Consider the following 57,671-nt stretch of genomic DNA (forward strand, 5'->3'; position numbering starts at 1 on the left):
CAGCACGGCGCCCGGGCTGGGCTCGTCGGCGCAGCCTATGCCGGGGCTCTCGGCCCCAACTGGAGGAGGACATAATGAGCGACGAACCTGCGGGCCTGGTGCGCCCCGACCGGCGCCGTCCGGAACCGCTATGGCACCAGGCGGAAATGGCACTGCGCGACCTCATCGATCAAGGCGAATGGGCTCCGGGCCTGCAAATCCCCAATGAGGATCGCCTGTGCGAAATGCTCGGCATTTCCCGCATTACCCTGCGCCACGCCCTGCGCAATCTCGAAGAAGCCGGCATGCTCCGTCGCGAGCATGGCCGCGGCACTTTTGTGCGCTCGGCGACCATGGTGGCCGGCGTCCGCGGCCTCACCAGTTTCACCGATGAAATGCAGACCCTCGCGGTCTCGCCGGGTACGCGCCTCCTCCTCGCGCAGGTCATTTCCGCGACGCGCGAAATCGCCGAAGCGCTCGAAATCGCCGAGGGCGATAGCGTCGTACAGCTCCGCCGCCTGCGTCTCGGCAATGGCCAGCCCATCGGCATCCAGACGACGCACCTGCCGTCCGCCCGTGTGCCCGGCCTCTTCGAAGCTGCCTCGGACGTGACCTCGCTCTATCGCTGGCTCAAGGACAATGCCGGCATTGTCCCGGTCAAGGCCAAGGAAGTCTACCGCGTCGGCGCCGTCGCCGCGGGCGATGCCTCCGATCTCGAACTGCCCGTCGGTACTCCGGCCTTCGAGGTCGAGCGCATCACCTTCGACCAGCGCAGCCCCTTCGAATTCGCGGTCTCAACCATGCGGGCCGACCGCTACGAAATCCGCTCAACCCTCTACGTCTAGTTTTGAAAGGCCAGACCCCATGTCCACTCTCTTCATTTCCAAGCTCGCGGCCATCGCCGAAAAGACTGCCGGCGAAAACGAAGCCGCATTCGAAGCTGCCTCCAAGGCCATGAGCGATACCCTCGCCAATGGCGGCCTCGTGCATCTCTACGGCTCGGGTCACTCGGTGCTGCCGGTGCAGGAAACCTATCCGCGCTACGGTTCTTATCTCGGCTTCAATCCGCTGACCGACCCGCGCGTCATGTGGCACAATATTCTGGGCGCCGGCGGCGTGCGCGAACTGCTCTGGCTCGAACGCACCGAAAAATATGCCGAAAAGTTCCTCGACCATCAGCCGCTCAATCCCGGCGACACCATCGTCATTTTCGGCCATTCGGGCAGCAATGCCTCGGGCATCGACACCGCCCTCTATGCCAAGGAACGCGGCCTCACCGTGATTGCCATCACGGCCAAGTCCAATGCCAGCAAGCCTGCAACCCATAGCTCCGGAAAACGCCTGCCGCATGCTTCCGACATCGTCATCGACACCGGCGCGCCGGTGGAAGACGCCATCGTCGACATCAAGGGCTGGAGCCGTCCGGTGTCCGGCTCCTCGACCGTCCTCGCCATGATCATGATGCACGAACTGGTGTCGCGCACGGCACAGAAGCTGGCCGACAAGGGTATTGAATTGCCGGTCTTCGCCTCGCCCACCATTCCGGGCGTGACCCTGCACGATACCGACATCATCTATGGTCAGTACCGCGAAAAGATGATCGATGCCCAGTCCAAGCATCTGGCCCAGTTCAAGAAGACCATGGCCAACGAAGGCTGACGCACCGCCAAGGGCGACCAGGCGCGAGCAGGTTCACCCGCTCGTGCTTGCGCCGGTCAGTCGACCGCAACCATGACGTCGGACGCCTTGACGACCGCGTAGGCGTCTTTGCCGACTTCCAGGCCAAGCTCATCGACCGCCTGATTGGTGATCGAGGCCGTCACGATAGAGCCGCCAATGTCGATGCGGACATGGGCCGTGGTCGCGCCCTTGACGACTTCCACGACTTTACCCTTGAGCTGGTTCCGGGCACTGATCTTCATGCGAATACCTCCATGGTCATGAGATAGATAAGCCCCATGCCACCCGCCGAAAACCCGCCACGGGAAATCCACATCGCCGCCTGCGTCATCGAACGCGCCGACGGCATGATTGCGCTTGTGCGCAAGCGCGGCACCTCGGCCTTCATGCAGCCGGGCGGCAAGCTCGAACCGGGCGAGGCCGCTGCAGATGCCGTTTTGCGCGAAGTGGAAGAAGAGCTCGGCATTCGCCTCACCCGCCCGCTCGAATCCATCGGACGCTTCTCCGCGACTGCCGCCAACGAGCCCGATACCCTGGTCTTTGCCGACGTGTTCTGGTGCCGATGCGACGAGGCCCTGGTCGTCCAGGCCGAAATCGAAGAGCTGCGCTGGATAGACCCCACCGCCCCAGGCGACATCACGCTCGCCCTGCTGACCAGCGACCACATCCTCCCTGCCCTCTTACACCGACGGCAAGGCTAGACTTTCGAACTGCCGCGCCTCTTCCACCAGCCAATCGCAAAAGAGCTGCGACTTGCGGTGCTGCCGGTTGCGACGGACGACGACATAGCTCTGGCCACTATCGACGAAGCCATAGGGCGCCACCAGCCGGCCGGAGGCGAGATCGTCCGACACCATGGGCCATGGCGCGATGGAGATGCCGAGCCCCGATAGCGCGGCCTCGATCATGAAATAGAAATGCTCATATTCGACGCCCTCATCACCGGTCACCGCCACCCCGGCCTGCCTCGCCCAGACCTGCCAGGCGTGCCGCCGGCTACGGGTATGCAGCAATGTGAGTTTTTCGAGATTTCCACCATGCCGATCATGGAGTTTTGGAGAAATCACCGGCCCGATCCTCTCGGGAAAAAGCTCGATGACCTCGGCATCCACCGGCCATGGCCCCGGCGCCGCGCGAATGGCGATATCGAAGGCATCGCGCTGAAAGTCGACCGGCTGGCTCGATGCCGACAATCGCACTTCGATGTCGGGATAGGCATCGCTGAACCGATAGAGCCGCGGGATCAGCCAGCGCATGGTAAAAGTGCCGGGACACGACACATCAAGCGGCCCCTCCGCCGTATCCGCCACCGACCGCACCGCCAGATCCATCTGATCGAAGGCCAGGCTTAGCCCCGCCAGCAGGGTCGCCCCGGCCTCGGTGAGCTGCATCCTGTTTTTCGGACCGGCAAACAGCGCCACGCCCAAAAGATCCTCCAGATGCTGCACCTGCCGGCTGATGGCGCTGTGGGTCACATGCAGCTCCTCGGCCGCCAGCGTCATGCGGCCATGCCGGCCGGCCGCTTCGAAAGCCCTGAGCGCATTGAGAGATGGCAGACGACGCATTTGTGCATTTTCCGAACATCGACTGTTCAGACTTATCGTTTTTCAACCACTAAAACCAATGCTTTCCTTCGGGCATATTGTGACGAAAGGAAACAAGCCCATGTCAGCCCGCCACCAGGATGGCAGCGCCGGCGACGCCAATTACGGCGTCATCGGCACGAATTATCGCCGCTATCGCCAGCCCGATCCGCATATCGCCGGTTTCATTCTCAAGGCGCTCGGCAATGCCAGCACAGTGCTCAATGTCGGCGCCGGAGCCGGTTCCTATGAACCCACTGACAGAGAGGTAACGGCCGTCGAACCTTCCGACTCCATGCGCGCCCAGCGTCCGGCCCATCTGAACCAGGCAATCGACGGCACCGCCGAAAACCTGCCCTTTGCCGATGGTGCGTTCCACGCCAGCATGGCGACATTCACCGTGCACCAGTGGAAAGACCTCAAGGCCGGCCTCACCGAAATGCGCCGTGTCACCAGCGGTCCCGTTTTGGTCCTGACATGTGACCCGACCAAACTCGACACCTTCTGGCTCAATGACTATGCGCCCGAAGCGATCTCCGTCGAAGCCAGCCGCTATCCATCCATGGACGGGATCGCCGCGGGCCTCGGCGGCTCCGTCGACATCCTGCCGGTGCCCATCCCGCTCGCCTGCACCGACGGCTTTAGCGAGGCCTATTACGGCCGGCCCGAAAGCCTCCTCGATCCCGGCGCCCGCCTCGCCAATTCGGCCTGGAGCTTTGTCGATCCATCCGTAGGCGAGCGCTTCGCAAAACGCCTTTCGGACGATCTTCAGTCCGGCCGATGGGACCGCCAACACGGCCAACTGCGCTCACAACCCTTCTTCGAAGGCTCGCTTCGCCTTCTCGTGGGGCGGCCGTGATGTCGATCATGCGGTGTGTCCAAAAGCCCAGGCTCTCTGACACACCCATAGTGCCTACCACCAGCGCGGATGCCCGGGCGTCAGTCCGTTGGCCGTCGCCGCGTCGATGGCGGCGATTTCTTCCGGCGCAAAGCTCAGATTGTTGAGCACACCGAGATTGTCCTGCAATTGCCCCAGCGTCCGGATGCCGATCAGCGCCGAGGTCAGTTCGGGCCGGCGCAGTACCCAGGCCAGGGCCATTTGCGGCAGGGTCTGGCCGCGTGCCCTGGCGATAGCCGCAAGCTTGCCCACCGCGTCGAGGGTTTCGGGCTTGATCCGATCGGCCTTGAGGAACGGATTGTTGCTCGTGCCGCGAGCGCCTTCGGTATCGCCGCTATTGTACTTGCCCGACAGCACGCCCTGCGCCAGCGGTGAAAAGGCAATCATGCCGATGCCCAATTCGCCACAGGCATCCACCGTCTTGTCGTCCTCGATCCAGCGATTGAGGATGGAATAGCTCGGCTGATGCAGGATGCAGGGCACGCCGAGGTTTTTAAGAATGGCATCGGCCGCGCGCGTCTCGGCTTCCGGATAATTGGAAATGCCGACATAGAGCGTCTTGCCCTGAGCCACGAGCGTTGCCAGCGCGCCCATGGTTTCTTCGAGCGGCGTCTTGGGATCGAAGCGGTGCGAATAGAAGACGTCGACATAATCGAGGCCAAGCCGCTTCAGCGACTGATCGGCGGAAGCGATAAGGTTCTTGCGGCTCCCCCATTCGCCATAGGGGCCATCCCACATCTGATAGCCGGCTTTGGACGAAATGATCAGCTCATCGCGATAGGGCCTGAAATCGCGGGCCATCACCTGCCCGAACAATTCTTCGGCCGATCCGGGAGGCGGGCCGTAGTTGTTGGCAAGGTCGAAATGCGTGATTCCGGCATCGAAGGCCGCGCCGAGCATTTCAAAGGCCGAAGGATAGTCCCGCGCGCCACCAAAATTCTGCCAGAGGCCGAGACTGATGACGGGCAGTTTCAGGCCGGAGCGACCGGCATGGCGATATTGCATGGTCTCGTAGCGACCGGGGGCAGCGCGATAGGTCATGATACGTCCAGGAGTGCTAGGTCGAGCCTCAGGGCCGACAACGGACGAACCATTTACAACGGCTGCCCCATCCTGCCCAGCCGTGGCAACAAATAGACTTGGCCGGGCGCATACCCAGCCAAGTCCCTGCTTCAGATTGCCAGCAGGCGCGCGGCCTGGCGCAGCGCCGCAGCCGTACGATTGGCACCACGCATAAGCTGGGTACGGGCAAAGCCGATGGTTTCCGGCCCATGCGTCCCAAGCTCGCTCGCCACGGAAAGCGCGGGAAGGCCCGGCACCGGCAGGGCCGGATCGTGGGTGAAGCGCGGACCGCGCGTATAGTTGAGCGGCACGAGAATGCGGGCGAGTTGCTGGATCACCGCATTGGCCCGCGTCTCGTCTACTGTGCCGGCCGCAATGCCGGCATAGAAAGCCTCGAGCGCAACACCGAGACCAGCCAGCTCTGCTGCAACCGGATCGAGCAGCGCGGCGTCGTCACCTGCCGCCTTCTGATATTTCTCCAGCGTCGCCTTGAACTCGACAGCCGTTGCGCGCCAGTCGAAAGGCAGGATCGTTGCATTGGCCACCGCCATGATGCCGGCCAGATAGACCTTGATATCGCGAATGAGAATATCGCGGTCGGCAATGTCCATCAGATCGTTTTCGGTGTGCCAGGCGATGTTCCCGCCGCAGCCGCCGACGGTGTAATAGTTCATCTCCTTGCGCTTCTCGACCGTCATGGTGGAGGACAGCATGAAGAAGCTCGAAAGCCCGATATTATTGAAGGAATAGTCGCCGGCGCGGAGCGGACGTTCGCCGTGGAAGGGTAGATCGGCGACCTCGCGGATGACATCGGTGCAAAGGCCATTGGCCTCGCTCATCACCGCGACATTTTCATAGACATCGGCCCAACGGCAGCCAGGGCTATCGCAATTGACCTGCGCGACGCAGTTGTCGTCGAGATCGAGCGCGAAGGCATCGGCATACCAGGCCGAGCCGGCATAGCGACCGGTGGAATGGCCCGGCCACCAGGCGATACGCACCGAGCGGCGGAGATCGCCACGATTGTGCCAGAGGACGCGGGCGATTTCGAGCATGGCCGCGTCACCCGTCGCATTGTCGCCCACCCCGACATCCCAACTGTCGTAGTGGCCAGCGAGCAGCACGAACTTTTCCGGCTCGACTGCGCCGGGCACGTTGACCACCGGAACAATGGACTTGAACCAGCCCTCTTCGAGCCGGGTCTTGATGGTGACACTGCCACCGGCCTTGGCGAGCGCGATTAGTTCCTGCCCGTCGGGGTTGTTGACCACGGCAACCGGGATCACCGGCTTGCGCGGCAGGCCATTGAGATCGGGCGAACCCCAGACCGACGAACAGATGCCCCAATGCCGGTCGACGCCCGGGTTGACCGCGATGACGCCGATGGCGCCCTTTTCCTGGAATTCGAGCACCTTGTTGGGCGAGGCAAAGCCATCGGTGAGCACGATCTTGCCGCGAATGCGCTCTTCGGCGGCCGCGGCCTCGTCCCGGTTCTTTTCGTAAAAGCTGCCGACGCTGGCGGCCAGTGCGCCCGGCACATGGTGCAGCATGCCGCTCATGCCCTCGGGGCAGCTCAGCGAATAGGCGGGAGGCTTGGAGGCATAGGTCTTGCCATTGGCCGCAACCGATGCCTCATATGGAATGGAGAGATAAAGCGAGGCTTCGAGCATTTCGACCGGCACGCCAAGCTCTCCAAGGCGCCGGGCAATATCATGGGCAGAGGCTTCGACGTCTTCCGGCTTCCAGCGTGGCATGGTGGAAAAGGCCTCCACCAGCGGCCATGCCGCGTCGGCATTGACCTGGGCGATGGCGTTTTTGATGGCCGTGTCGAGCATGCTGAACCCTCTTAGTGCGATGTGACGGCCCACGATGCCCCAAGATAAATTGTACGACAATCCGGATTGTACGACAATTTTCCGCTAGGCTTTGCGAAACACCCTCGTTACAGTCATTCCAACACGCCGTCGCACCGATTTGACCAAGACGGCCAAATGCAGGATGACCCACCCATTTTCCCTTGGGGCGACCGATACTGATGAGCGACTTGCGTAGAATCTTTCAGGTTGATGCATCGCACATGGCCGATGAGCTGGCGGAGGAGAGCACGCAAACGCGTCAGCTCGCCCGCGATCGGGTTTTTGACTCCGTTCGCACCGCCATCATGGAAGGTCGCATCGCGCCGGATACGCGTCTGACCGAACGCGAACTTTGCGAAGCCTTCGGCATCAGCCGCACCGTGGTACGCGAAGTCGCGCGCCGGCTGGAGGCCGAAAAGCTCGTCAGCGTCATTCCCCATAGCGGGCTCCGTGTGGCGCGGTTGACGCGAAAACACGTCCACGAAATCTACGAAATCCGCACCGAGCTTGAAGCGATCACCGTGCGCAGTTTCCTCGCCTGCGCCACGGACGAAGATATTGCCGCAGCGCAGGATTTCGGTCGTCGCCTGCTGGAAGCGGGCTCGAACGGCGACAAGGTCGGCATGGCCGAGACCATGTCGAAATTCCTGCGCTTCATGACCGATGTCGCGGATAACCAGATCGCTGCCGAAATGCTCGACCAGCTCCGCTCCCGCGTCAACATGCTCCGCATCTACGCCATGGACGAGCCTGGCCAGCTCGAAACCGGCATGGAAGGTGTGCGCGCCATCATCGCCGGCATCACCGCCCGCGATATTGCCGCCGCCGAGCGCGCCACCCGGATCTATGTGCGTCGCTCCGCCGACGCCGTGCTCCGCCATATGGACCGGGATGAATAGTGCCGCGCACGCTCCCGATACTTTCTCTTCTTTTCTCTCTGGAAGGCTTTTGATGACACCGCTCTCATCCGCCATGCCGGCCCTGGCGCCGGATACTGCCCCCATTTGCGATCCGGTGACGCTGGAAATCATCCGCGGGGCGATCATGGCGACCCAGCGCGAAATGGAAGCCCTGATCGAGCGCACCGCCATTTCCGCCTTCATCCGCGAAAAGAAGGACTTTTATACCGCCCTCTTCGACGAACGTGGCGTCATGGCCGTGGGTTCGATGGTGCCGATCTTCGGCGATCTGACCTCGCCAGTCTTCGAGCACTTCCCGCGCGAAACCATGAAGCCGGGCGACCTCTACTGGTACAACGACTGCTATGGCTCCAAGGGCGCTGTCACCCACTCGAACGACCAGGTGCTCCTCGCGCCGGTCTTCCATGGCGATCGCCTCTGCGCCTTCGTGATGAGCTGGGCCCACTTCGCCGATATCGGCGGCCTACATCCCGGCTCCATCAGCCCCGATGCCACGTCCATCTATCAGGAAGGCATCATCATCCCGCCGACCAAGCTGGTCGATGCGGGCGTCGTCAACGAAATGGCGCTCGCCATCTTCCACCGCAATTCGCGCTTTCCGGCCCAGAGCGAAGGCGACATGTCCGCGCTCATGGCGTCCGTAAAACTCGGCGTCACCCGTGTTGCCGAAGTCGTCGCGCGCCACGGCGCCGATACCGTGTCCGACGCGCTCGCCCAGCTCCTCGACCGCACGCGTACCCTCGTGCGTCGCCGCCTCGCCGAAACCTTTGATTACGGCACCTACAAGTTCTCCGACCAGATCGACAGCGACGGCCACGGCAATGGCCCGTTCAGCCTGCGCTTCGCTATCACCCGCGAAAAGGGTGCCAACGGCGAAGACCGCTTCATCTTCGATGCGACCGAGAGCGACGATCAGGCCCCGGGTCCCGTCAATCTCATCATGAACAAGGGCGTGCCCGGCATGGCGCTGGGGCTTTATTTCCTCGGCGGCGACCCCAGTCAGGTGGTCAATGCCGGCGGCCCGCTCGCCATCGATGAAGTGCGCCTCCGCGAAGGCTCCATCGTCCAGCCGCGCTTCCCCGCCCCACTCGGCATGCGCGGTCTGACCATGATGCGCATGCTCGCGGTGCTCAATGGCCTCGTCAATCGCGGCAAGGGTGGCGCCCCCGCGGCGCACTCGGCCTATGTCGTTACCATCATGCGCGGCACTTTTGGCAAGGAAACCGGCACGCCAAAGCCGTTCCTCCTCGCTGACGGCATCGGCGTCGGCTACGGCGCCCGCGACTTTGCCGATGGCATCGACGCAGTCTATTTCGTGGCGCAGGAAAACTATCCTGTCGAATTCCTCGAAGGCGGCTATCCCATCCGTCTGCGCCAATATGGCGTCGTGCCCGATTCCGGCGGCCCCGGCCGTTTCCGCGGCGGCACCGGCATCATCCGCGAATATGAAATCCTCGCCGATGAAGCGCTCCTCGCCATCCGCATCGACGGCGTCAAGAACCCGCCCTGGGGCTATGCGGGCGGCATGTCCGGCGGGGGCGGCTCCATCGTCGTCAATCCCGGCACGCCCGAAGAGCGCAAGATTCCGCCACTCTCGGACGGCACGGCGCTCAAGAAGGGCGATATTCTGCGCATCCGCACCGGTGGTGGTGGCGGCATGGGCCACCCCTATGATCGTCCGGCTGAACGCGTGCTCGAGGACGTCCGCGGCGGTTTCGTCACCGCCGATGCTGCCAAGACCTTCTATGGCGTCGTGATCGCTGACGACCAACTCGACGTCGAAGCCACAGAAAAACTGCGCGCCGACCGCCCGGCGACCAAACCCTTCCACCGCAATACCTATATCGATGAGCTCGCCTGATATGGCCACGGAAAATAGCCCAACCAATCTCGCCGTTGCCGTTGATATCGGTGGCACCTTTACCGACGTCGCGCTGGTCGATGGCGCTGGCCGCTCCTGGCGCGCCAAGACCCCGTCCATCCCTTCGGATCCTTCGGAAGCTTTCCTCAACGGCATCCGCCTTGCCCTGCAGCAGGCCGGCGCTTCGGCTGCCGATCTCGATCAGGTGCTGCACGGCACGACCGTTGCCACCAATATGATCCTCGAAGGCAAGGGCGCCCGCACCGCCCTCGTCACCACGCGCGGCTTCCGCCACGTGCTGGCGATCGGCCGCCAGGATATTCCGCGCAAGGCCAATCTCTATACCTGGGTCAAGCCGGTTCCCCCGGTGCCCTCGAGCCGCATCGTCGAAGTCGACGAGCGCATCGCTGCGGGTGGCGCCGTCCTCGAAACGCTCGATGAAGCAACCGTTCGCGCCGCCGCCGAAAAGATCCGCGGCATGAATGTGCAAGCCGTCGCCGTCTGCCTCATCCACGCCTATGCCAATCCCACGCATGAACGTCGCGTGGCCGAAATTCTGCGCGAGGAACTGCCCGATCTCGCCGTCACTGTTTCCAGCGACGTACTGCCGGTGGTGCGCGAATATGAGCGCAGCCTGACCACAGTGCTCAACGCCACCGTCATGCCGGGCGTGACCACCTATGTGAAAAACCTCGAAAAGCGCCTCGACGACGAGGGCGCCACCCCGCCGCTGATGCTGATGCAGTCCAATGGCGGCGTCGCCGGCGCGCCAAAGATCCGCGTCGCCCCTGCCCTAACGGCCCTTTCCGGCCCCGCAGCCGGCGTCGTCGGCGCCCGCGCCGCGGCCGCGGCCTGCGGCATCGAGGACATCATCACCAATGACATCGGCGGCACCTCGGCCGATATCTGCCTCATCAAGGGCGGCCAGATCGGCCTTACCCAGCATGGTGCCGTCGGCGAGTGGCCGCTGGCTTTGCCCATGGTCGACATGATCACCATCGGCGCCGGCGGCGGCTCGCTTGCCCGCATCAAGGACGGCGCTCTTACTGTCGGCCCTGAAAGCGCCGGCGCCTGGCCGGGCCCCGCCTGCTACGGCAAAGGCGGCACCGAACCTACCGTGACCGACGCCCACGTTGCCCTCGGCCAGTTGCCGGCCCGCCTCCTCGGCGGCAGCATGGTGCTCGATGTCGAAGCAGCCAAGCGCGCGGTGATGACCATTGCCGAACCGCTCGGTCTCGATCTGGAGACCGCAGCCCGCGGCATCCTCGCCATTGCCGACAATCACATGGTCGGTGCCATGCGCGTCGTCTCGGTCGAGCGCGGCCACGATCCGCGTGATTTCACCCTCGTACCGTTTGGCGGCGCCGGCCCGCTCCATGGCTGCGCCCTTGCCGATCTTCTCGGCATCAAGAGCGTGCTCATCACCCCGGCTCCCGGCGTGCTCTGCGCCGATGGCCTGCTGGCCGCCGATCTCAAGTCGGAATTTTCACGCGCCATGGCCATCCCAAGCGCCATGGACCCGACTGCAACCGAGCCGATCATCGCCGAACTCGAAGAGCAGGCAAAAGCCTGGCTCGATGAGGAAGACGTTGCCGCCGAAGCGCGCGTTATCGAACGCGTAGCGCTGATGCGCTATGCCGGCCAGGGCGGCGAAATCGCCGTCGCCTATGCCGCCAATCGCGCAGAGGTCGAGGCCAATTTCCAGACCGCCCACAAGGCGCTTTATGGCTTCAATCTCGGCGCCCCGATCGAGCTCGTCACCCTGCGCGTTCACGCAACTGGTCTTGCCGCCGTGCCCCCCGCCGTCGAACTTGCGCCGGGCACAACGCCTGCGCCCGAAGAGCACACGGCCGTCAGCATCGGCGGCAGGCAGGTCGATGTGCCCGTTCTCGACCGCGCAAAACTCGGCGCCGGTGCGACCTTTGCCGGTCCCGTCATCCTGACACAGCTCGATACCACGACCTTCGTCGCTGTCGGCTGGCAGGGCAAGGTGCATGCCTCGGGCGGTATCATCCTCACCAAGGAAGCAGCATGACCTCGCCGACGCTCAGCCCGGTCTTCGCCCATATCGAAGCCCGGCACGACGAATATATCGCCCGCCTCATCGACTATGTGCGCAACCCGTCGATCAGCGCGCACAATATCGGCATCCGCGAAGTCTCGGAACTTCTCGTCAAAATGCTGGGCGAGCTGGGTATGGAAGTCGAGGCGATCCCGACCAAGGGCCATCCCTTCGTCCTCGCCCGCTACAATGTCGATCCGGCAAAGCCTACCGTGCTGCTCTACGGCCACTATGACGTGCAGCCGCCCGATCCACTGGAACTATGGGACAGCCCGCCCTTCGAACCGACCATCCGCAATGGGCGCATCTATGCCCGCGGCGTTGGCGACAACAAGGGCCAGCATTTCGCGCAGATCATGGCCATCGAGGCGCATCTGAAGGTGCACGGCACCCTGCCCTGCAATGTCATTTTCTTGCTTGAAGGCGAAGAAGAGATCGGCTCGCCGCAGATCGCCGATTTCGTGCGTGACCACAAGGATCAACTCAAGGCCGACTTCGTGGTCACGGCCGATGGCCCGCTGCACGAATCCGGCAATTCGACGCTGACCTATGGCGTGCGCGGCATGACCTCGTTCGAGCTGCGCGTCCGCACCGCCGCCCGCGATGCCCATTCGGGCAACTATGGCGGCGTCATGCCCAATGCCGTCTGGACGCTGGTGCATCTGCTCTCGACCATGAAGACCCCCGATGGCCGTATCACCATCGACGGCTTGCACGACCAGATCATTCCGCCGACCGAAGCCGACATCGCCGCGACCAAGGCACTGCCGCTCGATCTGCCGGAATATATGGCCGATATGGGCCTGACGCGCCTCGATGAACCCGCCGATCGTCCCTTCTGGGACCGGCTGATGTTCCATCCGACCCTGACCATCAATGGTCTTCACGGTGGCTATGGCGGGCCGGGCACCAAATCAGTTCTGCCCTGCGAGGCCGTCGCCAAATGCGACATCCGCCTCGTCGAAGCCATGACGCCGGAACACATCTATGCCTGCGTAAAGGCTCACGTTGCGAAGCACGCGCCGGAGGTGGAAGTCATCACCTATGGCTCCATGCTGCCCTCGCGCACGCCGCTCGATGACCCCTGGGGCAAGCTGATCCAGGAAGCCATCGTTGAAGCCCGCAACGAGCAACCGCTGGTTTATCCATCGGCCGGCGGTAGCCTGCCCGACTATGTCTTTACCAAGGTACTCGGCGTCCCCGCCTTCGTCATGCCCTATGCCAATGCCGACGAAGCCAACCACGCGCCCAACGAGAACATGGAAATCGACCTGTTCCTGAAAGGTATCCGCACCGGCGCCGCGCTTCTCGACCGCCTCGGCCGCGTCTGAACGATTTCACGCATGAAAAAGGCGGCCGGATCGCTCCGGCCGCCTTTTCTGTTTCCTACGCGTTGAGTTCGACCGCCTCATGCACCGGATGATAGCAGGCAACGCCGCTAACGCCGGCCGCATCGGTATGCCGCTTCATTTGCGGCTCATTCGTGCGGCACTCATCTGTCACCCGCGGGCAGCGCGGATTGAAGCGACAGCCCGGCGGCGGATTGACCGGATTGGGCGGCTCGCCACGCGTCGCCTTGCCGCGTGCCAGACGCGCCCGCGCGGGGTCTGGCTCCAATGCAGAGCCGCGCAAAGCGACGGTGTAGGGATGGTTTGGCGTCACCAGAACCCGGTCGGCACCGCCCTCTTCGACCGCACGGCCGAGATACATCACCATCACCCGATGCGAGATGGCGCGCACCACGGCGAGATCGTGGGCAATGAAGATAATCGCGATACCGAGTCGCTTCTGCAGGTCGATCAGCAGGTTCACCACCTGCGCCTGAACTGACACGTCGAGGGCCGAAACCGGCTCGTCGCAGACCAGAACCGATGGTTCAGCCGCCAATGCGCGCGCAATACCGATGCGCTGGCGCTGGCCGCCTGAAAATTCATGTGGAAAACGGCTCGACGCGGCGGGATCGAGACCCACCGCCGTCAAAAGTTCTTCAACCCGTGCCGTGCGCGGAGCACCCTTAGCAAGCCCATGCACATCGAGCGGTTCGGCCACGATATCGAGCACGGTGCGGCGCGGATTGAGCGACAGATAGGGATCCTGAAACACCATCTGCACCTGCCGACGCAGCGCGCGATCCCGCTTGATCGGGGCGCCACGGAAGAGGATTTCGCCTTCATCCGGGGTTTCGAGGCCCACCAGCATGCGCGCCAGCGTGGACTTGCCGCAACCGGACTCACCCACCACCGCCAGCGTTTCGCCCGGCATAACGGCCAGACTCACGTCTTTCACCGCCTGAAAAGGCTTACCGAACACGGCGCCACCGGCACGAAAAGTCTTGGAGAGGCCACGGGCTTCAAGGATCGGTTCAGCCGACATGGGCAGTCTCCACCAGCGGATAGTGACAGGCGCGGCTACGCCCCGGAAGATCGCCGATAAGTTCCGGGCGGACCTTGGTGCACAAATCGCCCAGATGCGTGCAGCGCGGATTGAAGGCGCAGCCCGGTGGCGGCGCAATCAGATTGGGCGGCGAACCCTTGATCGGCTCGAGTTTTTCCACGGTCTCGATGCGCGGTGCCGAGGCCATCAGCGCCGCCGTATAGGGGTGGGAAGGCGCCCGGAAAATATCGTCGACACTGCCGGTTTCGACGAGGCGCCCGGCATACATCACGGCCACCCGTTCAGCCATGCGCGCCACGACGCCGAGGTCATGGGTGATGAGCAGGATGGCCATGCCCAATTCGTCGCGCAGCTCGTCCAAAAGGTCCAGAATCTGGGCCTGAACAGTCACGTCGAGCGCCGTCGTCGGCTCGTCGGCAATCAGCACTTCGGGTTTCAGCGCGATGGCCGAAGCGATGAGAATGCGCTGCCGCATGCCGCCGGAAAACTGGTGCGGATAGTCGTCGATGCGCTTGTCGGCCGAGGCCAGATGCACCGAGCGCAACAGCTCGATCGAGCGCTCCCGCGCCTCCTTTTTGGAGACATTGAGGTGGGTGCGATAGAGCTCGCCAAGCTGGTCGCCGATGGAGAGAACCGGGTTGAGCGCCGAGAGCGCGTCCTGGAAAACCAGGCTGATCACACGCCCACGCAGCTTGCGTTTCTGCTCCTCGTCGGCGGTGAGCAGGTCATGCCCCGCCAGCTCCATGCGCCGCGCATTGATCGTCGCATTGCCGCGGACAATGCCCATCACCGCGCGCGTCGAAACCGATTTTCCTGAGCCGGATTCCCCCACCAGCGCCAGCACTTCGCCGCGCTTGAGGTCGAACGATACATCGCTGACCGCCTTCACCTCGCCGCGCATGGTGCGGAAGCTGACATCGAGGCCTGACACCGACAGCACTGGGCGCTCGTCTGCCTGTTTCGTCATCAGTGACAATACCTCGCTCAGAAATTGTACGACAATCCTTGACACGGCTTTGAGCGCATCGCAACACTTGGGTGCCAATTCAACAGCGAGACCATGATGATCCGCAATGTTAGGAATGCTTTGACCCGTCGTTCCGTCCTGATGGGCGGGGTCGTTATGGCCATGGGGATGGCCAGCCTGAGCCCTGCTTCAGCGCAGGACGCAGCCAGCCGCATCGTCATCGGCACCACCGCCGACGTCGTCAATTTCAACCCGCTCGTCGGCAATAGCCGTTCGGATACCTGGGTCACGAACCTGATGTATCCGCGCCTGATGCAGATGACGGACAAGGGCTCCAAGGATCCCTATGTTGCCACCGAATGGGGCTATTCCGAGGACGGCCTGACCGCCTGGATGGACATCCGCGGCGACATGACCTGGAATGACGGCACGCCCTTCACGGCCGATGACATCGTCTTCACCATCACCGCAGTCACCACCGAAAAGATTGGCGTGACGGCAGGTCTCATCCCGTCCTTCGTCAGCGCGACGGCCGTTTCGCCGACCCGCGTCGAATTCACGCTCAGCCGTCCGGACTCGACCTTCCTCACCAATATCGGCTTCTGGATGCCGATCGTTCCCAAGCACGCCTTCCCCGAAGTCGGCCAGGTCGCAGCCTTCGCGAATGACAAGGATTGGGTGAGCGCTGGTCCCTTCATCCTCACCGAAGTCAATGCCGGCCAGAACTACCTGCTGACCGCCGTCGACAATTATCCGCTCGTTGAAGCCGGCAAGGCGACCGTCGACGAAGTCGAATTCCGCGTCTTCCCCGATGTGAACGCCCAGGCCCTCGCCCTGCGCGCCGGTGACCTCGATCTCATCGCCAACTCGCTGCCGGCCCCGATCGCCCGCACGCTGCAGGGCCAGCCGGGCATCACCATCGCCCAGGCGCCGTCGCTCGGTTGGTCGCATGTTCTCTACAACATGACCGACGAAGTGCTCTCCAAGCTCGAAGTGCGTCAGGCTCTGGCTCATGCCGTGGACTACGAGGCCATCCGCACGATCGCCATGCAGGGCCTTGCAACCTCGACCAATTCTTCGGCCGTGTCGCCGGTCCTCAGCTATTGGGCCGATCCGGAAGCCAAGGAATATGCCTTCGATCCGGAGCTTTCCAAAAAGATCCTGACCGATGCCGGCTATACCGACGCCAATGGCGACGGCTTCTTCGACGGAATCGAATTCTCCCTGCTTTACGAACAGAGCGCCGCCGATATCGCCAACTGGGCCCAGATCATGAAGGACGGCGCTGCCAAGGCCGGCATCAAGATCAACCTGACCGGTCTCGAGCGCAACACGTACCTGGCCCGTGGCCGTGAGAAGGACTTTGACATTTACGCCGGCAACTGGGCGGTGATGGAAGAGCCGGCCGCCTATCTCGGCCTCGCCTATCGCACCGGCGGCTTCATCAACTATGCCTCGATCTCCGACCCCGACCTCGAAAAGCTGATCGACGAAGCCCAGGCCGCCACGACCCCCGAAGCTGTGAAGGTACCGGTTCAGGCAGCCGCGAAGCTGATCTCGGAAAAGGTCTACGACAACGTGCTCTACTACCAGACCTTCCAGTTCGCCTATAACAGCGACAAGTGGGAAGGTTTCGTGATCCAGCCTTCCGACCTGCTCTCGCTGGTCAATCCGCTGTCGCTGGCTTCGGTCAAGCCCAAGAACTGATCCAGTAGAGACCTGATAACGTGCATCTCACCGGCTACTTTCTGCAACGTTTGATACGTGGATTGGTGACCTTCTGGTTCGCCGTGACGGTTACCTTCTTCCTCGTCCGGCTTTTGCCGGGTGACCCGGTGCTGGCTGTCGCCGCACCGGGCATGACCGAGGAAATCCGCCAGACCCAGTTGCAGCAGTTCGGCCTCGATCGCCCTCTGCTCGTGCAGTACTTCGCGTATCTGCGCGAGCTCGTTCAAGGCAATTTGGGCGTCTCGTTCCTGCGCAGCCAGCCGGTGAGCCAAGTCTTGATGGAGCGTCTCCCGTGGACGCTCCTTCTGACCGGGTCGGCGCTCCTGCTCACGGTGATCCTTGGCGTGCCGCTTGGCGTCCTGGCGGCCACCCGTGCCCGCGGCTGGGTCGATCAGGTCGTCCAGATCACCGGCGTCGTCGGACAGTCGCTCTTTGTGCCTTCGCTCGGCATTCTGCTCCTCTACACCCTCGGCCTCATGCTCGGCTGGTTCCCCATAGGCGGGGCGGTCAAATCGGGCCTCACGGGTTTTTCCTACTATCTCTCCGTCCTCCACCACCTGATCCTGCCCAGCTTCACGCTCGTTCTCGCGCAGCTCGCCTCCTATGTGCTGACCCTGCGCGCCACGCTCATCGAAGCCCTCGGCGAAGAATATTGCGATCTCGCCCGCGCCAAGGGCACCCGCGAAAACAAGGTGATCTGGAAGCACGCGCTGCGCAACGCGCTCCTCCCCACCACGACCCTGATCGGCCTTCAGATCGGGTTCCTCGTTGGCGGCGCCGTGCTCACCGAGACCATCTATGCCTATCCCGGCGTCGGCCGCGCCATCTATGAGGCTGTCGGCCAGCTCGATTTCCCCGTGCTGCAGGGCGCTTTCGTGCTGCTGGCTGCCACTGTGGTGATCGCCAACCTTATCACAGACATTGCCTACGGGCTCTTGGACCCGCGGGTGCGCGCCTGATGACCACGACCAACACTTCCGCGACCGCGCCCACCCTGGCTCCCGCCGACCTGAAACCCGCCCAGCGCACTTGGCGCGCCTTCCGGCGCAACCCGCTCGGCATGGGCTCGGCCGCCGTCATTCTGCTCATGGTGGTCATTGCCATCATTGCCCCGCTCCTCGCCGAATTCCCCAGCGGCTATGGCATCGAAATCCTAATGCCGCCCTCCGCCGCCCATCCCTTCGGCACCGACGATCTCGGGCGTGACGTCTTGGCCCAGGTCATCTGGGGCACCCGCATCAGCATGATCATCGGCTTTGCCTCGTCCTTCCTCGCCATCCTCATCGGCGTGGCACTCGGCATTCTCGCCGCCTATGCCAAAAGGCTCGACGCACCGATCTCCATGCTGGTCGACGTGTCCCTGGCCCTGCCGGTATTGCCGCTGATGATCCTCGTGGCAGCCCTCGTCGGCCCCTCGGTGACCACGCTGGTCGTCGTCATTGCGCTCTTTTCCTGGCCCGAAGTGACCCGCATCGTCCGCTCGCAGGCGCTGTCGGTCACGCGTCTCCCCTATGTCGATGCCGCGCGCACGATTGGCGGCTCGCATTTCTGGATCATGACCCGCCACCTGCTGCCGGCCGTGGCCCCGATCATCGTGGTGTCGGTCGTGCTCACCGCTTCGCGCGCCGTAATGTCGGAAGCGGGCCTCTCCTTCCTCGGCCTCGGCGATCCGGAGAGCTGGTCCTGGGGCAAGATTCTCTTCAATGCCCAGCGTTCCGGCGCGCTCACCGTTGCCTGGTGGTGCACGCTCTTCCCCTCGCTGGCCATCCTGCTTCTGGTCGTCTCTTCGACCCTGATGTCGATTGCCTATAACGACGCCCGCAATCCAAAAACCCGGGAGAATTGAGCCGTGAAGCAACGTCTTTCGCGCGATACCTATGCGCGCATCCAGGATGGGCTGCGCGCCCGCATGGCGGCGCAGGGGTTCGATGGTCTCCTCGTCGACGACCATCACCACGTCGCCTATCTCAGCGGCTTCTTTCATTTTCCCAATGAACGCCCGGCCGCGATCTGGCTGACGGCCAGGGACTGCATCCTGCTCGTGCCGGCGCTCGAAGCCGACCACGCCGAAAAGCAGAACACCGCCGCCGAGTTCGTCGTCTATCCCGAATATCCCGGCATCGAGGACGCCTTCTCGGTCCTGCTATCAAAACTGAACCCGACCGGCCGCATCGCCTATTCGCCGACGACGCCCGTCGGCCGGGTCAGAAAGTTCGAGCAGTTTGCACCCAATGCCACCTGGGTCATGTCTGAAATCGTCGAGGACGCGCGGCTCATCAAATTCCCGGAAGAGATCGCCCTTCACCGCGAAGCGGCCCGCATTTCCGATGCCATGGTGGATGCCGGCCTTCGCCTGATTTGCGATGCCCTGGCGGAAGGCGCGCCACTTCCCTCGGAGGCCGAACTTGCACGCCATGTCACCAGTTTCGGCACCAAGACCATGTATGCCGAGCACGAAGATGTCGTTGTCGGCCAGATGCTGGCCGGCGGTCTCGTCTATACCGGCAAGAACGCCGCCCTGCCCCATGGCCTGCCCTCGGCCGAACGCGTCAAGCCCGGCGAAACCTTCATTCTCTCGCTCGGCTGCGCCGTCGGCGGTCGCTTTGCGGAGAGCGAGCGCACTTTCGTCATGGGCGAACCCACAGCCGAACAGCGCCGCTATTTCGAAGTCGCCACCCGTGCCCAGGCCATCGGCACCGATGCGCTGATCGCCGGCCGCCCCTGCTCGGAAGCCAATCGCATCTGCCTCGATGTCATCCGCGAGGCCGGCATGGCGCAATATCTGCGCCACCGCCAGGGCCATGGCATCGGCATTTGGCTGCACGAGCCGCCGTGGATCGCCGATGGCGATGACAGCCCGCTACAGCCGGGCATGATCGTCTCGTCGGAACCGGGCCTCTATATCCCCGGCCACGGCGGCTATCGCATTTCCGACACGGTGCTGATCGCCGAGACTGGCCCGGAGCGGCTGACCAGCCATCCGCGCACCATCGACGAATGCATCATCGGCTGATCGCTGGATTTTACGACTAAGAGGAGACTGGAATGGACGTCACCATCAATGGCGCACGCCTGAACATCGAAGTGCTGGGCGGCGACGACAAGAACAAGCCGGTGATGATCGTTCACCACGGCGCCCCCGGCCTTGGCAGCCATGCCGAGCCCAAGGGCTCCTTCGGTCCGTTCTCCGACGAGTATCGCGTCGTGGTCTTCGACGCCCGTGGCAGCGGCGCTTCGGAAGACAAGGCGCCCTTCACCCACGAGCAATGGGCCGCCGACGTCGATGCCATTCGCGAATGGATCGGGGCCGAAAAGATCATCATGGCCGGCGGGTCCTATGGCGGTTTCATCTCGATGGAATATGCCATCCGCTATCCCGACCGCGTCCTCGCCATGGTGCTGCGCGACACTTCCGCCGACAATGCACACCGCGAACTCTCGCGCGCCAACGCCCTTGCCTCGCCACGCATCGAAGTCGATCTTGACCTCTTCAACCGCATCATGGCCGGCACGACCCGCGACAACGAGGACCTCAAGGCTGCCTGGGCGCATATCCTGCCGCTCTACGACCATGACCTCGACATGGACAAGGTGCATGCGCGCGTCGCCAACACGCCCTATCACTATGCGACGCACAATTTTGCCTTCGCCGTGAACCAGGAAAACTACGACCTCAAGCCGCATCTGCCCGGGATCAAGGTCCCGACCCTGATCACCGTCGGCCGCCACGACTGGATCACCCCCGTCGCCGCTTCCGAAACCATCCACCGCCTGATCCCGGGTTCGGAACTGGTCATCTTCGAAAACTCGGGCCACGCCCCGCAGGTCGAGGAAGCCCCGAAATTCCAGCAGACGGTCCGCGACTTCCTTCGCCGCGCCCTCGGCAAGGCCTGACAGGCCAAACGCAAGACCGGCGCAAACATGCGCCGGTCTCGGAGAAAGAATGACGGCCCAGCCTAGATCGGGTCGAACTTGCGCACGAAATGGCCCGGCTGCACTTCCATGACTTCCGGCGAAGCCTTTCGCGCCAGCGCCCGCACCGCCTGAGCTTCGCTCGCGAACGATTTTGCACCCGTGCCATCGAGCTTAATTGCTGGGTCCGGCACGGCCGAGAGCAGCAGCTTGGTATAGGGGTGCTGCGGATTGGAAATCACCAGGTTCGGCGTCCCCCATTCCACCACCTGCCCCGCATACATGATGGCGATGTCATCGGCGATGAACTGCGCCGTCGCAATGTCATGGGTGATGTAGAGGAAGGTGATCGAGCGCGTCTCCTTCATCCGCCGCATCAGGTCGAGCACGGAACGGCGGATCGACACGTCGAGCATCGAAGTCGGCTCGTCGGCAATGATCAGCTCGGCGCCAACAGCCAAGGCCCGTGCGAGATTGACGCGCTGGCGCTGGCCGCCCGAAAGCTCGTGCGGATATTTTTCCAGCGTCACCGCGGGGTCCAGTTCCACATCGGAGCACACCTCTTGCACGGCACTATCGAGGGCCTCGCCCCGCAGCTTCCTGTGCAACATCAGCGGCCGTTCGAGATGGTGCCGGATCGTGTGCGCTGGATTGAGCGCCGAGAACGGGTCCTGAAACACCATCTGCACGCTGCGCAGATAATCGAGTTTTTCGGCGTGCGAGCGCATCCCGGCAATATCCCGCCCCTTGAAGGCAATCGTGCCCGAGGAGAGCTGGAAGAGCCGCGCCACCGCCCGACCGAGCGTCGACTTGCCCGAGCCGCTTTCCCCAACCACGGCCAGCGCCTTGCCCGGCCGGATCGAGAGCGAGATATTGTTGAGCGCCACCACTTCATGGGCCGCGCCCAGCATGGGCTTCATGTGGAAGATCTTGGTCGCGCCTTCGATCCGAAGCAGTTCTGAAACCTGCTGCATGGCCTCAACCCCTCGTCAGCAGCGGCATGGAGGACCAGAGCCGCCTGGTATAGTCATGTTGCGGATTGGCGATCAGTTCGGCCGAAGGCGCCACTTCCACCAGCTTTCCCTCAAGCATGATGGCGATGCGATCGGCGAACTGCCCCATCAGCGCCAGATCGTGGGTGATGAAAAGGATCGAGAACCCAAACTTGCGTTTCAGTTCGACGATTTCCTGCAGGATTTCGCGCTGCACCACCACGTCGAGCGCCGTCGTCGGCTCGTCCATGATGATCAGTTTCGGCTCCAGCGCCAATGCGATAGCCAGAACTACGCGCTGCCGCATGCCGCCCGAAAGCTGGTGCGGATAATCGTCGAGCCGACTCTGCGGAATGCCGATCAGCGCCAGCAATTCGCTGGCTCGGGCCCGCGCCTCCGCGGTCGACACGCCGGTATGACGCACGATGACGTCGCGGAACTGTTCGAAGATCGTCAGCACCGGGTTGAGCGAATTCATGGCGCTCTGGAACACCATCGAAACGCTCGACCAGCGCCACTTTCTCAAGCGCTCCGGCGTCATGGCCAACACATCCTCGCCATCGAGTGTGATGAAGCCTTCGGAGATGATGGCCGGCGGTCGGTGCAAGCGCATCAGCGCCAGAGCAATGGTGCTCTTGCCCGAACCTGACTCTCCCGCCAGCCCCAGCACTTCGCCGCGGCCGATGGAAAAGTCGACGCCTTTAACGGCAGTGAAGAGTCCCTTGGCGGTTAAGAAGTCGACCTTCAGCCCGCGTACATCAAGCAATGGTTTGTCGGTCATGGCTTGACCTCCGCGAGGCGCTGCTGGTCGATTTTCTTCTGTGCCTTGATGGCCGCGGCCACCGTGCCAAGGGTCCGCAATCGCGGATTGGATATCTCGTCGACACCGAAATTGAGCAGCGACAGCCCGACACCGATCCCCGCGACGGCCACAGCCGGCACCAGCACTTCCCACCAGGCCCCCACGCTGATCGCCGAGGCATTTTGCGCATGGTAGAGCATCGTGCCCCAGGAAACCGACATGGGATTGCCGAGGCCCAGGAATTCGAGCGTCGCTTGGGTGATGATCGTATAGGTCACCGAGCCGATGAAATTGAAGCCGATGATCGAGAGCAGGTTGGGCAGCAGCTCGACAAAGATCATCCGCGTCGGCCGCTCCCCAATGAGTTCAGAGGCAAGAATATATTCGCGATTGCGCAGGGTCAGAGTTTGCGAGCGCGTAACGCGCGCGCCCCAGGCCCAGGAGGTCATGCCGATGATGATGGCGATGACAGCCGGATTGGTCTGCCCCATGAAGGCGGCAATAACCAGCAGCAACGGCAATTGCGGAATGACCAGCACCACATTGGTGAAGAACGAGATGATCTCGTCGATCCAGCCACCGAAATAGCCGGCAGCAATGCCGAGCACTGTGCCTATCAAGACGATGATGATCCCAGCGAAAAAGCCCACGGCGAGCGAAGTCCGCGTGCCATAGATCAACTGCGCAAAAACATCGCGCCCCATGCGTGTGGTACCGAGCAATTCATCCGGATTGGGCGGCTGATGCGGCCGACCAACGCGCTGCATCGGATCGAGATTGAGCAGCATGGGCCCGAAGACGGCCACGGCGACATAGAGCAGCACAATGATGAGGCCGATCAGGGCCTTCTTGTTGCGCAGGAAAACTTTGAGTGTCTCGAACATGGGTCTCAGGCCTTCCGCAGGCGTGGATCGAGGAAGACGTAGAGAAGATCGACCGCCAGGTTTGCGAGCAGGGTCGCAAAGGTCATGATCAGCAACTGCCCCTGGATCAGGGGATAATCGCGCGTGACGATGCCGATATAGAGCGTCTGGCCGAGGCCGGGATAATTGAACACCACCTCCGTCACCAGCGAGCCGCCGAGAATGGCGCCCAGCGTCAGGCCGAGCGAGGTCACCGAAGGCAGCAGCGCATTGCGAGCCGCATAGTTGAGCTGCACGCGCCGATCCGACAGACCCTTGGCGAGCCCCATGGTCACGTGGTCCTCGCCCAATTGGCCGATCATGTTGTTGCGCATGGTGACGAGATAGCCGCCGACGAAGACCACCATCAGCGAGCAGATGGGCATCAGCCCATGCAGCGCCACGCTGCCGAAAAACTCCCAGCTCCAGGCGGGGTCAAGCGCAGGCGCAAAGGCATAACCGGTAGGCAGCCATTTCAGCGCCACGCCGAAAATGAAGAGTGCGGTCAGGGCAATCACCACGGCCGGGGTCGCCTGCAGGGCCAGCGAGACCGGCGTCACCACCGCATCGAGCATGCCCCCGCGGCGCCAGGCGGCAAAGGTGCCGATGACCGAGCCGACACAGAAAGCCAGCAGCGTCGCCGTCCCCGCCAGCAGCAGCGTCCAGGGCAGCGCATAGGCCAGGACCTGGTTCACCTTCTGCGGATAGAAGCGAATGGAATAGCCGAGATCACCAGTAAAGACCGACTTCATATAGTCGAGAAACTGCAGGTGCAGCGGCCCCGAGGCAAAGCCAAATGTCGCGACCAGCGCGTCGCGCGCTTCCGGCGTCAGAGTGCTGTTCTGCTGGGCGAACATGACGTCGATGGGATTGCCGGGCATCAGCCGCGGCAGGGCGAAATTGATCGTGGCGGCCACGAGGAAGGCCACAAGATAGAAGGCTATCCGGCGGATAACGAAATTCATCGCACTCTCCAAAAGAGCAAGACGGCGCAGCCGAAGCCGCGCCGCCTTTCTTCAAGGGATTACTTGACTGGGGAGAGTGCCAGCAGATGCAGCAGGCGTTCCGGCACGCCGGCATAGACCACCGGACGAGCGACCGGATTGTCGGCATTGAAGAAGCCGGTGAAGCGGGTCGTGTTGTATTCGTACCAGAGCGGGTTGTTGAAGACGTTGATCAGCGGCATGTCGGCTGCGATCAGGGCCAGAACCTTCTTCATGGCTTCGCTCTGCTCGGCCGCATCGGTTGTGGCGTTGAAGGCATCGAGCGCCGCGTCGAGTTCGGGATTGGCATAGCGCGAAGACGCGAAGCGGTTCTGCCCGACATTGCGCGAATGCAGCGAAGAGTCGAGGAAGAAGTGCGGGCTGACGCCGGTGGCAACGGCGTTGAGCGCGGCTTCGTACTTGCCCGAGATCAGCGCATCGGTCCAGGCCGGACTTTCCGGCGTTGCCATCGAGGCATTGATGCCCACTTCGGCAAGGCCTTCGATGGCGAGCTGCACCGTGTTCACCCAGTCAGTCCAGCCATTGGGCACGATGATTTCAAAGGCAATCGGCAGGCCGCTAGGGGTTTCCAGGAAGCCATCGCCATCCTTGTCGGCATAGCCGGCATCGGCCAGCAGCGTCTTGGCAGCTTCGATATCGAAGCGGGCGAAGTGCCCGAATTCGGCTTCCGCCTCGACATTGTTCCACACGTCATAAGCCTGGCCGAGGCCCGAGGCATATTCGTTGGCAGTCGGATAGCCATAGCCGGCAATATCAACCATGGCCTGGCGGTCCATGGCCATCGAGAAGGCGCGGCGGAAGTCGACATCGCTGAAGGCTTCCTTGAGGCCCGCGTCTTCGCTTTCCATGTTGAGCGAGAAATAGACCGGCGAGCCGGCCGGGAACCAGTAGCCGCGGTGATCCGGATCGCCGGCGAGATAGGTGCGTTCGATATCGGGCAGGAAGGAGCCGAACCAGTCGAGCTCGCCATTGGCGGCCATGGTCAGCACCTGGTCATTGTTCGATACCTGCGGCATGCGCATGCAGTCGACTTCCAGTTCTGCATTGTCCCAATAATTGGGGTTGCGGCACTGGATATATTCCTGCGGCGTGAAGCGGCGGATTTCCGTCAGCGGACCCGAACCGACCGGAGCGGGATTGGTGAAGGTGACAGGGTCGGCCACGTCGGCCCAGACATGCTCGGGCACCACATAGGTCTGCACGATCTGGTAGATGAGGCCCGCATCTACCTGCTTGAACTTGAAGGTGACGGTCTTGTCGTCACTGGCTTCGACGCTTTCGAGCTTGGGCCAGACGGCGCGCAGGTCGAGAGCGGGGAATTCCTTGATCATGTTGAAGGTGAAGGCGACATCCTTGGCCGTCAGCGGCTCGCCGTCCGACCACTTTGCGCCATCGCGCATGGTGAAGGTCAGCGAGAGCTGATCTTCGGAATAGGCATAGTCCGTCGCAAGGCGATAGTTCGCTTCGCCGCCCTTGATGGCGTTGAACACGACCAGCGGCTCATACATGAAGTCCAGCACCGTCGGCAGAACCGTGGTGGCATTCATCGGGTTGTAGTTTTCAACCCAGGCGGTCAACTGCTGCGGCACTGCCGTCAGAATGGCTTCCTGCGCATGGGCGACAGGCAGGCCAACAGTGCCCGCCAATAGCACGAGCGTCGTCTTCTTCAGAGACATATGAACTCCTCCCAAAATGATCCTCCGCATCCAGCGTCGAGGCCGGATCCATCGCATGAGTTGCGATTGGTATCTAATTGGCACTAGAGTGGTGATGGAGTCACCGCGTCAAAATCGTCAAATTCGCCGGAAAAATCGGCAAAACACCCAGCGCGGCGGCGGGAGTCTGGTTTGAAGTGGTCTCATCGGGGAGGTGAGGCCGCGGAGCCGGGAGGAGAAGACATGAAGCTGCCGGCGCTCTGGCCGTCCAACTTTCGGGGACGGTTGTTCCTGATCTTTCTCGGCGTCATGGCTGTACCGCTGTCCCTGACCTTCTGGGCGCTGATCACCACCCTGACCTCGAGCCTTCGAGACGAGACCTTTGCGCAGCTCCAGTTCGTGCGCGACGCCAAGCATGCCGAAATCGAGCAATATCTGGCCTTCTCCCTGCGCCAGGCAGAAACGCTCACCAAGTCCAATACGGTGCGCTATTCGGTCGGGGAGTTTTACGGCTTTTCCTACGCCTTCCGCATGATCGACGCCTCGCCCGACAAGGCGCAGCGCGTCTTGCAGGAGGTGTTTGCGCTCAACGGAGGCGGCGTCGGCCAGCCCGCCGAAATGGGTGGCCCCCTCCTCCGTACCGCGCTCGAATATGCCAATGCGCATAACCGTTTCCACGAAGATTTCGCCAGCTTCGTGCGCACCTCCGAATTCGACAACCTCTACCTGATCAATAGCGCCGCCCGCGTCATCTATTCGGTCGAAAAGGACGGCTATCTCGGCGCCGATCTCGACATGACGCTGAGGAACACGCCGCTCGGGCAATTGACGGAAACGCTACTCGAAGGCGATGGCGAAGACCGCCTCGCCCTCCTCGATTTTCGCCGCGACCCCGTCACCAATGCCTTTTCCGCCTATGTCGCGGTGCGTATCGACTTCCACAGCCGCACCCGCGGCCTCGCCGTCTTCCGCCTACCCGCCGAGGCCGTCGATGCGGTCGTGCAGGGCCAGTTCGGCAATCAGGCGACAGGCCAGTTGTTCCTCACCAGCAGCAGCGGCGCGCTGATTTCCGGCCCGCCCGACGGCGCCCTCCATCCCGGCGACAAGCGCCTTGCCAGCATTTCCCGCGGCTCGGAACGCGGTGCCGACATTCTCGATAGCGGTGCCGGTGGAGAGCCCGCCCTTGCCGCCTGGACCGTCCTGCCATTCGGCGCCACGCCCTGGCATCTTTCGGCTGAGACACCCACCCGTCTCGCCTTCGCCAAGACGGAATCCCTCACCCAGTTCGTGGCCCTAATCGCCGCCATCAGCCTACCGCTGATCTTCCTCATCGCCCTCATGCTCTCGCGCACCATCTCGGCCTCGCTCGGCAAATTGGCCGATGCGGCCGAAGCCATCGCCGCAGGGCAACTCGATCTCGACGTGCCGAAAATCTCCGGCCCCGATGAGCTGGCGCGCCTCACCACCAGTTTCAGCCGCATGCGCATGGCGGTGCGCGATCAGCTCACCCTGATCGGCCAGAAAAATCAGGAACTCGAACAGCAGGTTCGCGTCATCGCCGAAAAGAACGCGGAACTGGAAGAAGCCGACCGCCAGAAGGATGCCTTCGTCGCCAATACCAGCCACGAATTGCGCACCCCACTCAATGGCATCATCGGCATATCAGGCACGCTGGCGACCGGTGCTGCCGGCGACCTCACCGCCCTGCAGCGCAGCCAGCTCGAACTCATCACCTTCTCGGCGCGGCGCCTCTCTCGCCTCGTCGATGACCTCCTCGACCTCTACCGCATTCGCCAGGGCCGGATGAATCTCGACATCCACGCCGTGCACCTGCCCACCTCGATCCGCAATGTTCTCTCTGTGGCGCAAACCATGGTCTGGGGCGAGCCCGTCAGCATCAAGGTCGAGCTCGAAGACGACCTGCCCTATCTCGATGCCGACCCGGTGCGGCTCGAACAGATCCTTTACAATCTCGTCGGCAATGCCATCAAATATACCGGCAGCGGCACGGTCTCGGTCAGCGCCCGCCATGTCGGCAGCGAGATCGAAATATCGATCAGCGATACCGGCATCGGCATCGCCGCCGACAGTCTCGAACGCGTCTTCCAGCCGCTCGAACGCGCCAGCGGCAACGAGATCGAAGGCTCCGGCCTCGGCCTCACCATTGCCCGGCAACTCGCCCACGCCATGCATGGCAAGCTCTCTGCAACCAGCACGCTCGGCGAAGGCTCGATCTTCCGCCTCGCCCTCCCCGTCGCCCCTCCCGGCTCGGAGCTCAGCGCCATCGAACTCCTCGCCGAACCCGGCAGCGGCTATATCGACCTGCCCGTCATGCCCGACGCGCCTTTCGCCGCCAAGGATGGGCCGCATCTCCTCGTCGTCGATGACGAACCGGTCAATATCCAGGTGCTGCGCAACGTCCTGCAACCGCTCGGCTATCGCTTCGAAGCCGCCCGCAATGGCAGTGAAGCGCTCGACGCCGTCGCGCGGCAAAAGCCCGACCTCGTCATTCTCGACGTGATGATGCCCGGCCTCAGCGGCCTCGATGTCGCCCGAAAACTGCGCGAGCGTTTCTCGCTGCACGAATTGCCCATCATCATGCTCACCGCCCGCAGCCGTACCCGCGATCTCCTCGCCGGCTTCGAAAGCGGCGCCAACGACTATGTGTGCAAACCCTTCGTCAAGGACGAGCTTTTAGCGCGCATCGCCACCCTGCTCTCGGCCACCCACGCCCAGGTGCAGGCGCGCGAAAATGTCGAACTCAAGCAGGAAATCGACCGCCGCGTGCGCGTTGAAGACGCCCTCAGGCTCTCCCAGCAACGCATGTCACGCCTTCTCGATACAGTCTCTGTCGGCCTCGTCTGCGCCAACGAGGCTGGGCGCATCATCTATGCCAACCAGCAAGCCATGCAGCTTTCCGGCGGCCGCATCGAAACCGGCCAGACCCTCCTCGGCGACCTTCTCGCCCCCAACTTCCTCGACACCATGCGCACCGAGATCGGAACCGACGGCCAGGCCAGCCTCACCAGCACGACCTTCGGCGCCACGGACCAGAAGATGATCGTCCAAGGCTTTGAGATCGAGCCTCAGCAAGGCGGCGGGCTCGCCCTCATCATCGACCACGACACCGCCCCGCTCCGCCACCGCGCGGAACTCGTCAACCGCTCCATTCGCGATGTCCTCGATACTGTCGGCCCCGACCTTGCGGCTATCGAAGAGACCTCGTCGGACCGGGAACTTTACCGAGAAATGATCGTGGCGGTGATGACCGAGAGCCTCAACCTCTGGCGCAAGGCCACCGGCAAATCGAAATTCGACCTCGCCGAGGAAAGCGGCATCTGGCGCGTCAGCCTCGACCGCTCCTCGCTGCAATCGCGCACGCTCGACAAATATCTGCTCGTCGAAACCCTGCCCGACCGCCCCCGCTGGCGCGACGTCATCGGCACCGGCGAATATGTCCTCGCGCAGGTAGCGTCGTTCCATCCGGAAACCACCGAGCCGCTCTCCGGACACGTCTCCAGCCTCAAGCGCATGGTGAAAGCCTCACTCGAAGCCGAGCGGACCTAGCCCTCGCGCTTCAGCCGATAGCCGATACCCGGCTCGGTGACGATATGGCTCGGCGAGGCCGGGTCCATCTCCAGCTTCTGACGCAATTGGCCGATGGCGACGCGCAGATATTGCGTGTCCTCGGTATGCGCCACGCCCCAAACGGCCACCAGCAGCTCCTTATGCGTCAGCACCTTGCCATGGCCCGAAATCAGCCGCGTCAGCAGCGCATATTCCTTGGGCGGCAGATGCACCGGCTCGCCGTTGCGGCTGACATAGCGCATGTCGAGATCAACCTCGACATCGCCAAACCGCACTTTTGTCACGGCCGGCTGCGCCACTGTCCGCGGGCGCAACGCCACCTTGATACGCGCTAACAGCTCGCCGATGCCAAAGGGCTTTTCGACATAGTCGTTGGCGCCGCTTTCAAAAGCCTCGATCTTCTCGCCTTCCTTGTCGCGCGCCGAAAGGATCAGGATCGGCCCCTCGTAGAAAGCCCGCGCCCGCGCCAGCACATCCTTGCCGTCCATGTCAGGCAGGCCAAGGTCGAGGATCACCACATCGGGGCTCCACTGCGCGATCTCGCGCAGCCCCTGTGTGCCATTGTCGGCACGCCGATGGTGGTAGCCCGCCGCTTCCAGCGCCGGCCCGAGGAAGCGATGGATCTGCGGCTCATCGTCGATAACCAGAATACGTGCGAGCGGTTGGTTCACTTGTCTTTCCAGACGTCGGCGTCCGATTTGTTGAGGGCAATTAGCATGCGCGTGCCCTTGTCGCCATGAATGGGGCTGGCGGCAACGATAGTGCCCCCCATGGCTTCGATGAATCCCTTGGTGATGGAAAGCCCCAGCCCCACGCCCTTGCTGCGATCGGTCGGTTCTTCGAGCCGCCGGAACTTGTCGAACACCCGCTCCAGCTCGTCGGTGGGAATGCCCTTGCCCTCATCCTCGATGCTGATGATGACCTTCCTGCGGTCCTCATAGGCCGCAATGCTGATTTCGGTATTGTCCGGCGAATAGGCAATCGCGTTTTCGAGGATATTGACGACCGCCTGCTCCAGGAGGCCGGGATCAATCGTCACCCTGGGCAGTTCCGCCGGGAAATCATAGGTGATCGAATGCTCGCCCAGCCGCCGGCTCAACCGCGCCGTTGCCGTGCGCAGCACGGCCTCGATATCGCTATCCTCGAGCCGCAGCGTCACCCCGCCGCCCTCAAGCCGGGTCATATCCAGGAGGTTACGGATATAGTGATTGAGCCGCTCGCCCTCTTCGCGGATGGATTCAAGCAGGTCCTGCTTCACCTCTGGCGCCAGTTTGTCGCCCAGTTCCAACAGCGTCGACGACGACCCCAGCACCGTCGACAGCGGCGTCCGCAGATCATGGCTCACCGAATTGAGCAACGCCGTACGGAACCGGTCCGAGCGCCGCAAGGTCTCGGCCTCCACCGCATGCAGCGCAAATTCGGCGCGCTCGATGGCAATGCCACCGCCATCCGCCAGCGCCGTAAGCAATTTTTCCTGATCCGACCCCGGCACCGTCGCCACCCGCTCGATGCCGACCACGCCGGCCCGGTTCTGCACCCCGCGCAGCGGTCGGAACGACCAATTGCTCTGCGGCAGCGTGCCCGTATTGTGCCCCGCCGGTTCGCCCCGCTCCCAGGTCCACCGCGCCGCCGCCATCGCCCCCGGCCCCAGCTCCTGCGCCTCCGGCGCCCCGGCCACCGTCACCAGTTCCCCATTCTCGGGCAGCAGCACGATCGACTTCGCCCCCGTCGCCGCTGTCGTCTGCTCGGCCAGTGCGCGGGCAGCGTCGGCCTTGGTCGGTGCCCGCGAAAAAGCCCGCGTCGCCACCAGCAGCGAGGTCACATCACTCGCCCGCCGCTGTGCCTCTCGCGCCCGGTCGCGTGAACGCCCCGCCAAAATGCCCGTCGCCAGCGCCACCGCTAGAAAGACCATCAGCGTCAGCAGATCAGTCGGCGAGCCGATGGAAAAACTGTAGCGCGGGTTGAGGAAGAGAAAATTGTAGATGGCAAAGGCGCACACGGCCGCCACCATGCCCGGCGCCAGCCCATGCACCACAGCCGCCGCCAGAATGGCCGCGAGAAAAATCATGCCCAGATCGGCCCGCTCGAACTGCAGGTCGAGCGCATAGGCCAGCGCCGTCGCCACCGCGACATAACCCAGCCCAATGGCATAAGGCGCCCAGCCGCGCCGCAGGATTTGCAGCCAGGGCCGCCGCATCCGCACCTGGTTCTCGCCCGGCTCGGTCACGACGTGAATGGACACCCCCCGTGCCGCGCGCAGCAGTTCAGCCGCCAGCGACAGGCCGAACATTTCCCGCAACCGATTGTCCGGCCCCTTGCCGATGACGATCTGCGTCACATTGTTCTGACCTGCATAGGCGAGCGCGGTCGCCACCAGATCCTCGCCATTGAGCACAACCGTCGTCGCCCCCAATTGCTCGGCCAGTTTCAGCGCATCTGCCAGTTTGGACGTCGTGCCGGCTTCTCCGTCTTCAGAGCGCCCACGCGTAATATGCGCCACGATCCAGGGCGCATCCTTCATCGTGTCCGACAGCCGCCTGCCCTGCCGGACTAACGCACTCGACATCCCGTCATCGGCCACGAGAACCAGTATGCGGTCCCCCGCCGCCCATGGCCCCTCAAGCCCCTTCACGCGCATCGCTGCGTTAAGCTGGTCGTCAACCGTCTGCGCCGCGCGCCGCAGCGCCAGCTCGCGCAACGCCGTCAGGTTTTCGGGCTTGAAGAAATTGTCGGCCGCCAGCCGCGCCGTCTCCGGCACATAGACCTTTCCCGCCGCCATGCGCTCGCGCAATTCGGCAGGGGTAATATCGATGACTTCAATATCATCCGCCCGCGACAGCGCCCCGTCCGGCACCGTTTCGCGCTGCCGCACGCCCGTGATCTTCAGCACGACATCGACGAGGCTTTCGAGATGCTGGACGTTCAGCGTCGTCCAGACATCAATCCCCGCCGCCAGCAATTCTTCCACGTCCTGCCAGCGTTTCGGATGCCGCGAGCCCGAAGCATTGGTGTGGGCATATTCATCGACGATCAGTAGTTCCGGCTTCCGCGCCAGTGCCGCGTCGATGTCGAACTCCAGCAGCGTCCGACCCCGATGCTCAATCGGCCGCCGCGGCAGCACGTCCATGCCCCTCAGCAGGCTCTCGGTCTCCTTGCGCCCATGCGTCTCGACGAGCCCGATAACCACATCGAGCCCGTCCATCTTGCGCCGCCTTGCCTGACGCAGCATTTCGTAGGTCTTGCCGACACCCGGCGCCATGCCCAGAAAAACCTTGAGCTTGCCCCGATGCGCCTTCTGCGTTTCGGCGAGGAGTGCTTCGGGATCTGGACGCCGGATGTCTTGCACGTCGGGCTACTCGGTTTTGATCGGATAGGCGCTGTCGAGCGCCAGATTGGTCATCAGCACATTGACGCGCTCCTGGCCGATAAAACCCAGCAGCGGCGCCTCGGTATTGGCGGCAACAACAGCCCCTACCAGGGAGGGTTCTATACCCCGCGCCGCAGCAATGCGATCCACCTGCAGCGCCGCGAACTCCGGCGATATCTCGGGATCTAGCCCCGAGCCGGAAGTGGTGACGGCATCGGGCGGAATTGCCCCCTCCGGTGCATAGGTCCGAACGGCCGCGGCATCCGCCGCCACGCGCTCGAACAGCACCGGATTGAGCGGTCCGAGATTTGAGCCCGACGAACCGGCCGCATTGTAGCCATCGCCCGCAGCGGAGGGGCGCGGCCAGAGATAGCCGGGCCCAGTCGTCACCTGGCCGATAAGCCGGGAGCCCACAACCTCGCCCGCCGCATCCTTCACGAACGAACCCTCGGCCTGCGCCGGGAACAGCACCCCGCCGGCCGCTGTCACCACGGCCGGATAGGCACCGCCGAGAAGGACGGAGAACAACAGCATGGAAACAATGGCTGGTCTTGCCTGGTTCAGCATTTTCTTTGCTCCTTATGCGAGACCGAGTGCGGTGATGGCAACGTCGATGATCTTGATGCCGATAAAGGGGGCGATGAGGCCACCAAGACCGTAGATCAGGAGGTTGCGCGACAGCAGCGCACCGGCTCCAACTGCGCGATATTTAACGCCGCGCAGAGCGAGGGGAATGAGCGCGACAATGATCAGGGCGTTGAAGATCACCGCCGAGAGAATTGCGCTTTCGGGACTCGTCAGCCCCATGACGTTGAGCGCCTGCAACTGCGGCAGCACGACCACGAACAAGGCCGGGATGATCGCGAAATACTTTGCGACGTCGTTGGCAATGGAGAAGGTTGTCAGCGCACCGCGGGTGATGAGCATCTGCTTGCCCACTTCGACGATCTCGATGACCTTGGTCGGGTCACTGTCGAGATCGACCATATTGCCCGCTTCGCGTGCCGCCTGGGCGCCCGTCTGCATGGCCACGCCAACATCGGCCTGAGCCAGAGCCGGCGCGTCATTGGCGCCGTCGCCACACATGGCGACCAGACGCCCCTTGCCCTGCTCCTCGCGGATCAGGCGCAGCTTGTCCTCGGGCGTCGCTTCGGCGAGGAAGTCATCGACGCCCGCCTCGGCAGCGATTGCCGCCGCCGTCACCGGATTATCGCCCGTGATCATCACGGTGCGGAGACCCATCTTCCGAAGGTCGGCAAAACGCGGGGCAACGCCGGGTTTCACCACGTCCTTGAGATGGATGACGCCGATCAGCGTCTTCCCCTCGGCAATGGCCAGGGGCGTGCCACCGCTGCGGGCAATGCGATCCACTGCTTGGCGGAACTGTGCCGGCGCATCGGCATCCGTCTTGCCAGTCAGCTTCAGGATCGCGTCGACCGCACCCTTGCGCCACGCTTTTCCCTCCGTATCGATGCCGGAAAGCCGGGTCGATGCCGTGAAGGGAATGATCGTGCTGTCGGCTGGAACCTCAAGGCTGATGCCCTTGTTGCGCGCCAGTTCGATGATCGAACGGCCCTCTGGCGTTTCGTCGCCGAGCGAGGTCATGACCGCCGCGCGGAAAGCCAGGTCTTCCCTGATCCCCGGAGCCGGAATGACTTCGGTCGCCATGCGATTGCCGAAAGTGATGGTGCCGGTCTTGTCGAGCAGCAGCGTATCGACGTCGCCCGCCGCTTCCACGGCACGACCCGAGGTTGCCAGCACATTCACCTTGAGCAGACGATCCATGCCGGCAATGCCAACAGCCGAGAGCAGGCCGCCAATGGTGGTCGGGATCAGACAAACGAACAGTGCACCAAGCACAACCGGATCGAGCGCAATACCCGAATAGGCGGCAAAGGCCAGCAGCGTGACGACGGCGATCAGAAAGATCAGCGTCAGGCCCGCCAGCAGCACAGCCAGCGCAATCTCGTTGGGCGTCTTGCGCCGATCAGCGCCTTCCACCATGGCGATCATGCGATCAAGGAAGGTCGAGCCGGGGCGCGATGTGACGCGCACCTTGATCCAGTCCGACACCACGGTCGTGCCGCCGGTGACGGCCGAACGGTCGCCACCCGATTCACGAATGACCGGGGCGCTTTCACCCGTAATTGCCGCTTCGTTGACCGAAGCCACGCCCTCGATGATCTCGCCATCGACCGGAATGACATCGCCGGCCTCGACCAGAATGATCTGGCCAAGCCCAAGTTCATGGGCCGGCGTCGGCACGATCAGTTCCTGCTTTTCATCGACGATCAGCTTGGCCTTGGTCGTGGTGCGCGTTGCCCGGAGAGAGTCGGCGGCAGCCTTGCCGCGACCCTCTGCAATGCTTTCGGCAAAATTGGCAAAGAGCACGGTGGCCCAAAGCCAGAGGGCAATGGCGACGGCAAAGCCCCCATTGGTGCCGCTGCCGATGGCAATCGCAGCCGAGACCGTCGCGAGAACCGCGACGAGTTCTGTTGCGAGAATAACCGGATTGCCGAACAGCTTTCTCGGGTCGAGTTTTACGAATGCATCGGCCAGGGCGCGGGCCAGCGTTGCGGCATTGAGGCCACCGGCAAGCCGGGCTCCTCCCTTGCCTTCAGTATTGAATTCCATTGTAGACATGTGAGGAGACCTCAGTTTGCCGCGACCGCTTCGAGCACCTGGAAGTGCTCGACGATCGGGCCGAGGGCGAGCGCCGGGAAATATTGCAGCGCGCCCAGAATGATGATGACGCCGACAAGCAGGCCAATGAACAGCGCGCCCGTCGTCGGCAGGGTGCCAGTGCTCGGGGCCAGCTTGGGCTTGGCGACCATGCTGCCGGCGATGGCGAGCACAGCCACGATCGGAATGAAGCGACCGAGGAGCATGGCGAGGCCAAGCGTGGTGTTCCACCACGGCACATTGGCCGAGATGCCGCCAAAGGCCGAACCGTTATTGGCCGTGGCCGAAGTGAAGGCATAGAGCAGTTCACTGAGGCCATGCGCGCCCGGATTGAAGAGGCTTGCAAGCCCATCCGGCCAGACCACGGTCAGCGCCGAAAAGCCCAGCGTCGAGAGCGGCACGACCAACAATGCCACCATGGCAAACTGGATTTCCCGCGCTTCGATCTTCTTGCCAAGATATTCCGGCGTGCGCCCAACCATAAGGCCCGCCACGAAGACCGAGAGCACGGCCATAACCACCATGATGGCAATGCCCGAACCGATGCCGCCGGGCAGGATTTCACCCAGCATCATCAGCAGCATGGACATGCCACCGCCCAAGGGCATGAGGCTGTCGTGCATGCCATTGACCGAGCCATTAGACGCGCCCGTCGTCTGGGCAGCCCAGGCAGCCGTGCTGGCGAGACCAAACCGGGTCTCTTTGCCTTCCATGTTGATCGGGTTTTCGATCCCCGCGGCAACGAGAGCCGGAGCCGGTTGTGCTTCTGCGACATAGATCACCCCCGCGCCCGCGCCGAGGATCAGAATGCCGGCCGTGACGAGGGCGCGGATTTCCTTGCGCGCAAAGGCCGAGCGGCCAAAGGCGAAGAAAGCGGCCCAACCCAGCGTATTGATCGCGATAGCCGTGATCAGATTGGTCAGCGGGCTCGGATTTTCAAACGGATGCGCCGAGTTGACGTTGAAGATACCGCCGCCATTGATGCCGAGCTGCTTGATGGCAAGCTGACTCGCCGTCGGCGCCACCGAAATCGTCTGGCTCGCGCCATCGAGCGTCGTCACCGACACAGATGCCGCAAAGTTCTGCACCACGCCCATGCCGATCAGGGCTACGGCAAGCACAATCGAGAGCGGCAGCAGCACATAGAGTGTCGTGCGCACGAGATCGGCCCAGAAGTTGCCAATCCCGCTTTCGCGATTGCCGGCAAAGGCCCGTGCCAGGGCAGCAGCAATCGCCGCGCCCGTTGCCGCCGACACAAAGTTCTGCGTCGTCAACCCAACCATCTGGGTAAAGTGGCTCATGGTGGTTTCGCCACCATAGCTTTGCCAATTGGTATTGGTGACGAAGCTGACCGCGGTATTGAACGCCAGGTCCGGCGAGACGCCGGCAAAACCCTGCGGATTGAAGGGCAGAATGCCCTGCAGGCGCAGCATGGCGTAAAGCAGCACAAAGCCAAAAAGGTTGAAGGCGATCAGCGAGGCGCCATAGCCCAGCCAGCCCTGCGACTTGTTGGGGTCGATGCCGGCGAGCGCATAGAAGCCGCGTTCAATGGGCTTCAGCACCGGGTCGAGCCAGGTGCTTTCCTTGTTCCAGACGCGCGACATGAAGATGCCCAAGGGCCAGCCCAAAGCGAGGGCGAGACCAAGGGTCAGGGCGATTTCCGCCCATCCTTGCCAGTTCATTTGAAAAGTTTCCGCTAGAGTTTGTCAGGCCGGAACAGGGCGATGACCATGTAGACGGCGATAGCGAGGGCGCCGAGCCCCCAGAGCCAGATCAGCATGGCGCTAGACCCGGGCCAGGAGTTTTGCGAGGGCGAAAGTGAGCACAAAGAAGCCCACGCCCAGCGCCAGAAAGAAGATATCGAACATGTCGAGCCTCCATGAGAGAGGCCCGCACATTCATACCTTCAGGCGTAAAGTTTCCATACGGAATGCATAAAGCCGCATAAAGCGGCCATAAAGAAAGGCGCCGCTGATCCCTCAGCGACGCCCCAAAACCTTGGTCTTTCAGACCGAACTAGCCGGCGAAGAACGGCTGCGTGCCGTGTGCCTCGATGGCATTGGCGAGACGGCCAAGTGCATGGATATAGGCCGCCGACCGCACCGAAACCTTGCGAGACTGCGCAATGTCCCAGATCGCCCGGCCTTCGCGCTCGACGATCTTGAGGAGCCGCGCGTGGATCTCTTCGAGGTCCCAATAATAGCCCTGACGGTTCTGCACCCACTCGAAATAGGACACCGTGACGCCGCCGGCATTGGCCAGAATATCGGGGAGGACGATCACGCCCTTGTCGTTGAGGATCTTGTCCGCATCCGGGGTCACCGGACCGTTGGCCAGCTCAAGCACAACCTTGGCCTTGATCGAACCGGCATTGTCCTTGGTGATCATATCTTCCAGCGCCGCCGGCACAAAGAGATCGGCCTCCACCGCCAGGAGATCATCGGGCGAAATCACATGCGCGCCGAGTTCGGCGGCCATGTCGGCCACGCGACGGCCGGCTTCCTTGCCCGCAATCAGCTTTTCAACGTCGAGCCCACCCGGACGATGGATCGCCCCGGTCGAGTCCGACACAGCGACGACCGAATTGCCATCGGCAGCCGTGAGACGCGCATAATACTGCCCGGCATTGCCAAAGCCCTGGATGGCCACCGTGTGGTCCTTGTCGAGGCCGAGTTCGGTCGCCAGATGCCGCACGAGATAGAAGCCACCGCGCGCCGTCGCGTCATTGCGGCCGAGTGAACCACCGAGCGCAATCGGCTTGCCGGTGATGACAGCCGGACGAACTTCGCCGGTGATCTGGTTATATTCGTCCGACATCCAGCCCATGATCATGGCATTGGTGTAGACGTCGGGCGCCGGGATATCGCGGTCGGGGCCGATGATATTGGCAAAGGCCTGCACATAGGCGCGCGACAGGCGTTCCAGTTCGGACTTGGAAAGCTGATGCGGGTCGACCCGCACCGCGCCCTTGCCGCCGCCATAGGGCAGGTTCATCACCGCGCACTTGAAGGTCATCCAGAACGCCAGCGTTTCGACTTCCTCGACGGTCGAGTCGGGGTGGAAGCGGATGCCGCCCTTGGTCGGGCCGCGCGTATCATCATAGCGGCAGCGCCAGGCGAGGAAGGATTTGCGCGAACCGTCGTCCATGCGGATCAGCAGCCGGGTTTTCGTCGTTTCGCGCGGATATTTGAGTTTCTCGATGACATCCTGGTCGATCTTGAGGTGGTTGGCGGCCTCTTCGAGACGGATAAGGGCGCGATCTAGCAGGGTGTCGTCGGACATCATGTCTCCTTGCGATCATGAAATGTGCACAGTGCATAAAAATGCGGCATACAACTTCCATATCAGAAGGCTTAGGTCAACAATCCTGACTCTTGTTGGCGAGAATATATTCGCTCCGCCTATTGACTGGGCAATTTGAGCGCCGGAATATCCTCAGACCTCGCTTTATCGGTTCAACCCGCCGTGTTCCCTTCGCTTCCCCTGCCCGAAATCCTCATCAATTCAGACGATTACAACCGCGTCATGGTGCTGGCCGAGCGTTCGTTCGAGTCGATGCCCTATGTCTCGGCCTATCTGGAGCGCGAATTGAAACGGGCAGAGGTGTGCGATCCCTGGGATCCTGCCGGCGTTTCCATGGGCCATCGCGTCATGTTCCGGCTCGATGATGAAGGCCAGGTCCGCCTCGGTCGCCTCACCTATCCCAACCGCGCGTTTGGCGAACGCGGCAATGTACCGATCCTCGGCCCGGTCGGCGCAGCGCTCATCGGCATGCGCAAGAACTCTTCCATCGAGTGGCTCGACGATGGCCGCATCCGCACACTCACAGTGCTCGATTACGGCTGGTAGGCATCTGGAATATTGCATTCCGATAATCATCGTCGACCGAATATAATATTACCAAATTGTCCGAGCGCTTTACTCTGGCCGTCCGATCACGTGCCACCCTCAGGGTTGCTCCGAAAAGCATGGCCGGCAGAATTTTGCCGCGCCAAAATGCCTAAATATGCGCCACAGCACGGCTAATTGGCCTCGGACACACTGCTCCATCCACAGCGTGAAAATTTGCGGAATAGAATATTCCTCATCTCGTTGACACTTGGAATATTCGCTCCTAGCATCCCCTCGCAACGATACGAAACGGTGTGTGGGGGCACTCCATCGCGGAGGGCCGGAGCCAATCGCTTTCCAGATCGTTCAATCTGCCGATAGGGAGCGGCACACAAGACATGGACCTGCTCGTCAATCTCTATAGCCGCAAGCTCGAAGAGCTCCGCGCCCGCGTCGAGGGCGTCGAGGCGACCATTCGCGTCGCCCTGCCGCCCGAGCAGCACATCATTAGGGATTGGGTCCGCACCCATTTTTCCGAGTATTGGGTCAGCGAAGTCAGCGCCGCCATGGCGCATCAACCGCCCGGCTGCCTCATCGCCACCATCGACGGCCAGCTTGTCGGCTTTGCCTGCTATGACGCGACGGCGCGCGGCTTTTTCGGCCCCACCGGCGTTTCCGAAGACCAGCGCGGCAAGAATATCGGCCTAGCGCTCTTCTATCACACCCTCGCCGCCATGAAGGCCCATGGCTATGCCTATGCCGTCATCGGCTCCGCCGGCCCCGTCGATTTCTACGTCAAGGCGGCCGGCGCCATGCCCATCCCGTCGGACAAGGAAGACATCTACCAGGGCCTTTTGCGCATCAAGAAGCCGGAAGCGAACTAGACATGACCACCACGCCTCTCGCCCTTTTCGTCGGCATGCCGGGATATGAGCTCTCGGCTGACGAGATCGCCTTCTTCCGCGAGACCAATCCCTTCGGCCTCTTCCTTTTCCGACGCAATCTCGACAATCCCGAGCAGATCAAGCGCCTCGTCCACCAGTTCAAGGAAGCGGTCGGCCGCGACGACGCCCCGGTCTATATCGACCAGGAAGGCGGCCGCGTGCAGCGCCTCGACAATGGCAATTGGCCGCTGTTCCGCAGCCTCGGCCAGTTCGGCGCCCTCGCCCGGAAAGATCTCGAAACCGGCAAACGCGCCATGCGCCTCTCGACCCTCGCCATGGGCTCGATGATGTCCGAACTCGGCCTCGGCAGCGGCACGACGCCCGTCGTCGATCTCGCCCGCAAAGGCACGCACGACGTCATCGGCCAGCGCGCCTTCGGCGATGATCCCGATCTCGTCATCGAAATGGGCCGCGTCGTCATCGATGCCATGCTCGAAGTCGGCTCCATGCCGATCATGAAGCACATTCCCGGCTATGGCCGCGTCACCGTCGATCCGCATTTCGATTGCCCGGTGGTCGATGCAGAGGTCGACGATCTCAGAGAGACCGATTTCCGCCCCTTCATCGCCCTCAAGGATTCACCCTGGGCCATGGTGGCACATCTGGTCTTTACCCAGATCGACAAGGATCACCCCGCCTCGGTCTCCGCCGCCGTCTGCGATCTCATCCGTCGCGACATCGGCTACGACGGCGTTCTTATAACCGATTGCCTCACCATGGAGGCACTCAAGGGAACCTGGCCGGAACGCGTGCGCGCTGCGCTCGATGCTGGCTATGACATTGCCCTCCACAGCCAGGGCGATCTTGCTGCCAGCGAAGCGGCAGCGAAGGCGGCGGGACCGCTCAGCGCCGGAAGCCTCGCGCGTATCGACCGGGCCCAGTCGCGGCTCGGCAAATCTCGTGTGGACGTGAGGGCGCTCCATGCCGAGGTGGAAGACATTTTCAGGGAAAACGGACTTGCCTGAGGCAGGGCCGTATTCAAAGGAGAGACGTATAATGCTGAAAACTACGCTGATCGCAGCCGTTTCGGTTGCGACCCTGGCCATGGCGGTGCCCGCCAGCGCCCAGAACGTGCTCACCTTGAGCTCGGAGCAGACCACGACCTTCGTGCGCAATTTCAACCCGTTCGGGCAGACCTCGGCGCGCTATACCACGCTCGATTTCATGTACGAGCCGCTGGTCGTCTTCAACCGTCTCAAGGGCAACGAACCCAATTTCCGCCTTGCCGAAAGCTATGAGCTGGCCGACGATCTCAAGTCGATCACCTTCGTGCTGCGCGATGGCCTGAAATGGTCCGATGGCGAAGCGCTCACGGCCGACGACGTGGTCTTCACCTATGACTACATCAAGAAATTCCCGGCGCTCGACTTCATCTCGGTTTCGGCCCAGCTCGCTTCGGTCGAAAAGGTCGATGACCGCACGGTCAAGTTTACCCTCAACGAGCCCAATTCGCTGATCGCCAATACCATTGTCGGCATGCCGATCGTGCCCGAGCACATCTGGGCCGACATCGCCGACCCGGTGACCTTCGCCAACGAAAACCCGGTCGGCTCCGGCCCGATGACCGAGATCACGCGCTTCACTCCGCAGGTCTACGAACAGTGCCGCAACCCGAACTATTGGGATGCTGAAAACCTCAAGGTCGATTGCCTGCGCATGCCGCAGCTCGCCGACAATCCGCAGGTTCTCGCCGCCCTCGCCGATGGCACGCTCGATTGGGCCACGAGCTTCATTCCGGACATCGACAACACCTTCGTCGCCAAGGACCCCGAGCACCACAAGTACTGGTTCACCCCATCGAGCTTGGTCTCGTTCCAGGTCAGCCAGATCACGCCCGACGAGAATAATCGCAAGGCGTTCACCGATGTGAACTTCCGCCGCGCGCTCTCCATGCTCATTGACCGCCAGACCATTGTCGACATCGCCGGCTATGGCTATCCGCTGGTCAATGAAGACCCGGCAAGCCTTGGCGAACTCTACAAGGCCTTCGCCAATCCCGAAGTGGAAACCCAGTTCGGCCGATACGGCAAGTTCGACCTCGATGCGGCTGTGGCCCTGCTCGACGAGAATGGCTATGTCGATGCCGATGGCGATGGTTTCCGTGACAATCCCGATGGCACCCCGATCGCCATCGACATCATGGTTCCCAATGGCTGGACCGACTGGATCGATGCCGTCCAGATTTCCATCGAAAGCCTGACCGAAGCCGGCCTCAACGTAAAAATGTCGACCCCGGAAGCTGCGGTCTGGACCCAGAACCTGATCGACGGCACCTATTCCATGACGCTCAACGCGCTGGCATCGGCGGCTAACCCCTACTTCCCGTATATCCGCTCGTTCAACCCGGGCGATTTCGGCAAGAGCCGCTTCACCGCGCCGCATTGGGAAAATGCCGAGGTGATGACTCTCCTTGACCAGTACACCCAGTCCAAGGACCCGGCAGAGCAGAAGTCGCTCATGGACCAGGTCCAACTGATCGTGGCCGAAGCCATGCCGATCATCCCGGTCTACAACAGCCCGTCCTTCTACGAATACAATACCAGCCGCTTCACCGGCTGGGCCGACGCCGAGAACCCCAAGTACTCGCCCGTTGTTTCCAACGCCAACCCGGCCCGCCTGCTGCAGCTCCTCGATCTCGATCCGGTCGCTCAGTAATCGTGCCCTTCGGCGGGAGCGTACCCTTGCGCTCCCGCCATCCCGCACGGCGTCATTCCCGCGAAAGCGGGAATGACGCCGGCCACACCACCACTGGATGTCACCCCGGCGAAGGCCGGGGCCCATCCTGAGATCTCAAGATGGATCCCGGCCTGCGCCGGGATGACAATTGAGAGTAGGGCGACGCCCTGCGCACCTACCCGCCACAGGGAGAAACCTTGCACCCATGACCTTCCTGCTCCGGCGTCTCGCCTTCTACCTCGCGGCCTTCCTTGCCGCTGCCACGGTCAATTTCTTCCTGCCGCGTCTGATGCCGGGTGATCCCATCCAGATCATGTTCGCCAGCGCCGGCTCGGAACTCTCACTCGAAAATCTCAACGCCCTAAAACTGACCTTCGGCTTCATCGACGCGCCGCTGGGCGAGCAATATCTACGCTACCTGCAGAGCGTCTTCACCGGCGATCTCGGCCGCTCGATCAAGTATTTTCCGCTTCCCGTCACCGAGCTCCTCGGCCGTGCCCTCGTCTGGACCCTCGGTCTCGTCGGCATCGCGACGCTCCTGAGCTTCTGCCTCGGCACCTTCCTCGGCGTCATGGCCGCGTGGCGCCGCGGCACGATCTTCGACTCCATCGTCTCCCTCACCGCGATCTTTTCCAGCTCCGTCCCGGCCGTCGTCGTCTCGCTGATCATGCTCTTCGTCTTCGGCTATCAGCTTGGCTGGTTCCCCAATGGCTATGCCGCCGATCCGCTGCTCGATCCGGGTTTCAACTGGACCTACATTTCGAGCGTGCTGCATCACGGTACCCTGCCCATGCTGACCATGGTCATCGTGCTCACCGGCGGCTTCGCCGTCACCATGCGCAACAACATGATCAACCTCCTCGGCGAAGACTACATCGTCATGGGCCGCGCCAAGGGCGTTGCCGACAGCCGCGTCATGCTCTGGTACGCTGCCCGCAACGCGCTGCTGCCGACCGTCTCGAGCCTTGCCATCGCGCTCGGCACCGTGCTCGGCGGTTCGCTCGTCACCGAAGTGGTGTTCAACTATCCCGGTCTCGGCAACACGCTCTACCAGGCCATCATCGCCCGCGATTATCCGGTCATCCAGGGCCAACTCCTGATCATGACCGCCGCCATGCTCATCGCCAATTTCGTCGTCGATCTCAGCTATGTGCTGCTCGACCCCCGTTTGAAGAAGGCCTGAGCCATGACGCTTTTCCGCCAACTGCTCAGCAACAAGAAGGCCATGGTGGGCATCACCATCCTTCTCATCGTCATCCTCGTCGCCATCTTCGCGCCCTTCCTCACCGAATATAGCCCGGTCAAGCGCGTCGGCCGTCCACACCAAGCTCCGTCATGGGAACATTGGCTGGGCACGACCCGTCTCGGCCACGACGTTTTCGCCCGTCTCGTCTACGGCGCCCGCGTCTCGCTCGCCGTAGGTTTCGGTGCCGGCCTTGCCATCACGCTCATCGGCACCGTCCTTGGCATCATTGCCGGCTACAAGGGCGGCGTCGTCGACGAGGTCATCAACTTCTTCACCAATATGGTTCTGGTCGTTCCCAACCTGCCCCTGCTCCTCGTCCTCGCCGCCTTTATCGGCCAGGCAAGCCCCTTGGTGATCGCGGTGATCCTCGGCCTCACCTCCTGGGCCTGGGGCGTGCGCGTCACCCGGTCGGAAACCCTCTCCATTCGCCAGCGCGACTATGTGAAGTCCGCTGAAATGCTGGGAGAACCAAGCTGGCGCATCATGGCCTTCGAGATTTTCCCGAACCTGATTTCCATCGTCGGCATCAATTTCATCGGCAGCGTCATCTTCGCCGTGATCACCGAAGCCACTTTGGAATTCCTCGGCCTCGGCGATCCCAACACCGTCTCCTGGGGCATCATGCTCTACAATGCTCAGAACGCCTCGGCCCTCTCGGTCGGCGCCTGGTGGGACCTCCTCGCCCCTTGCTTTGCCCTCGCCGTTCTCGGCCTTGGCCTTGCACTCATCAACTTCGCCATCGACGAAATCGCCAACCCGCGTCTTCGCACCGGCGGCATGCTCAATCGCTGGACCCGCATGGTCCGTATCGGAGAGGGCAAGCTATGACCGATCCCGTCCTCTCGATCCGCAATCTCAACATCGACTATATCGGCGCCGAAAAAGACTTCCATGCCGTCAAGGATGTCAGTTTCGACATCGCCCCCGGTGAATTCTTCGGCCTCGCCGGCGAGTCCGGTTGCGGCAAGTCGACCATCGCCTTCGCCGTCAGCCGTCTCCACCGTCCCCCTGCCCTGATCCGTAAGGGCAGCCAGATTCTCGTCGGCGGCCGCGACGTGCTCTCGCTCACCGACGACGAACTCCGCCGCTTCCGCTGGCGCGAAGTCGCCATGGTGTTCCAGAGCGCCATGAACTCGCTCAATCCGGTGCTCACCATCGAGACACAGTTCTACGATGTCCTCAAGGCCCACACCCGCATCAGCCGCGCCGAGGCCCGTACCCGTGCCGCCGAACTCCTGAAACTCGTCGATATCTCGCCCGACCGCCTCTCGTCCTATCCGCACCAGTGCTCGGGCGGCATGCGCCAGCGCATCGTTATCGCCATATGCCTCGCGCTCAATCCAAAGCTGCTCATCATGGATGAGCCCACCACCGCCCTCGACGTGGTGGTGCAGCGCGAAATCCTGCAGCGCATCGACGTCTTGCGCAAAGAACTCGGCTTCTCCGTGCTCTTCATCACCCATGACCTCGGCCTCATGGTGCAAGTCAGCGACCGCATCGGCATCATGCTCGAAGGCGAGCTAGTGGAAGTCAACGACGCCCAGACCATCTACCGCACGCCCCAGCACGCCTACACAAAGCGCCTCTGGGCCTCGATGCCAAAACTTCACGGTGAACAGATCCGCGAGGGAGCCCAGTCATGAGCGACGCCATCCTCGCCCTCGACAATGTCAGCAAAACCTTTGGCCGCGCCGACAACCCCGTCTATGCCGCCCGCTCCGTTTCGTTCGGCCTCCACGCCGGCCGCACTTTGGCGCTGGTCGGCGAATCCGGCTCCGGCAAGACCACCGCCGCCCGCCTCATCATGCGCGAATACACGCCCGACGAAGGCCAGCTCCTCTTCCGCGGCACTCCGCTCGGCAAGGCGAACGCCAAGGCATTGAAAGCCTATCGCGCCTCGGTGCAGATGGTGTTCCAGGACCCCTTCGCGGCCCTCAATCCCACCCACACCATCCGCTATCACCTCGAGCGGCCCCTGCGCCTCCATCAGCCCAAGCTGAACAGCAAAGAGCGCACTGCCGCCATCGAGGAACTGCTCACCCGCGTCAAACTCGACCCGGCATTGCTGATGCCAAAGTATCCGCATGAGCTTTCAGGCGGCCAGCGCCAGCGCATCAGCATCGCCCGCGCCCTCGCGGTTAATCCGCAGGTCATCGTCGCCGACGAGCCCACTTCGATGCTCGACGTTTCCGTCCGTCTTGGCGTTCTCAATCTGCTCAATGACATGAAGGCCCAACTGGGCCTGGCACTCCTCTACATCACCCACGACATCGCCACGGCGCGCTATGTCGCCGAGGACATCATGGTCATGTATGCCGGCCAGATCGTCGAATGGGGAGACACCGAAAGCGTGCTGACCAATCCCCAGCACCCCTATACGCGGCTTCTTCTTTCGGCGGTCCCCGACCCCGATCGCCGCTTCTCGGACACGCGCTTCTCCGAAGAACTCAACCGCATTGAGTTCATCCGCCGCCAATCGGCCCTGCCGCAGCCCGAAACGCGGGAAGTCACAAAAAACCATTTCATCCGGCCAATGCCGGAATAGAGCCAGAAAACCCCACCCTCATTCCCTCCCCACAAGGGGGAGGGAGGCGCAAGCCTCAACCGTCACGGCTCCTTCGTCTCCCTCCCCCTTGTGGGGAGAGATCAAGGGTGGGGTCGGCAAGCGCAGTTTCTCAGGCCACCCAAACGAAAATCCCCGCTCTCGCGGGGATCCATTGCTATCCCCTCCATCGTCACCACCGGGCTTGTCCCGGTGGTCCATGCGGAGGCGAGATGGATTGCCGGGACAAGCCCGGCAATGACGACGACGGATGCTTACCAGCTCGCCAGCACAGCGCCGTTAAACGTCGTTTCAACAAACGTGCGGATTTCATCCGAGTGGTACGCATCAACCAGCGCCTTCACCCACGGCTGGTCCTTGTCTTCTGTGCGAACGGCAATCACGTTCACATACGGACCCTTCGGGCTTTCGCGCAGGATGGGGTCGTTGACCGGATCGAGGCCAGCCTGTTCGGCATAGTTGGTGTTGATCCCCGCAGCATCCACATCCGGCAGCACGCGCGGCAGCTGGGCAGCGTCGACTTCGAGAATCTCAAAATTCTTGGGATTGCCGACGATATCAGCCACGCTCGCCGCGGTGCCAACGCCGTCCTTCAGATCAAGCAGGCCGTTGTCTTCGAGCAGCAGCAGCACGCGGCCGCCATTGGTCGGGTCGTTCGGAATACCGATCTTGGCGCCATCGGGCAGGTCGGCAATGTTCTCGTACTTGTCCGAGTAAATACCGATAGGGAAGTTCACGGTCGTCGCCACGGACTCGATGGCATAGCCACGATCCTTAACCTGATTGTCGAGATAGGGCTGGTGCTGGAACGAGTTGGCGTTGAGTTCGCCCGAAGCAAGCGCTTCGTTCGGAATGACATAGTCCGAGAATTCGAGGATTTCGAGATCGATGCCCTGCGCGGCGAGGATCGGCTTCACGGCTTCCAGAATCTGGGCGTGCGGGCCGGGCGTGGCGCCGATCTTGATGGTTTCGGCATAGGCCGGCGCCGCGATCAGCGAGAGGCCAAGGGCCACACCGGCAACAAGGGTCTTGAACGACATGGGTAAAAATCCTTTCGAGGGAGGGGAGTTAATGGCGCGAGCGCTTGTCGAAGCGCCGCGCAAGGGAATCGCCAAGGCTCTGCACGCCCTGGACGAGAACGATCAGCACCAGCACCACGGCCAACATCACGTCGGGCATGAAGCGCTGATAACCGAAACGAATACCGAGATCGCCGAGACCGCCGCCGCCAACGGCACCCACCATGGCCGAATAGCCGATGAGGCTCACAACGGTCAGCGTAAGCGCCAGCGTGATCGCCGGCAGCGCCTCGGGCAGCAGCACCTTCTGCACGATCTGCAAGGGGCTCGCGCCCATCGATCGCGCCGCTTCGATCAGCCCCTGATCGACGCCACGAATGGCCGCCTCGATCACACGGGCAATGAAGGGCGCCGCCGCAATGGTCAGCGGCACGATGGCCGCGCTGGTGCCGATAGAGGTGCCTGCGATCAACCGCGTCAGCGGAATGATTGCGACGACGAGAATGATGAACGGCGTCGAGCGCGCCGCATTGACGATGAGCCCAAGCACGGCGTTCACGGCCGGCGCCGCAAACAGTTCACCGCGCTGGCTGGTCGCCAGGAACACGCCGAGCGGCAGGCCGATCAGCGTGCCGATGACCCCGGCAATACCGACCATGTAGAGTGTCTGCACGAAGGAATCGACGAGCAGTTTCAGGATTTGGGGCGAGAAAACCTCAGGCATAGCCGAGCACCTCCGTTTCGAGACCCAGTTCCTTGGAGGTCTCCAAAAGGGCGGGCAATTTGGCCACGTCAGGCAGGCTCACCACCAGCGTGCCGAAGGGCCGGCCGGAGATGTGGTCCACCTTGGCCTGCACAATGCCGAGATCGACATCGAGTTTTCGCGTCAGCACGGAAAGCCACGGTTGCGCCGCGCCCTCCCCCTTGAACACAAGCTGCACCAGCGCTTCCTTGCCAGCCGATGGCGTAGCGCTGAGGCGCGTCGCCAGATGCTCGGGCAGTCGTGTGCCCGTAATGCTGGAAACGAAATTCCGCGTCGTCGCATGCTGCGGCCCGGTGAAGACGTCATAGGTCGCGCCCTCTTCAACGATCCGCCCCTCATCGATGACGGCAACCCGATCGGCCACGCCCTTGATCACCGACATTTCGTGGGTGATCAGCAGCACGGTCACATCAAGCTCCGCATTGACCTGCTTGAGCAGCGCCAGAATCTGTTCGGTGGTTTCCGGATCGAGCGCCGAGGTCGCCTCGTCCGACAGCAGCACCTTTGGATTGGTCGCCAGCGCGCGGGCAATGCCAACGCGCTGCTTCTGCCCGCCCGAAAGTTCAGCGGGATAGCGATCGACCTTGTCCGACAAGCCGACGAGATCGAGCAGCGGCAAGACGCGCTTGCGGATTTCCGCCTTGGACACGCCTGCGATTTCCAGCGGCAGCGCCACATTGCCAAAGGCCGTGCGCCGCGCCAGAAGGTTAAAATGCTGGAAAATCATGCCGATAGAGCGACGTTCCTGACGCAGCGCGCGTTCTTCCAGCGCCGAAATCTCGACGCCATCGACCCGAACCGAGCCGGAACTGGGCAGTTCCAGCCCATTCACCAGCCGGATCAGTGTCGATTTTCCCGCCCCCGAACGGCCGATAACGCCAAGAATGGCGCCCCTCGGCACATCGAGATTGATTTCGTGAAGTGCAGTAACGGGCGCATTGGCACCGCGTGCCGCAAAGGTCTTTTCGACCCCGCGCAGTTGGATAATGGCCTCATCAGAAGCCGCGCCGCTGGAGATGTGTTCGGTCAATTTCAGTCCGCTAAATGACGACGGAATTAGTCGGCATTTACACCAAAAAAGTCGAGGGAGACACTTCCAAACAATGGACGAATTCCGGGTTTTTCGTCCACCGGTTCCGGCTTGAGCGCAAAATCTGGTTTTTCGTGGGCGGAGTGCGGGAGCCCCAACATCTGCTTGTAGACACCCCCACCCTTAATCCCTCCCCACAAAGGGGAGGGATTAAGGGTGGGGGTATCGGCGCGCACCACCCCTATCAGCCCACTCCCAACTCCTCCGCCAAATACGCCTCCACGCTCCGCGGCTTCCGCCCCAGCACGCGCTCCACCGTATCGGTCAGCCCAGCCGCACCACCCTGTGCAATCACCACAAAAAACTGCTTCACCACCTGCGCTTCAAAACCTTCAACACCTGGCGGCAACCCCGCCACCGCCGAAGACACGCCTACCGGCTTCCCCGTGATCCGCGTCGCAAGACCCGCAATATCGGGAATGGACAGCGAATCCGGCCCCGTGATCACCAGCGGACCTGCGGCCACCTTCGGCGCCAGAAGCTGGCTGATCGCCACATCAGCAATATCCCTGATATCGACATAGCCAACCCTGGCCCCATGCCGCGCCGCTATGGCCTCGCCCCGTTTGATCTGCCCCGCCACCGCCGCGAGCGACACCTGCAACCAGGCATTAGGCCGCACCGCCACATAGTCGAGCCCCGACTGCGCCAGATGATCTTCCACCCTCTTATGCGCGTCGCCAGAGAACGACGTCCCGACCGTCCAGTCCGACCCAGAAATTTTCACAATCCACGTCACGCCTGCTGCCTTGGCCGCATCGACCAAAGCAATCTGGTCCTCAGCCAACCGCTCGCTGATCGGCGAGAGCAGCAGCACCCTGCTCACCCCCTCCAGCACCGCCGGCAGCGAAGCAGGTACGGAGAAATCGCCCTCGGCTATTTGAACCTTGTCGCCATAAAGCTCCCGCGCGGTTTCCGGCCGCCGTGTCAGCACACGAACCCGATGTCCGCCAGCGATCAGCTTGGGCGTCAGCACGCGTCCCAGCTTGCCGGTTGCCCCGGTGATCAGAAACAGTTCGGAAGCTGCCATCAGAACACCTTCCCCTCTTTGAGATGAGTGGTGGTGCCATTGAGAATGTAGTCACCGACAATGCGCGACTTGTGCAGCAGCGGATTGTGGTTGAGCACCGTCCGGATGTTTCGCCAGTGGCGGTCGAAATTGTACTTTCGCGAAGTCGCCGAACCGCCGCCAAGCTCAAACATGCGTTCGGCCGTACGCGGTCCCAACTGACCAATCACCAATTGCGCTTTCGCCGTTACCAGTGTGCTAGCAATAAGGGACGTTTCGATAGCGTCAGCGTCACCAGATGCGAACGTATCCGCGGTATGTTGCAGCGCTCGCGCGCCCTCGGCGATGAGCGCATCAATCGCCAGCGAATTTGCTGCGATTTCGCCGATAACCTGTTGAACGAAATGATCTTCCCGCGCCGTCGCCGCCGGGCTATGCGCCGCCGACCGCGCCTGCTTGCGCACATAGTCGATCCCGTCGCTCAAAACGTTCCGCACCGCCCCCGCCGCACTCGCCGCCAGATGCAATTGTCGCAATGTCGAGCAGTGCCGACCGACCTGATTTTCGAGGCTCCGGCGCGCAAATTCGTGCTCAAAAACCTCAACATTATCAAGCACTACGCCGCCGCTCGCGGTCAGCTTCTGCCCCATGCCGTCCCAATCGTCGAGGATGTTTATCCCCTCCCGATCGACCGGCAGCAGCACGCCAACCGTCTCACCGGCCTCATTGACCGCACTGAACGAAGCATAGTCGGCATAGGCCGTTCCGGTCGCATACCACTTTCGCCCATTAAGCCGCCAAGTGCTTCCGACCTTTACGATTTTCGTCGTCACCTCACCCGGCCGCGCTGTGCCCTGCTCGGTATGCGCCCCACCAAACAGCTTCCCCTCCAGCACCCGCTCGATAGCCCCTACATCGCGCTGGTCGGCACCGCTGAGCACCAGGTTCTCGACATAGTTGAAATGCGACCTAAGTGCATGAGCCACATTGGAATCTGCCGATCCCAAAGCTGCAATCAGCTCGATGTAATCCGGCACCGAACCACCCGGCCCACCCAATTCCACCGGCACCCGCAAAGCGCCAAGCCCGGATTCCCGAAACAGGCGAAACGCCTCGAACGGCAGTTCGCGGTTCAGGTCCCGCTCCGCCGCACCCTTGGCGATTTCGGCGACGAGGCCGGGAATTCGCCCAAGCAATTCGTCCCGGCTGGGGCCGCTTTGGGTCGGCGAAAGTTTCTGAACGGCAGCGGTCATCGGCAGGCCCTTCTGCAAAAACAATAGGCCTGCCGGACACTTATCCGGCAGGCCAGGAGACTAGGAAGCGAGATAGATATCTGCGCCGTTCGTCCAAAGGTGCTCGGCACCAAGTTTGAGGTTCTGCACGCGCTTGTCGGAAATGGTGATCGAGGCGGGCGTGACGATGTCGAGCGTCGGCAGATCTTCGACCACGATGCGCTGGAAATCATTGAACAGTTGCAGGCGCTTGGCAGGATCAATCTCGACAGCCGCCGTTTCAAGCAGACGATCGACTTCCGGATTTTCGTACTTGGAGCCGTTGGAGAACGGCAGGCCGACCTTGAAATTCTTGGACCAATAGAGACGCTGGATACCAACGGTCGGGTCGTAGAGATTGCTCATGCCTTCGATGGCGATATCGAAGTCGCGATCGGTAAAAATGCGCTTCACGAAGGTCGCAAAATCCTGCGTGCGCAGCTCGACCTGGATGCCGACCTTGGCGAGGGCCTGGACGAAATATTCGCCGGTCTGCTTCGGTGGGCCTGAGGGCTGGGTCGGATCGACGAAGAGCTTGAAGCGGAAACCATCGGCGCCGCGCGGATAGCCGGCCTCGTCGAGCAGCGCTTCGGCCTTGGCAGGATCGAACTCGTATTTCGGCACATCGGGATTGTAGAAGCGCGCGAGATCCGGGCTCACCGGGCCGTCGAGACGAGTGGCGTAGCCGAGATAGATGGTGTTGACGATGAAATCCTTGTCGATCGCATGCGCGATGGCATGGCGGACCTTCACATCGGCGAGGTAGGGGTTTTCGAGGTTGAATTCGGCGCGCGCGATGCTCGGCGAATAAGGCGCCGGACGCGTATCGACGACGAGGTTCGGATTGGCCTTGAGGCGCTCGATATCGGTGAGCGGTACATTGGCGACCGAAACCTGCACTTCGCCCGATTCAATGGCGGCAACGGCCGCGGCGGGATCGACGATGAAGCGAATGATGAGCTGGTCGAGATACGGCTTGCCTTCACCCCAGTAGTTTTCGTTCTTCTTGAGGATGACGTGGCTGCCGCGCACCCATTCGACGAAAGTGAAGGGGCCTGTGCCGACCGGCGCGAAATTGTGCGGGTTTTCAGGGATGTTCGTGCCCTCGTAGAGGTGCTTTGGCACGATCGGCGCTTCGAAGCTGGCGAAGGCCGTCAGCAGGAAGGGCGCGGGTTTGGAGAGGATCAGTTCGACCTCATGCGGGCCGAGCACGTTGACTGCCTCAACCGAGGCAAAGGTGGCGCGCCCGCGCGGATGGTGTTCCTTGAGGGCAAGGATGGAGAAGGCAACGTCGTCAGCCGTGAAGTCCGTGCCGTCGTGCCACTTCACGCCCTCGCGCAGCTTGAAGGCATAGCGGAGACCATCTTCGGCGACTTCCCACGAGGTGGCGAGCAACGGCTGCGGCTCAAAATTCTCGTCATAGGTGAGGAGGCCCTCATTGGTCTTGCCGCTGACGTAGTACGCGGCGCCGGCGGTGTGCGCGATGAGCACAAGCACCGGCGGTTCCGTGCCGATATTGATCGCTACGCTTCCACCCGGCGTCGGGGTGGCGCTCTGGGCGAAGGCGAAGCCCGGCAGGGTCGAAATCACCGCGAGGGCGGCTGTGGAAAGCAGGAAGGCGCGGCGCGTTGGGGCGAGCACGCCACGAGATTTGGAAGTCGTCATTTTTGGTCCTGTCCGTTGCGTGCCGCTCTATGAGCGACGTGGAAACTGGTCCCCAATCAGCGCGGGGCAGGATGACTTTATAATGTCTAGTTATTTTATCGAGATAATGGATTACGAACTAAGGCGATGGGTGGAAAAACCCTCAGCGCCGCTCTTCGTCGAGAAAGAAAAATTTCGCGCGTGAGTTTGAGGCTGGGCCGATCGGCGGGGTGATCGGCGAAGAAATCAAAAGAATTGCAGAAGAAAATGCTTCTGTGCTCGTTCAAACAAGGAGGGCCGGCAAGCGCCGGCCCTTCTGCAATTCTGGCAGATAGCGCTCAGGCGACGCGCTGGGTACGGCTGAGCGGAATGATCTGCGCGGAACCGGCGGCCGAACGCGGCACGCGGCCTTCGACCGGATGGCCAGGATCGGTAAAGCCAGGGGTCGAGGGATGGCCAGTCGCGACGAGGCTGTCCACCAGTGCCTCATCGTCGGCGTCGATCTTCACATCGAGCGCACGGATATAGCCGTCCCACTGCTCTTCGGTGCGCGGACCCGCGATAGCCGAGGTGATGAGCTGGTTGTTCAGCACCCAGGCCAGCGCAAAGTCGGCGGCCGTCGTGCCCTTGGCCGCAGCATGGGCTGCTACCTTCTTGGCGACTTCGATGGATTCCTCGCGGAACTCTACATCGTGCATACGCTTGTCGCCGCGGCCGGCACGCGTATCGGCCCCCGGAGCCTCGCCGATATTGTACTTGCCGGTAAGCACGCCGCGGGCGAGCGGGCTATAAGAGACATTGCCCAAGCCGTTCGCGACAGCAGCGGGAAGCTGCTCAGCTTCGGCGGTGCGGTTGACGATGTTGTAGAGCGGCTGGCTGGCGATGGGACGATCGATGCCGAGCTGGTCGGCCAGATGCGCGACTTCGGCAATGCGCCAGCCACGGAAATTCGAGACGCCGAAATAGCGCAGCTTGCCGGCCTTGATCAGATCGGCAATGGCGCGGACGGGCTCATCGAGCGACGCATCGAACACGGCACGGTGGAAATAGATGATGTCGATGTAGTCGGTATCGAGATTGCGCAGCGAGTTCTCGACGGTTTCGTAGACCCACTTGCGCGAATAGCCGCCCTTGTTGGGCTTTGGATCGCGCGAATTGACGAACTTGGTGGCGAGCACCCAATCGTCACGATGCTTCTTGATGCCCTTGCCGACGGTCTGCTCGGACTTGCCGTCATGATAGACGTCGGCGGTATCGATGAAATTGATACCCTGTTCGTGCGCCTTGTCGATGATGCGAAAGGCAACATCATCAGGCGTCTGATTGCCGAACATCATGGTGCCCAAGGTGATCGGCGACACTTTCAGCGCGCTGCGGCCAAGATAGCGATAGTCGACCATGGAAAACTCCCTGTTCGTGGTGCCTGATAGTGGCACCATGGTCTTTTGCATTGAAGGTGGAATTGAGGTCAGGAGGCGAGCGCCCTGTTTCGGGTTTCGCCGCCGGCCGCCGCGGCGATGAGCGCGCGGGTGTAGTCGGTCTTGGGCTGACGCCAGATGGTCTTGTGGTCGCTCTCTTCGATGATGCGGGAATCCTTCATCACGATGACGCGGTCGGAGATGTATTGGACCACCGCCAGATCGTGCGAGATGAAGAGATAGCTTAGGCCCAGATCACGCTTGAGATCGACCAGGAGATTGAGAATCTGCGCCTGGATGGACACGTCGAGCGCTGAAACCGGTTCGTCGCAGATGACGAGCGAAGGTTTTAGGATCAGCGCCCGGGCAATACCGATGCGCTGGCGTTGACCGCCGGAGAATTCATGCGGATAGCGTTCGGCGGCGGAGAGCGGCAAGCGGACGTGATCGAAAGTTTGGGCTATGCGCTGGCGACGCTCCGCAGCGTCGCGCACCCCATGGACGATCAGCGGCGCTTCGAGAATGTCACGGATCGATTTTCGCGGGTTGAGCGAGCCGAACGGGTCCTGGAAAATCATCTGCAAGTCGCGGCGAACCGGCTGGAGCTGGTTTGGGCCGAGGCTGGTAATGTCCTGGCCTTGAAAACGGATGCTGCCGCTTTCGGCATTGACGAGGCGCATGATGGCTTTCGACAGGGTCGACTTGCCGCTGCCGGACTCGCCTACGATGCCAAGCGTTTCGCCTTTGGCCAGCGTTAGCGTGGCCTTGTCGAGCGCTCGGTTTTCACGATTGCGGGTCCTGTAGGTGACGGAGAGACCATCGACCTGCAGGATCGGCTCGTCGTCATTGGCGACGGGCGGCAGATCGCGCGGAACGGGCTGGCGGATTTGATAGTCGTTCTGGCCGTCGGCATCCCTAACCACACGGATCTCGGAAAGCGTGCGCGAGGTGTAGTGCACGCCGTCTTCGAGCCGGATCGAGGCTTGCGCCAAGCCACGCGTATAGGGATGGCGGTCGGGTGAGAAGAGTTCGGACGTCGGCAGTTCTTCGAGCTTGTCGCCGTGATACATGACGACGACGCGATCGCTCCAGCGCGAGACGACGCCAAGATCGTGGGTGATGAGCAGCAGGCCCATGGACAGCTTGCGGCGCAGTTCGTCGAGCAGTTCGAGGATTTGAGCCTGAATGGTCGCGTCGAGCGCCGTCGTTGGCTCGTCGGCTATAAGAAGTTTGGGTTTGCAGGCCACGGCGATGGCGATCATCACGCGCTGGCGCTGGCCGCCGGAAAGCTGGTGCGGGAAATCGTCGACGCGCTTTTCGGCATCGGGGATTTTCACGAGGTTGAGCAGTTCTATGGCGCGGGCACGCGCTTCCTTCCTGCTCAACTTTTCGTGGAGGCGCAGCACCTCGGCGATCTGGTTGCCGATAGTGGCGACCGGATTGAGGCTGGTCATCGGCTCCTGGAAGATCATGGCGATCTCCCGCCCACGCACCTTGCGAATGTCGCGGTCGGAAAGCTTTAGCAGGTCCGTGCCTTCGAAAGTGATCCGGCCATTGGGCACCTCAGCATTGCGCGGCAGGAGGCGCATCAAGGCCAGGGCGCTGAGCGATTTTCCCGAACCGGACTCCCCGACCACGGCGACGGTTTCGCCCCGATCGACGGAAAAGCTCAGGTGGCGAACAGGATCGGCGGAGCCGAAGCGGACAGTGAGGTTTTCGACCTCGAGAAGGCGGCTGGATGCAGGGCTCACGACCGTTCCTCCGAAAAGCGCGGGTTGAGCGCATCGTTGAGACCGTCGCCGATCAGGTTGAGAGCGAGCACGGTGAAGACGATGGCGAGACCCGGCAGGAAGGTGAGGTACCAGGCAGTGCGGATCAGTTCGCGGCCATTGCCGATCATCGAACCCCAGCTGACCACATTAGGATCGCCCAGGCCCATGAAGCTCAATGCCGATTCCATCAGGATGGCCGTCGCAACCATGACCGAGGCGGTGACGATCAGCGGCGGCAGTGCATTGGGCAGGATTTCCTTGAAGATGATGCGCGGGTGGCGGAAGCCTAGGCTGCGCGCGGCGACCACGTAGTCCTTCTCGCGGATGGCGCGGAACTCGGCGCGGGTGAGACGCGCCACCATGGGCCAGCTCACGATGGCGATGGCGACCGAAACAGTGGTGGCCGATGGCTGGGCGATGGCAACGAGGACCACCAGCAGCACGAAATTAGGAAGGGTCTGGAAGATTTCGATGATGCGAACGAGCACGTCATCGACCCAGCCGCCGAAATAGCCGGCCAGCGAACCGACA

The 57,671-nt window shown here is 62.4% G+C and carries 48 protein-coding genes (1 of these 48 running past the window's edge); 22 read left to right on the plus strand and 26 right to left on the minus strand.

What is annotated here, in order from left to right:
* Nucleotides 1–74 precede the first annotated feature (74 nt).
* Together JP75_RS19050 and JP75_RS19055 are read left to right on the plus strand one after the other, a co-directional pair.
* A complete protein-coding gene (locus tag JP75_RS19050) occupies nt 75–824 on the plus strand; it encodes a GntR family transcriptional regulator (protein WP_035086037.1) in 750 nt (249 codons plus the stop codon).
* A 19-nt stretch (nt 825–843) separates the two neighbouring features.
* Nucleotides 844–1,638 (plus strand): sugar isomerase domain-containing protein, encoded by a 795-nt coding sequence (locus JP75_RS19055; protein ID WP_035086038.1) that lies wholly within the window; start codon nt 844–846, stop codon nt 1,636–1,638.
* Nucleotides 1,639–1,694: 56 nt separating this feature from the next.
* On the opposite strand, the gene JP75_RS19060 is transcribed toward JP75_RS19055, so the two are convergent.
* Nucleotides 1,695–1,901, minus strand: coding sequence for a TOBE domain-containing protein (locus JP75_RS19060; protein ID WP_035086040.1), 207 nt, complete (start codon nt 1,899–1,901; stop codon nt 1,695–1,697).
* Nucleotides 1,902–1,937: 36 nt separating this feature from the next.
* On the opposite strand from JP75_RS19060, the gene JP75_RS19065 reads away from it, so the two are divergent.
* Nucleotides 1,938–2,360 (plus strand): NUDIX hydrolase, encoded by a 423-nt coding sequence (locus tag JP75_RS19065; RefSeq protein WP_035086042.1) that lies wholly within the window; start codon nt 1,938–1,940, stop codon nt 2,358–2,360.
* Here JP75_RS19065 and JP75_RS19070 read toward each other — a convergent pair.
* Entirely contained in the window at nt 2,340–3,224 is an 885-nt protein-coding gene (locus JP75_RS19070) for a LysR substrate-binding domain-containing protein (RefSeq protein WP_035086044.1), read from the minus strand. The two genes, JP75_RS19065 and JP75_RS19070, sit on opposite strands and share 21 nt — an antisense overlap.
* Before the next feature lie 100 nt (nt 3,225–3,324).
* On the opposite strand from JP75_RS19070, the gene JP75_RS19075 reads away from it, so the two are divergent.
* Nucleotides 3,325–4,101, plus strand: a complete 777-nt coding sequence (locus JP75_RS19075; protein ID WP_035086046.1) for a class I SAM-dependent methyltransferase — start codon at nt 3,325–3,327, stop codon at nt 4,099–4,101.
* Between the two features lie 54 nt (nt 4,102–4,155).
* On the opposite strand, the gene JP75_RS19080 is transcribed toward JP75_RS19075, so the two are convergent.
* Together JP75_RS19080 and JP75_RS19085 are read right to left on the minus strand one after the other, a co-directional pair.
* Entirely contained in the window at nt 4,156–5,181 is a 1,026-nt protein-coding gene (locus JP75_RS19080) for an aldo/keto reductase (RefSeq protein WP_051960934.1), read from the minus strand.
* 131 nt (nt 5,182–5,312) lie between these two features.
* Complete coding sequence (locus JP75_RS19085) at nt 5,313–7,037, minus strand: M28 family peptidase (RefSeq protein WP_035086047.1); 1,725 nt, start codon at nt 7,035–7,037, stop codon at nt 5,313–5,315.
* A gap of 200 nt (nt 7,038–7,237) precedes the next feature.
* Here JP75_RS19085 and JP75_RS19090 point away from each other — a divergent pair, with 200 nt between their 5' ends.
* From JP75_RS19090 to JP75_RS19105, 4 genes are read left to right on the plus strand one after another with little or no spacing between them, the layout of a single operon-like run.
* Entirely contained in the window at nt 7,238–7,957 is a 720-nt protein-coding gene (locus JP75_RS19090; protein WP_084587796.1) for a GntR family transcriptional regulator, read from the plus strand.
* 52 nt (nt 7,958–8,009) lie between these two features.
* Nucleotides 8,010–9,839: a hydantoinase B/oxoprolinase family protein gene (locus tag JP75_RS19095; protein WP_035086051.1), complete on the plus strand. Its 1,830-nt coding sequence runs from the start codon at nt 8,010–8,012 to the stop codon at nt 9,837–9,839.
* A 1-nt stretch (nt 9,840) separates the two neighbouring features.
* Nucleotides 9,841–11,874 (plus strand): hydantoinase/oxoprolinase family protein, encoded by a 2,034-nt coding sequence (locus JP75_RS19100; protein WP_035086052.1) that lies wholly within the window; start codon nt 9,841–9,843, stop codon nt 11,872–11,874.
* On the plus strand, nt 11,871–13,232 hold the full coding sequence (locus JP75_RS19105) for a M20/M25/M40 family metallo-hydrolase (protein ID WP_035086054.1): 1,362 nt from the start codon (nt 11,871–11,873) through the stop codon (nt 13,230–13,232). The genes JP75_RS19100 and JP75_RS19105 overlap by 4 nt, the downstream gene beginning before the upstream one ends.
* A 55-nt stretch (nt 13,233–13,287) precedes the next feature.
* On the opposite strand, the gene JP75_RS27105 is transcribed toward JP75_RS19105, so the two are convergent.
* The gene (locus JP75_RS27105) at nt 13,288–14,274 is read right to left on the minus strand and encodes an ABC transporter ATP-binding protein (protein WP_084587797.1); all 987 of its coding nucleotides are present in this window, start codon (nt 14,272–14,274) and stop codon (nt 13,288–13,290) included.
* Complete coding sequence (locus tag JP75_RS27110; protein ID WP_035086055.1) at nt 14,264–15,262, minus strand: ABC transporter ATP-binding protein; 999 nt, start codon at nt 15,260–15,262, stop codon at nt 14,264–14,266. Before JP75_RS27110 ends, JP75_RS27105 begins: the two co-directional genes overlap by 11 nt.
* 120 nt (nt 15,263–15,382) lie before the next feature.
* Between JP75_RS27110 and JP75_RS19120 the strand changes: the two genes are divergently transcribed.
* From JP75_RS19120 to JP75_RS19140, 5 genes are read left to right on the plus strand one after another with little or no spacing between them, the layout of a single operon-like run.
* Nucleotides 15,383–16,969: an ABC transporter substrate-binding protein gene (locus JP75_RS19120; RefSeq protein ID WP_201772955.1), complete on the plus strand. Its 1,587-nt coding sequence runs from the start codon at nt 15,383–15,385 to the stop codon at nt 16,967–16,969.
* 20 nt (nt 16,970–16,989) lie between these two features.
* Nucleotides 16,990–17,949: an ABC transporter permease gene (locus tag JP75_RS19125; RefSeq protein WP_035086057.1), complete on the plus strand. Its 960-nt coding sequence runs from the start codon at nt 16,990–16,992 to the stop codon at nt 17,947–17,949.
* Nucleotides 17,949–18,836 carry an ABC transporter permease gene (locus JP75_RS19130; protein ID WP_035086058.1) on the plus strand — a complete coding sequence of 296 codons (888 nt, stop codon included), beginning with the start codon at nt 17,949–17,951 and terminating at the stop codon, nt 18,834–18,836. The genes JP75_RS19125 and JP75_RS19130 overlap by 1 nt, the downstream gene beginning before the upstream one ends.
* A 3-nt stretch (nt 18,837–18,839) precedes the next feature.
* Complete coding sequence (locus JP75_RS19135) at nt 18,840–20,003, plus strand: M24 family metallopeptidase (protein WP_035086061.1); 1,164 nt, start codon at nt 18,840–18,842, stop codon at nt 20,001–20,003.
* Nucleotides 20,004–20,035: 32 nt separating this feature from the next.
* Nucleotides 20,036–20,884, plus strand: coding sequence for an alpha/beta fold hydrolase (locus tag JP75_RS19140; RefSeq protein WP_035086062.1), 849 nt, complete (start codon nt 20,036–20,038; stop codon nt 20,882–20,884).
* 62 nt (nt 20,885–20,946) lie between these two features.
* Here the strand turns inward: JP75_RS19140 and JP75_RS19145 are convergent, their stop codons facing one another.
* The 5 genes from JP75_RS19145 to JP75_RS19165 are packed head-to-tail and all read right to left on the minus strand — an operon-like array spanning nt 20,947 to nt 26,278.
* Nucleotides 20,947–21,876, minus strand: a complete 930-nt coding sequence (locus JP75_RS19145; RefSeq protein ID WP_035086065.1) for an ABC transporter ATP-binding protein — start codon at nt 21,874–21,876, stop codon at nt 20,947–20,949.
* Between the two features lie 4 nt (nt 21,877–21,880).
* Nucleotides 21,881–22,675 (minus strand): ABC transporter ATP-binding protein, encoded by a 795-nt coding sequence (locus JP75_RS19150; RefSeq protein ID WP_035086067.1) that lies wholly within the window; start codon nt 22,673–22,675, stop codon nt 21,881–21,883.
* Nucleotides 22,672–23,580 carry an ABC transporter permease gene (locus JP75_RS19155; protein WP_035086068.1) on the minus strand — a complete coding sequence of 303 codons (909 nt, stop codon included), beginning with the start codon at nt 23,578–23,580 and terminating at the stop codon, nt 22,672–22,674. The genes JP75_RS19150 and JP75_RS19155 overlap by 4 nt, the downstream gene beginning before the upstream one ends.
* 5 nt (nt 23,581–23,585) lie before the next feature.
* A complete protein-coding gene (locus JP75_RS19160) occupies nt 23,586–24,563 on the minus strand; it encodes an ABC transporter permease (RefSeq protein ID WP_035086070.1) in 978 nt (325 codons plus the stop codon).
* A gap of 59 nt (nt 24,564–24,622) precedes the next feature.
* Nucleotides 24,623–26,278, minus strand: a complete 1,656-nt coding sequence (locus JP75_RS19165) for an ABC transporter substrate-binding protein (RefSeq protein WP_035086071.1) — start codon at nt 26,276–26,278, stop codon at nt 24,623–24,625.
* 222 nt (nt 26,279–26,500) lie between these two features.
* Between JP75_RS19165 and JP75_RS19170 the strand changes: the two genes are divergently transcribed.
* A complete protein-coding gene (locus JP75_RS19170; RefSeq protein WP_035086073.1) occupies nt 26,501–29,824 on the plus strand; it encodes a hybrid sensor histidine kinase/response regulator in 3,324 nt (1,107 codons plus the stop codon).
* Here the strand turns inward: JP75_RS19170 and JP75_RS19175 are convergent.
* From JP75_RS19175 to JP75_RS19200, 6 genes are all read right to left on the minus strand, one after another.
* Nucleotides 29,821–30,516, minus strand: coding sequence for a response regulator (locus JP75_RS19175; RefSeq protein WP_035086074.1), 696 nt, complete (start codon nt 30,514–30,516; stop codon nt 29,821–29,823). The genes JP75_RS19170 and JP75_RS19175 overlap by 4 nt on opposite strands.
* Nucleotides 30,513–33,191 carry a sensor histidine kinase gene (locus JP75_RS19180; protein WP_035086076.1) on the minus strand — a complete coding sequence of 893 codons (2,679 nt, stop codon included), beginning with the start codon at nt 33,189–33,191 and terminating at the stop codon, nt 30,513–30,515. Before JP75_RS19180 ends, JP75_RS19175 begins: the two co-directional genes overlap by 4 nt.
* A 6-nt stretch (nt 33,192–33,197) precedes the next feature.
* A complete protein-coding gene (gene kdpC / locus JP75_RS19185) occupies nt 33,198–33,779 on the minus strand; it encodes a potassium-transporting ATPase subunit KdpC (RefSeq protein ID WP_035086077.1) in 582 nt (193 codons plus the stop codon).
* Nucleotides 33,780–33,791: 12 nt separating this feature from the next.
* A complete protein-coding gene (kdpB, locus tag JP75_RS19190; RefSeq protein ID WP_201772957.1) occupies nt 33,792–35,846 on the minus strand; it encodes a potassium-transporting ATPase subunit KdpB in 2,055 nt (684 codons plus the stop codon).
* 20 nt (nt 35,847–35,866) lie between these two features.
* Entirely contained in the window at nt 35,867–37,576 is a 1,710-nt protein-coding gene (gene kdpA / locus JP75_RS19195; protein WP_035086081.1) for a potassium-transporting ATPase subunit KdpA, read from the minus strand.
* A 334-nt stretch (nt 37,577–37,910) separates the two neighbouring features.
* Nucleotides 37,911–39,176, minus strand: a complete 1,266-nt coding sequence (locus tag JP75_RS19200; protein ID WP_035086082.1) for a Glu/Leu/Phe/Val family dehydrogenase — start codon at nt 39,174–39,176, stop codon at nt 37,911–37,913.
* 183 nt (nt 39,177–39,359) lie between these two features.
* Between JP75_RS19200 and JP75_RS19205 the strand changes: the two genes are divergently transcribed.
* The 8 genes from JP75_RS19205 to JP75_RS19245 all read left to right on the plus strand — a co-directional run bounded on the left by JP75_RS19205 (nt 39,360) and on the right by JP75_RS19245 (nt 47,136).
* Nucleotides 39,360–39,743: a GreA/GreB family elongation factor gene (locus tag JP75_RS19205; RefSeq protein WP_035086084.1), complete on the plus strand. Its 384-nt coding sequence runs from the start codon at nt 39,360–39,362 to the stop codon at nt 39,741–39,743.
* 380 nt (nt 39,744–40,123) lie between these two features.
* Nucleotides 40,124–40,609, plus strand: coding sequence for a GNAT family N-acetyltransferase (locus tag JP75_RS19210; RefSeq protein ID WP_035086086.1), 486 nt, complete (start codon nt 40,124–40,126; stop codon nt 40,607–40,609).
* 2 nt (nt 40,610–40,611) lie between these two features.
* Nucleotides 40,612–41,634: a glycoside hydrolase family 3 N-terminal domain-containing protein gene (locus tag JP75_RS19215; RefSeq protein WP_035086087.1), complete on the plus strand. Its 1,023-nt coding sequence runs from the start codon at nt 40,612–40,614 to the stop codon at nt 41,632–41,634.
* A gap of 34 nt (nt 41,635–41,668) precedes the next feature.
* Nucleotides 41,669–43,324 carry an ABC transporter substrate-binding protein gene (locus JP75_RS19220; protein ID WP_201772960.1) on the plus strand — a complete coding sequence of 552 codons (1,656 nt, stop codon included), beginning with the start codon at nt 41,669–41,671 and terminating at the stop codon, nt 43,322–43,324.
* Nucleotides 43,325–43,550: 226 nt separating this feature from the next.
* Nucleotides 43,551–44,528 (plus strand): ABC transporter permease, encoded by a 978-nt coding sequence (locus JP75_RS19230; RefSeq protein WP_035086092.1) that lies wholly within the window; start codon nt 43,551–43,553, stop codon nt 44,526–44,528.
* A 3-nt stretch (nt 44,529–44,531) separates the two neighbouring features.
* A complete protein-coding gene (locus JP75_RS19235) occupies nt 44,532–45,419 on the plus strand; it encodes an ABC transporter permease (RefSeq protein ID WP_035086094.1) in 888 nt (295 codons plus the stop codon).
* Entirely contained in the window at nt 45,416–46,234 is an 819-nt protein-coding gene (locus tag JP75_RS19240; RefSeq protein ID WP_035086096.1) for an ABC transporter ATP-binding protein, read from the plus strand. The genes JP75_RS19235 and JP75_RS19240 overlap by 4 nt, the downstream gene beginning before the upstream one ends.
* Complete coding sequence (locus JP75_RS19245; RefSeq protein WP_035086098.1) at nt 46,231–47,136, plus strand: ABC transporter ATP-binding protein; 906 nt, start codon at nt 46,231–46,233, stop codon at nt 47,134–47,136. Before JP75_RS19240 ends, JP75_RS19245 begins: the two co-directional genes overlap by 4 nt.
* A 272-nt stretch (nt 47,137–47,408) precedes the next feature.
* On the opposite strand, the gene JP75_RS19250 is transcribed toward JP75_RS19245, so the two are convergent.
* The 9 genes from JP75_RS19250 to JP75_RS19290 all read right to left on the minus strand — a co-directional run.
* The gene (locus JP75_RS19250; protein ID WP_035086100.1) at nt 47,409–48,194 is read right to left on the minus strand and encodes a MetQ/NlpA family ABC transporter substrate-binding protein; all 786 of its coding nucleotides are present in this window, start codon (nt 48,192–48,194) and stop codon (nt 47,409–47,411) included.
* A gap of 28 nt (nt 48,195–48,222) precedes the next feature.
* Nucleotides 48,223–48,897 (minus strand): methionine ABC transporter permease, encoded by a 675-nt coding sequence (locus tag JP75_RS19255; protein ID WP_035086102.1) that lies wholly within the window; start codon nt 48,895–48,897, stop codon nt 48,223–48,225.
* Nucleotides 48,890–49,966, minus strand: a complete 1,077-nt coding sequence (locus tag JP75_RS19260; protein WP_280114003.1) for a methionine ABC transporter ATP-binding protein — start codon at nt 49,964–49,966, stop codon at nt 48,890–48,892. Before JP75_RS19260 ends, JP75_RS19255 begins: the two co-directional genes overlap by 8 nt.
* A 244-nt stretch (nt 49,967–50,210) precedes the next feature.
* Complete coding sequence (locus JP75_RS19265; RefSeq protein ID WP_035086105.1) at nt 50,211–51,056, minus strand: NAD(P)H-binding protein; 846 nt, start codon at nt 51,054–51,056, stop codon at nt 50,211–50,213.
* Nucleotides 51,056–52,288, minus strand: a complete 1,233-nt coding sequence (locus JP75_RS19270) for an acyl-CoA dehydrogenase family protein (protein ID WP_035086173.1) — start codon at nt 52,286–52,288, stop codon at nt 51,056–51,058. Before JP75_RS19270 ends, JP75_RS19265 begins: the two co-directional genes overlap by 1 nt.
* A 60-nt stretch (nt 52,289–52,348) precedes the next feature.
* Nucleotides 52,349–53,971 (minus strand): ABC transporter substrate-binding protein, encoded by a 1,623-nt coding sequence (locus JP75_RS19275; RefSeq protein ID WP_035086107.1) that lies wholly within the window; start codon nt 53,969–53,971, stop codon nt 52,349–52,351.
* Nucleotides 53,972–54,288: 317 nt separating this feature from the next.
* Nucleotides 54,289–55,350 carry an aldo/keto reductase gene (locus JP75_RS19280; protein ID WP_035086109.1) on the minus strand — a complete coding sequence of 354 codons (1,062 nt, stop codon included), beginning with the start codon at nt 55,348–55,350 and terminating at the stop codon, nt 54,289–54,291.
* A gap of 68 nt (nt 55,351–55,418) precedes the next feature.
* On the minus strand, nt 55,419–57,119 hold the full coding sequence (locus JP75_RS19285; RefSeq protein ID WP_035086110.1) for an ABC transporter ATP-binding protein: 1,701 nt from the start codon (nt 57,117–57,119) through the stop codon (nt 55,419–55,421).
* Nucleotides 57,116–57,671: the 3' portion of an ABC transporter permease gene (locus tag JP75_RS19290; RefSeq protein WP_035086112.1), read on the minus strand. The gene runs 437 nt beyond the window's last position; the window shows 556 of its 993 coding nt (coding positions 438–993); its start codon lies beyond the right edge, outside the window — the gene reads right to left on this strand; its stop codon occupies nt 57,116–57,118. Before JP75_RS19290 ends, JP75_RS19285 begins: the two co-directional genes overlap by 4 nt.

This window comes from Devosia riboflavina (genome assembly GCF_000743575.1).
Taxonomy (GTDB): Bacteria; Pseudomonadota; Alphaproteobacteria; order Rhizobiales; family Devosiaceae; genus Devosia; species Devosia riboflavina.

Bases quoted from the DNA above. Each gene is read 5' to 3' on its own strand.
- JP75_RS19055 (WP_035086038.1), top strand. From the start codon at position 844: ATGTCCACTCTCTTCATTTCCAAGCTCGCGGCCATCGCCGAAAAGACT.
- JP75_RS19065 (WP_035086042.1), top strand. From the start codon at position 1,938: ATGCCACCCGCCGAAAACCCGCCACGGGAAATCCACATCGCCGCCTGC.
- JP75_RS19095 (WP_035086051.1), top strand. From the start codon at position 8,010: ATGACACCGCTCTCATCCGCCATGCCGGCCCTGGCGCCGGATACTGCC.
- JP75_RS19075 (WP_035086046.1), top strand. From the start codon at position 3,325: ATGTCAGCCCGCCACCAGGATGGCAGCGCCGGCGACGCCAATTACGGC.
- JP75_RS19215 (WP_035086087.1), top strand. From the start codon at position 40,612: ATGACCACCACGCCTCTCGCCCTTTTCGTCGGCATGCCGGGATATGAG.
- JP75_RS19210 (WP_035086086.1), top strand. From the start codon at position 40,124: ATGGACCTGCTCGTCAATCTCTATAGCCGCAAGCTCGAAGAGCTCCGC.
- JP75_RS19130 (WP_035086058.1), top strand. From the start codon at position 17,949: ATGACCACGACCAACACTTCCGCGACCGCGCCCACCCTGGCTCCCGCC.
- JP75_RS19140 (WP_035086062.1), top strand. From the start codon at position 20,036: ATGGACGTCACCATCAATGGCGCACGCCTGAACATCGAAGTGCTGGGC.
- JP75_RS19105 (WP_035086054.1), top strand. From the start codon at position 11,871: ATGACCTCGCCGACGCTCAGCCCGGTCTTCGCCCATATCGAAGCCCGG.
- JP75_RS19200 (WP_035086082.1), bottom strand. From the start codon at position 39,176: ATGTCCGACGACACCCTGCTAGATCGCGCCCTTATCCGTCTCGAAGAG.
- JP75_RS19265 (WP_035086105.1), bottom strand. From the start codon at position 51,056: ATGGCAGCTTCCGAACTGTTTCTGATCACCGGGGCAACCGGCAAGCTG.
- JP75_RS27105 (WP_084587797.1), bottom strand. From the start codon at position 14,274: ATGTCGGCTGAACCGATCCTTGAAGCCCGTGGCCTCTCCAAGACTTTT.
- JP75_RS19240 (WP_035086096.1), top strand. From the start codon at position 45,416: ATGACCGATCCCGTCCTCTCGATCCGCAATCTCAACATCGACTATATC.
- JP75_RS19145 (WP_035086065.1), bottom strand. From the start codon at position 21,876: ATGCAGCAGGTTTCAGAACTGCTTCGGATCGAAGGCGCGACCAAGATC.
- kdpA (WP_035086081.1), bottom strand. From the start codon at position 37,576: ATGAACTGGCAAGGATGGGCGGAAATCGCCCTGACCCTTGGTCTCGCC.
- kdpB (WP_201772957.1), bottom strand. From the start codon at position 35,846: ATGGAATTCAATACTGAAGGCAAGGGAGGAGCCCGGCTTGCCGGTGGC.
- JP75_RS19060 (WP_035086040.1), bottom strand. From the start codon at position 1,901: ATGAAGATCAGTGCCCGGAACCAGCTCAAGGGTAAAGTCGTGGAAGTC.
- JP75_RS19280 (WP_035086109.1), bottom strand. From the start codon at position 55,350: ATGGTCGACTATCGCTATCTTGGCCGCAGCGCGCTGAAAGTGTCGCCG.
- JP75_RS19050 (WP_035086037.1), top strand. From the start codon at position 75: ATGAGCGACGAACCTGCGGGCCTGGTGCGCCCCGACCGGCGCCGTCCG.
- JP75_RS19245 (WP_035086098.1), top strand. From the start codon at position 46,231: ATGAGCGACGCCATCCTCGCCCTCGACAATGTCAGCAAAACCTTTGGC.
- JP75_RS27110 (WP_035086055.1), bottom strand. From the start codon at position 15,262: ATGACGAAACAGGCAGACGAGCGCCCAGTGCTGTCGGTGTCAGGCCTC.
- JP75_RS19270 (WP_035086173.1), bottom strand. From the start codon at position 52,288: ATGACCGCTGCCGTTCAGAAACTTTCGCCGACCCAAAGCGGCCCCAGC.
- JP75_RS19070 (WP_035086044.1), bottom strand. From the start codon at position 3,224: ATGCGTCGTCTGCCATCTCTCAATGCGCTCAGGGCTTTCGAAGCGGCC.
- JP75_RS19275 (WP_035086107.1), bottom strand. From the start codon at position 53,971: ATGACGACTTCCAAATCTCGTGGCGTGCTCGCCCCAACGCGCCGCGCC.
- JP75_RS19230 (WP_035086092.1), top strand. From the start codon at position 43,551: ATGACCTTCCTGCTCCGGCGTCTCGCCTTCTACCTCGCGGCCTTCCTT.
- JP75_RS19235 (WP_035086094.1), top strand. From the start codon at position 44,532: ATGACGCTTTTCCGCCAACTGCTCAGCAACAAGAAGGCCATGGTGGGC.
- JP75_RS19165 (WP_035086071.1), bottom strand. From the start codon at position 26,278: ATGTCTCTGAAGAAGACGACGCTCGTGCTATTGGCGGGCACTGTTGGC.
- JP75_RS19090 (WP_084587796.1), top strand. From the start codon at position 7,238: ATGAGCGACTTGCGTAGAATCTTTCAGGTTGATGCATCGCACATGGCC.
- JP75_RS19250 (WP_035086100.1), bottom strand. From the start codon at position 48,194: ATGTCGTTCAAGACCCTTGTTGCCGGTGTGGCCCTTGGCCTCTCGCTG.
- kdpC (WP_035086077.1), bottom strand. From the start codon at position 33,779: ATGCTGAACCAGGCAAGACCAGCCATTGTTTCCATGCTGTTGTTCTCC.
- JP75_RS19150 (WP_035086067.1), bottom strand. From the start codon at position 22,675: ATGACCGACAAACCATTGCTTGATGTACGCGGGCTGAAGGTCGACTTC.
- JP75_RS19160 (WP_035086070.1), bottom strand. From the start codon at position 24,563: ATGAATTTCGTTATCCGCCGGATAGCCTTCTATCTTGTGGCCTTCCTC.
- JP75_RS19255 (WP_035086102.1), bottom strand. From the start codon at position 48,897: ATGCCTGAGGTTTTCTCGCCCCAAATCCTGAAACTGCTCGTCGATTCC.
- JP75_RS19155 (WP_035086068.1), bottom strand. From the start codon at position 23,580: ATGTTCGAGACACTCAAAGTTTTCCTGCGCAACAAGAAGGCCCTGATC.
- JP75_RS19100 (WP_035086052.1), top strand. From the start codon at position 9,841: ATGGCCACGGAAAATAGCCCAACCAATCTCGCCGTTGCCGTTGATATC.
- JP75_RS19170 (WP_035086073.1), top strand. From the start codon at position 26,501: ATGAAGCTGCCGGCGCTCTGGCCGTCCAACTTTCGGGGACGGTTGTTC.
- JP75_RS19080 (WP_051960934.1), bottom strand. From the start codon at position 5,181: ATGACCTATCGCGCTGCCCCCGGTCGCTACGAGACCATGCAATATCGC.
- JP75_RS19085 (WP_035086047.1), bottom strand. From the start codon at position 7,037: ATGCTCGACACGGCCATCAAAAACGCCATCGCCCAGGTCAATGCCGAC.